This window comes from Arthrobacter sp. CAU 1506 (assembly GCF_005047635.1).
Classification (GTDB): domain Bacteria; phylum Actinomycetota; class Actinomycetes; order Actinomycetales; family Micrococcaceae; genus Crystallibacter.
Window position 1 is genome coordinate 112,846 of record NZ_SUKC01000009.1, and the last position, 55,403, is coordinate 168,248.

At 67.8% G+C, this 55,403-nt stretch carries 56 protein-coding genes and 1 riboswitch (2 of these 57 only partly in view); of the genes, 30 read left to right on the forward strand and 26 right to left on the reverse strand.

Going from position 1 to position 55,403, the window contains the following annotated elements; genetic code table 11:
• The 5 genes from E4J89_RS11760 to E4J89_RS11780 all read right to left on the reverse strand — a co-directional run.
• Window positions 1-176, reverse strand: the 5' portion of a protein-coding gene (locus E4J89_RS11760; protein ID WP_136786330.1) for a hypothetical protein. It extends 37 nt beyond the left edge of the window; only the first 176 of its 213 coding nucleotides appear in the window; the start codon lies at window positions 174-176; the stop codon falls past the left edge of the window.
• 331 nt (window positions 177-507) lie between these two features.
• Window positions 508-1,308: an amino acid ABC transporter ATP-binding protein gene (locus E4J89_RS11765; protein WP_136786331.1), complete on the reverse strand. Its 801-nt coding sequence runs from the start codon at window positions 1,306-1,308 to the stop codon at window positions 508-510.
• Window positions 1,295-1,954, reverse strand: a complete 660-nt coding sequence (locus E4J89_RS11770; protein ID WP_136786407.1) for an amino acid ABC transporter permease — start codon at window positions 1,952-1,954, stop codon at window positions 1,295-1,297. Before E4J89_RS11770 ends, E4J89_RS11765 begins: the two co-directional genes overlap by 14 nt.
• A 37-nt stretch (window positions 1,955-1,991) precedes the next feature.
• Window positions 1,992-2,810, reverse strand: a complete 819-nt coding sequence (locus E4J89_RS11775; RefSeq protein WP_136786332.1) for an amino acid ABC transporter substrate-binding protein — start codon at window positions 2,808-2,810, stop codon at window positions 1,992-1,994.
• Window positions 2,811-3,019: 209 nt separating this feature from the next.
• Window positions 3,020-3,946 (reverse strand): diacylglycerol kinase family protein, encoded by a 927-nt coding sequence (locus E4J89_RS11780; protein WP_136786333.1) that lies wholly within the window; start codon window positions 3,944-3,946, stop codon window positions 3,020-3,022.
• Between the two features lie 151 nt (window positions 3,947-4,097).
• Here E4J89_RS11780 and E4J89_RS11785 point away from each other — a divergent pair, with 151 nt between their 5' ends.
• Complete coding sequence (locus tag E4J89_RS11785; protein WP_169303993.1) at window positions 4,098-6,005, forward strand: penicillin-binding transpeptidase domain-containing protein; 1,908 nt, start codon at window positions 4,098-4,100, stop codon at window positions 6,003-6,005.
• Window positions 6,006-6,034: 29 nt separating this feature from the next.
• Here E4J89_RS11785 and E4J89_RS11790 read toward each other — a convergent pair whose 3' ends face one another.
• The 9 genes from E4J89_RS11790 to E4J89_RS11830 form a co-directional block, all read right to left on the reverse strand.
• Window positions 6,035-6,577, reverse strand: coding sequence for a hypothetical protein (locus tag E4J89_RS11790; protein ID WP_136786335.1), 543 nt, complete (start codon window positions 6,575-6,577; stop codon window positions 6,035-6,037).
• A gap of 458 nt (window positions 6,578-7,035) precedes the next feature.
• The gene (locus E4J89_RS11795; protein ID WP_136786336.1) at window positions 7,036-7,506 is read right to left on the reverse strand and encodes a YbaK/EbsC family protein; all 471 of its coding nucleotides are present in this window, start codon (window positions 7,504-7,506) and stop codon (window positions 7,036-7,038) included.
• Window positions 7,507-7,535: 29 nt separating this feature from the next.
• A complete protein-coding gene (locus tag E4J89_RS11800; RefSeq protein WP_136786337.1) occupies window positions 7,536-7,832 on the reverse strand; it encodes an acylphosphatase in 297 nt (98 codons plus the stop codon).
• Between the two features lie 100 nt (window positions 7,833-7,932).
• Entirely contained in the window at window positions 7,933-8,322 is a 390-nt protein-coding gene (locus E4J89_RS11805) for a VOC family protein (protein ID WP_136786338.1), read from the reverse strand.
• 180 nt (window positions 8,323-8,502) lie between these two features.
• Window positions 8,503-8,754, reverse strand: a complete 252-nt coding sequence (locus E4J89_RS11810) for a hypothetical protein (RefSeq protein ID WP_136786339.1) — start codon at window positions 8,752-8,754, stop codon at window positions 8,503-8,505.
• A gap of 404 nt (window positions 8,755-9,158) precedes the next feature.
• Complete coding sequence (locus E4J89_RS11815; protein WP_136786340.1) at window positions 9,159-9,536, reverse strand: glyoxalase superfamily protein; 378 nt, start codon at window positions 9,534-9,536, stop codon at window positions 9,159-9,161.
• A 57-nt stretch (window positions 9,537-9,593) separates the two neighbouring features.
• The gene (locus E4J89_RS11820) at window positions 9,594-9,803 is read right to left on the reverse strand and encodes a hypothetical protein (RefSeq protein ID WP_136786341.1); all 210 of its coding nucleotides are present in this window, start codon (window positions 9,801-9,803) and stop codon (window positions 9,594-9,596) included.
• Between the two features lie 134 nt (window positions 9,804-9,937).
• Entirely contained in the window at window positions 9,938-10,603 is a 666-nt protein-coding gene (locus E4J89_RS11825) for a septum formation family protein (protein WP_136786342.1), read from the reverse strand.
• Window positions 10,604-10,722: 119 nt separating this feature from the next.
• Window positions 10,723-11,970 (reverse strand): pyridoxal phosphate-dependent aminotransferase, encoded by a 1,248-nt coding sequence (locus E4J89_RS11830; protein WP_136786343.1) that lies wholly within the window; start codon window positions 11,968-11,970, stop codon window positions 10,723-10,725.
• Between the two features lie 300 nt (window positions 11,971-12,270).
• Here E4J89_RS11830 and E4J89_RS11835 point away from each other — a divergent pair, with 300 nt between their 5' ends.
• Both E4J89_RS11835 and E4J89_RS11840 read left to right on the forward strand, forming a co-directional pair.
• Window positions 12,271-12,666 (forward strand): RidA family protein, encoded by a 396-nt coding sequence (locus E4J89_RS11835; RefSeq protein ID WP_136786344.1) that lies wholly within the window; start codon window positions 12,271-12,273, stop codon window positions 12,664-12,666.
• 145 nt (window positions 12,667-12,811) lie between these two features.
• Window positions 12,812-13,915, forward strand: a complete 1,104-nt coding sequence (locus E4J89_RS11840) for an NADH:flavin oxidoreductase/NADH oxidase (RefSeq protein WP_136786345.1) — start codon at window positions 12,812-12,814, stop codon at window positions 13,913-13,915.
• Window positions 13,916-14,031: 116 nt separating this feature from the next.
• On the opposite strand, the gene E4J89_RS11845 is transcribed toward E4J89_RS11840, so the two are convergent.
• Window positions 14,032-14,505 (reverse strand): carboxymuconolactone decarboxylase family protein, encoded by a 474-nt coding sequence (locus tag E4J89_RS11845; protein WP_127512457.1) that lies wholly within the window; start codon window positions 14,503-14,505, stop codon window positions 14,032-14,034.
• A 79-nt stretch (window positions 14,506-14,584) separates the two neighbouring features.
• Between E4J89_RS11845 and E4J89_RS11850 the strand changes: the two genes are divergently transcribed.
• Window positions 14,585-15,325 carry a DUF427 domain-containing protein gene (locus E4J89_RS11850; RefSeq protein WP_136786346.1) on the forward strand — a complete coding sequence of 247 codons (741 nt, stop codon included), beginning with the start codon at window positions 14,585-14,587 and terminating at the stop codon, window positions 15,323-15,325.
• A gap of 293 nt (window positions 15,326-15,618) precedes the next feature.
• Window positions 15,619-16,395: a sigma-70 family RNA polymerase sigma factor gene (locus tag E4J89_RS11855; RefSeq protein ID WP_136786347.1), complete on the forward strand. Its 777-nt coding sequence runs from the start codon at window positions 15,619-15,621 to the stop codon at window positions 16,393-16,395.
• On the opposite strand, the gene E4J89_RS11860 is transcribed toward E4J89_RS11855, so the two are convergent.
• Window positions 16,328-17,344 carry a glycosyltransferase family 9 protein gene (locus tag E4J89_RS11860; protein ID WP_240691866.1) on the reverse strand — a complete coding sequence of 339 codons (1,017 nt, stop codon included), beginning with the start codon at window positions 17,342-17,344 and terminating at the stop codon, window positions 16,328-16,330. The genes E4J89_RS11855 and E4J89_RS11860 overlap by 68 nt on opposite strands.
• A gap of 154 nt (window positions 17,345-17,498) precedes the next feature.
• Between E4J89_RS11860 and E4J89_RS11865 the strand changes: the two genes are divergently transcribed.
• From E4J89_RS11865 to E4J89_RS11895, 7 genes are all read left to right on the forward strand, one after another.
• On the forward strand, window positions 17,499-18,038 hold the full coding sequence (locus tag E4J89_RS11865; RefSeq protein ID WP_136786348.1) for an HAD family hydrolase: 540 nt from the start codon (window positions 17,499-17,501) through the stop codon (window positions 18,036-18,038).
• On the forward strand, window positions 18,035-19,102 hold the full coding sequence (locus E4J89_RS11870; RefSeq protein WP_136786349.1) for a glycosyltransferase family 9 protein: 1,068 nt from the start codon (window positions 18,035-18,037) through the stop codon (window positions 19,100-19,102). The genes E4J89_RS11865 and E4J89_RS11870 overlap by 4 nt, the downstream gene beginning before the upstream one ends.
• Window positions 19,099-20,103: a glycosyltransferase family 4 protein gene (locus tag E4J89_RS11875; RefSeq protein ID WP_136786350.1), complete on the forward strand. Its 1,005-nt coding sequence runs from the start codon at window positions 19,099-19,101 to the stop codon at window positions 20,101-20,103. Before E4J89_RS11870 ends, E4J89_RS11875 begins: the two co-directional genes overlap by 4 nt.
• On the forward strand, window positions 20,100-21,362 hold the full coding sequence (locus E4J89_RS11880; protein ID WP_136786351.1) for a glycosyltransferase: 1,263 nt from the start codon (window positions 20,100-20,102) through the stop codon (window positions 21,360-21,362). The genes E4J89_RS11875 and E4J89_RS11880 overlap by 4 nt, the downstream gene beginning before the upstream one ends.
• A 161-nt stretch (window positions 21,363-21,523) precedes the next feature.
• Window positions 21,524-22,138, forward strand: a complete 615-nt coding sequence (locus E4J89_RS11885) for an SIS domain-containing protein (protein ID WP_240691869.1) — start codon at window positions 21,524-21,526, stop codon at window positions 22,136-22,138.
• The gene (locus E4J89_RS11890) at window positions 22,135-23,496 is read left to right on the forward strand and encodes a PfkB family carbohydrate kinase (protein WP_136786352.1); all 1,362 of its coding nucleotides are present in this window, start codon (window positions 22,135-22,137) and stop codon (window positions 23,494-23,496) included. Before E4J89_RS11885 ends, E4J89_RS11890 begins: the two co-directional genes overlap by 4 nt.
• 170 nt (window positions 23,497-23,666) lie before the next feature.
• On the forward strand, window positions 23,667-24,368 hold the full coding sequence (locus tag E4J89_RS11895) for an SDR family oxidoreductase (protein ID WP_136786353.1): 702 nt from the start codon (window positions 23,667-23,669) through the stop codon (window positions 24,366-24,368).
• Here the strand turns inward: E4J89_RS11895 and E4J89_RS11900 are convergent.
• Window positions 24,334-25,524 carry a glycosyltransferase family 9 protein gene (locus tag E4J89_RS11900; protein ID WP_136786354.1) on the reverse strand — a complete coding sequence of 397 codons (1,191 nt, stop codon included), beginning with the start codon at window positions 25,522-25,524 and terminating at the stop codon, window positions 24,334-24,336. The two genes, E4J89_RS11895 and E4J89_RS11900, sit on opposite strands and share 35 nt — an antisense overlap.
• A gap of 568 nt (window positions 25,525-26,092) precedes the next feature.
• Here E4J89_RS11900 and E4J89_RS11905 point away from each other — a divergent pair.
• From E4J89_RS11905 to E4J89_RS11915, 3 genes are read left to right on the forward strand one after another with little or no spacing between them, the layout of a single operon-like run.
• Window positions 26,093-27,487, forward strand: a complete 1,395-nt coding sequence (locus E4J89_RS11905) for an aldehyde dehydrogenase family protein (RefSeq protein WP_136786355.1) — start codon at window positions 26,093-26,095, stop codon at window positions 27,485-27,487.
• Entirely contained in the window at window positions 27,484-29,025 is a 1,542-nt protein-coding gene (rfaE2, locus tag E4J89_RS11910; protein WP_136786356.1) for a D-glycero-beta-D-manno-heptose 1-phosphate adenylyltransferase, read from the forward strand. Before E4J89_RS11905 ends, rfaE2 begins: the two co-directional genes overlap by 4 nt.
• Window positions 29,022-29,879 (forward strand): glycosyltransferase family 2 protein, encoded by an 858-nt coding sequence (locus E4J89_RS11915; protein ID WP_136786357.1) that lies wholly within the window; start codon window positions 29,022-29,024, stop codon window positions 29,877-29,879. Before rfaE2 ends, E4J89_RS11915 begins: the two co-directional genes overlap by 4 nt.
• A gap of 68 nt (window positions 29,880-29,947) precedes the next feature.
• Here E4J89_RS11915 and E4J89_RS11920 read toward each other — a convergent pair whose 3' ends face one another.
• Both E4J89_RS11920 and E4J89_RS11925 read right to left on the reverse strand, forming a co-directional pair.
• On the reverse strand, window positions 29,948-30,271 hold the full coding sequence (locus tag E4J89_RS11920) for a hypothetical protein (protein ID WP_136786358.1): 324 nt from the start codon (window positions 30,269-30,271) through the stop codon (window positions 29,948-29,950).
• A gap of 302 nt (window positions 30,272-30,573) precedes the next feature.
• Entirely contained in the window at window positions 30,574-31,311 is a 738-nt protein-coding gene (locus E4J89_RS11925) for a hypothetical protein (protein ID WP_136786359.1), read from the reverse strand.
• 211 nt (window positions 31,312-31,522) lie between these two features.
• Here E4J89_RS11925 and E4J89_RS11930 point away from each other — a divergent pair, with 211 nt between their 5' ends.
• The 3 genes from E4J89_RS11930 to E4J89_RS19400 all read left to right on the forward strand — a co-directional run bounded on the left by E4J89_RS11930 (window position 31,523) and on the right by E4J89_RS19400 (window position 34,301).
• On the forward strand, window positions 31,523-32,707 hold the full coding sequence (locus E4J89_RS11930; RefSeq protein WP_136786360.1) for a TerC family protein: 1,185 nt from the start codon (window positions 31,523-31,525) through the stop codon (window positions 32,705-32,707).
• 58 nt (window positions 32,708-32,765) lie between these two features.
• Window positions 32,766-32,993, forward strand: coding sequence for a hypothetical protein (locus E4J89_RS11935; RefSeq protein WP_136786361.1), 228 nt, complete (start codon window positions 32,766-32,768; stop codon window positions 32,991-32,993).
• A 150-nt stretch (window positions 32,994-33,143) separates the two neighbouring features.
• On the forward strand, window positions 33,144-34,301 hold the full coding sequence (locus tag E4J89_RS19400; RefSeq protein ID WP_169303994.1) for a Vms1/Ankzf1 family peptidyl-tRNA hydrolase: 1,158 nt from the start codon (window positions 33,144-33,146) through the stop codon (window positions 34,299-34,301).
• Between the two features lie 124 nt (window positions 34,302-34,425).
• Here the strand turns inward: E4J89_RS19400 and E4J89_RS11945 are convergent, their stop codons facing one another.
• Both E4J89_RS11945 and E4J89_RS11950 read right to left on the reverse strand, forming a co-directional pair.
• Window positions 34,426-34,794 (reverse strand): DsrE family protein, encoded by a 369-nt coding sequence (locus tag E4J89_RS11945; protein ID WP_136786362.1) that lies wholly within the window; start codon window positions 34,792-34,794, stop codon window positions 34,426-34,428.
• Window positions 34,795-34,796: 2 nt separating this feature from the next.
• Window positions 34,797-35,054: a metal-sensitive transcriptional regulator gene (locus tag E4J89_RS11950; protein ID WP_136786363.1), complete on the reverse strand. Its 258-nt coding sequence runs from the start codon at window positions 35,052-35,054 to the stop codon at window positions 34,797-34,799.
• Window positions 35,055-35,177: 123 nt separating this feature from the next.
• On the opposite strand from E4J89_RS11950, the gene E4J89_RS11955 reads away from it, so the two are divergent.
• The 3 genes from E4J89_RS11955 to E4J89_RS11965 all read left to right on the forward strand — a co-directional run bounded on the left by E4J89_RS11955 (window position 35,178) and on the right by E4J89_RS11965 (window position 38,097).
• Window positions 35,178-35,795: a rhodanese-like domain-containing protein gene (locus E4J89_RS11955; protein WP_136786364.1), complete on the forward strand. Its 618-nt coding sequence runs from the start codon at window positions 35,178-35,180 to the stop codon at window positions 35,793-35,795.
• Window positions 35,792-36,550 carry a sulfite exporter TauE/SafE family protein gene (locus E4J89_RS11960; RefSeq protein WP_136786365.1) on the forward strand — a complete coding sequence of 253 codons (759 nt, stop codon included), beginning with the start codon at window positions 35,792-35,794 and terminating at the stop codon, window positions 36,548-36,550. The genes E4J89_RS11955 and E4J89_RS11960 overlap by 4 nt, the downstream gene beginning before the upstream one ends.
• 146 nt (window positions 36,551-36,696) lie before the next feature.
• Entirely contained in the window at window positions 36,697-38,097 is a 1,401-nt protein-coding gene (locus E4J89_RS11965; RefSeq protein ID WP_136786366.1) for an MBL fold metallo-hydrolase, read from the forward strand.
• A 48-nt stretch (window positions 38,098-38,145) separates the two neighbouring features.
• Here the strand turns inward: E4J89_RS11965 and E4J89_RS11970 are convergent, their stop codons facing one another.
• Together E4J89_RS11970 and E4J89_RS11975 are read right to left on the reverse strand one after the other, a co-directional pair.
• On the reverse strand, window positions 38,146-40,035 hold the full coding sequence (locus E4J89_RS11970; RefSeq protein WP_136786367.1) for a glycogen debranching N-terminal domain-containing protein: 1,890 nt from the start codon (window positions 40,033-40,035) through the stop codon (window positions 38,146-38,148).
• 68 nt (window positions 40,036-40,103) lie between these two features.
• Window positions 40,104-40,370 (reverse strand): hypothetical protein, encoded by a 267-nt coding sequence (locus tag E4J89_RS11975; protein ID WP_136786368.1) that lies wholly within the window; start codon window positions 40,368-40,370, stop codon window positions 40,104-40,106.
• A 162-nt stretch (window positions 40,371-40,532) separates the two neighbouring features.
• Between E4J89_RS11975 and E4J89_RS11980 the strand changes: the two genes are divergently transcribed.
• The 6 genes from E4J89_RS11980 to E4J89_RS12005 all read left to right on the forward strand — a co-directional run bounded on the left by E4J89_RS11980 (window position 40,533) and on the right by E4J89_RS12005 (window position 49,315).
• A complete protein-coding gene (locus tag E4J89_RS11980; RefSeq protein ID WP_169303995.1) occupies window positions 40,533-41,165 on the forward strand; it encodes an FCD domain-containing protein in 633 nt (210 codons plus the stop codon).
• A 218-nt stretch (window positions 41,166-41,383) separates the two neighbouring features.
• Window positions 41,384-42,808, forward strand: coding sequence for an MFS transporter (locus E4J89_RS11985; RefSeq protein ID WP_136786411.1), 1,425 nt, complete (start codon window positions 41,384-41,386; stop codon window positions 42,806-42,808).
• 70 nt (window positions 42,809-42,878) lie between these two features.
• Entirely contained in the window at window positions 42,879-43,391 is a 513-nt protein-coding gene (locus tag E4J89_RS11990; RefSeq protein WP_136786370.1) for a DinB family protein, read from the forward strand.
• A gap of 98 nt (window positions 43,392-43,489) precedes the next feature.
• Window positions 43,490-43,591, forward strand: a riboswitch (glycine riboswitch).
• Between the two features lie 169 nt (window positions 43,592-43,760).
• Complete coding sequence (gcvP, locus tag E4J89_RS11995; protein ID WP_136786371.1) at window positions 43,761-46,634, forward strand: aminomethyl-transferring glycine dehydrogenase; 2,874 nt, start codon at window positions 43,761-43,763, stop codon at window positions 46,632-46,634.
• 33 nt (window positions 46,635-46,667) lie between these two features.
• The gene (gene gcvT, locus E4J89_RS12000; RefSeq protein WP_136786412.1) at window positions 46,668-47,801 is read left to right on the forward strand and encodes a glycine cleavage system aminomethyltransferase GcvT; all 1,134 of its coding nucleotides are present in this window, start codon (window positions 46,668-46,670) and stop codon (window positions 47,799-47,801) included.
• Window positions 47,802-47,887: 86 nt separating this feature from the next.
• Window positions 47,888-49,315 carry an L-serine ammonia-lyase gene (locus tag E4J89_RS12005; protein WP_136786372.1) on the forward strand — a complete coding sequence of 476 codons (1,428 nt, stop codon included), beginning with the start codon at window positions 47,888-47,890 and terminating at the stop codon, window positions 49,313-49,315.
• On the opposite strand, the gene E4J89_RS12010 is transcribed toward E4J89_RS12005, so the two are convergent.
• Entirely contained in the window at window positions 49,312-50,040 is a 729-nt protein-coding gene (locus tag E4J89_RS12010; RefSeq protein WP_136786373.1) for a hypothetical protein, read from the reverse strand. The two genes, E4J89_RS12005 and E4J89_RS12010, sit on opposite strands and share 4 nt — an antisense overlap.
• A 226-nt stretch (window positions 50,041-50,266) precedes the next feature.
• Here E4J89_RS12010 and E4J89_RS12015 point away from each other — a divergent pair, with 226 nt between their 5' ends.
• The 3 genes from E4J89_RS12015 to E4J89_RS12025 all read left to right on the forward strand — a co-directional run bounded on the left by E4J89_RS12015 (window position 50,267) and on the right by E4J89_RS12025 (window position 54,267).
• Window positions 50,267-51,613, forward strand: coding sequence for an FAD-dependent oxidoreductase (locus E4J89_RS12015; protein ID WP_136786374.1), 1,347 nt, complete (start codon window positions 50,267-50,269; stop codon window positions 51,611-51,613).
• A 317-nt stretch (window positions 51,614-51,930) separates the two neighbouring features.
• Complete coding sequence (locus E4J89_RS12020) at window positions 51,931-53,208, forward strand: MFS transporter (protein ID WP_136786375.1); 1,278 nt, start codon at window positions 51,931-51,933, stop codon at window positions 53,206-53,208.
• A 174-nt stretch (window positions 53,209-53,382) separates the two neighbouring features.
• A complete protein-coding gene (locus E4J89_RS12025) occupies window positions 53,383-54,267 on the forward strand; it encodes an aldo/keto reductase (protein WP_136786376.1) in 885 nt (294 codons plus the stop codon).
• 67 nt (window positions 54,268-54,334) lie between these two features.
• Here E4J89_RS12025 and E4J89_RS12030 read toward each other — a convergent pair whose 3' ends face one another.
• Window positions 54,335-55,324: an AlkA N-terminal domain-containing protein gene (locus tag E4J89_RS12030; RefSeq protein ID WP_136786377.1), complete on the reverse strand. Its 990-nt coding sequence runs from the start codon at window positions 55,322-55,324 to the stop codon at window positions 54,335-54,337.
• A 3-nt stretch (window positions 55,325-55,327) separates the two neighbouring features.
• Window positions 55,328-55,403 carry the 3' end of a universal stress protein gene (locus tag E4J89_RS12035; protein WP_136786378.1) on the reverse strand. Its footprint extends 317 nt past the window's final position, so only the last 76 of its 393 coding nucleotides appear in the window; the start codon falls outside the window, past its right edge; it ends in the stop codon at window positions 55,328-55,330.

Here is a 55,403-nt window from a genome sequence, read left to right on the forward strand (position 1 = left end):
ACATCGTCGCTCAGCTCCACGGTGAACTGCCCGGGGCCGGTGCGGGTCACCATGATGCCGCAATCAGCGTCAATGGCGGCGATTTTCTGCAGTTCTTCCACCGCAGCGTTGAGGAGGTCGTGGGCCTCGGAGGCCGTTTGAGCCGTCAAAGACTTGGTAGCCAAAGTCGTGGCCATGGTTCTGCCTTTCGTGACCGGATGCTGCCGCAGAGGAGAAAGCGCGGTTGGTAGCTTCCGACCGGAACGTGGTGCCCCATGCGGAACGGTGCATGGAATATTACATTGTGCCATTTCAATGGACATCAGATGAATTTTCAAGGGGTGTGGCGCGCAACATCTCCGGCACTTTCGCCGCGCTGGCGCGGAAATACGCGGAATTACCGGCCAGTAAGTGTGGTCAAAAATACGCGCAGCGGCCGACCGGAAGGGTAGGGCAGCCGATGCCGGGAAGCATGAGCTACCGCCACATGCCGGCGCGAACTCGGGGACACTGCGTGCGGCCCGAGGCCTAGAACGGGTTGAGCAACCGGTGGACGAACTGCCGGGTGCGCTCTTCCTGCGGGTCGCGCAGCACCTGGTCCGGGTGGCCGCGCTCCACCACCACGCCGCCGTCCATGAACACCACTTCGCTGGCCACTTCCCGGGCGAATGCCAGTTCGTGGGTCACCAGGGCCATGGTCCAGCCTTCATCGGCCAGTTCCTTGATCACGTGCAGCACGTCGCCCACCAGTTCCGGGTCCAGCGCCGAGGTGGGCTCGTCGAAGAGCAGCAGCGAGGGTTTCAGAGCCAGCGCCCTGACGATGCCGACCCGCTGCTGCTGTCCGCCGGAGAGCTGGTGCGGGTATTGGTCTTCTTTCCCGGCCAGCCCCACCCGGTCCAACAGCGACATCGCGTCGCTGACGGCCTCGGCCCGGGGCCGCTTCTGCACCTGGACGGGGCCCTCGATGACGTTCTGCAGCACGGTCATGTGGGGAAACAGGTTGTAGTGCTGGAACACCATGGCGCTGCGGTCCCGCAGCGCGGAAATCTGCTTGCGGTTCACCGGCGAGCCGAAGTCCACGGCGGGGCCGCCCGCGAAGGCGACCCGTCCGCCGTCGGGAATTTCCAGGCCGTTAAGGCAGCGGAGCACGGTGGTCTTGCCAGAGCCGGAGGGCCCGATCAGCGCCAACACCCCTCCGGTCTGCACCGACAGGTCGATGGACTTGAGCACCTGGTTGCTGCCGAATGACTTGCTCAGCCGGTCAACAGACAGCACGGGCGCCGTCTTGGCACCGGGCTGAGGGACGGAGGAATCGTCAGTGGGCGACATAGCGGTCCAGCCTCTTTTCCAGTCGGGTTTGCCCGGCGGACAGGACCAGGCAGAACACCCAGTAGACGGCCGCGGCCTCCATGTACAGCAGCAGGAATTCCTGGCTGAAGGCGGCGATTTCCTGAGCCACCCGGAATGCTTCGGTGACCAGGATCAGCGAGGCGAGGGACGTGTCCTTGACCAGTGAGATGAAGGTGTTGGACAGCGGCGGCACCGATACCCGTGCGGCCTGCGGCAGGATGATCCGCCGCATGGTGAGGGTGCCGGACATGCCGATGGTGTGGCCGGCTTCCCACTGTCCCTTGGGGACGGACAGGACCGCGGCGCGGATGATTTCAGCCGCATAGCCGCCCACGTTCATGGAGAAAGCGATGATCGCGCTGGGCCAGGGGTCGAGAACGATGCCGATCGACGGCAGGCCGTAGAAGATGACGAACAGCTGCACCAGCAGCGGGGTGCCGCGGATGACCGAGATGTAGGCCCGGGCGATGCCGGCCAAGATCCGGTTGCCGCTCACCCGCATCAACGCGAGGAGAAGCGCCAGGACCAGGCCAATGGCGAAACTGGCCAGCGACAGCGGGATAGTGCCGGTCAGTCCGCCCTGGACAATAGGCCAGAGCGAACTGGCCAGCAGTTCCCAATCGATGTCCATATGGCTACGTTAGCGTCTCCAGTCCTGCCGCCTACTGGCTGACGTCGGTGCCGAAGTACTTCTCGGAGATTTTGGCCAGCGTGCCGTCCGCCCGCAGCTCGTCCAGCGCCGTGTCGAAGGCCTTCACCAGGTCGTCGCTGCCCTTCTGAAAGGCGAAGGCGCTTTGCGACTCCTCATCCGTCTTCGCGGCCACCTTGATGTCCTTGTTGTCATGGCTGGCCTGGTAATCCAAGTAGGTGAGCTCGTCATTGATGGTGGCGTCCACGCGGCCCTGCTCCAGCAGCGACACGGCCTGCGCCCAGCCTTCGACCGACTGGACCTTGGCGCCGGCCTGCTCGGCGATCTTGTACCAGTTGCTGGTCAGCGACTGTGCGCTGGTCTTGCCCTCCAGGTCCGCCACCGACGAAATGTCGTTGTTGTCGCTCTTCACCACGACGACGCCGGTGCTCACCGTGTAGGGCTCGGAGAAGTCGTACTTGGCCTGGCGCTGTTCGTTGATCGAGACCTGGTTGGCGATCACGTCAAAACGGCCGGCGTCCAACCCGGCGAAGATGGCGTCCCACTGGGTTTCTTCAAACTTCACGTCCACGCCCAGCTTCTCGGCCACGGCGGTGACGATTTCGACGTCGTAACCGGTCAGCTTTCCGCCGCCGTCTTCGTGGAAGCTGAACGGGCGGTAGGTGCCCTCGGTACCCACCGTGATCACGCCGGCGTCCTGGATTTCCTGCAGGGTGCTGGCGGCTGCCGAGCTCGACGGCTGCGACTCCGACGGCGTGGAGGTGCTGCAGCCGGCCAGCACCAAGGCGGCAGCTGCGGCGGCACCGAGCACTGACAAACGACGACGAATCATGATGGGGATTCCTTGTGATCTAGGAGTATGAACCTGCCGGTGGGGTGGCCGGAGGATGCTGAACGCTAGCACGTACAACAACCGTCACCTCAAGATATGTTCCGAACTGTGTCGGTACTGTGAGCAGCGGCACGCTGCCGCGCCCCTGGCTGTCGGCGCGGCAGCAGCCGCGCTCAGCCACGGCGGCTCACACCGCCGTCGTCCGTCGGTCAGTCCGCGGCCACCCGGACCAGCAGCGCGCCCGGGTCAACCCGCATCAAGAGCCGGGAGCCCAAGCCGATGTGGTCACCGTCCAGTTGCATCTCCTGCGGCCGGGCGGCGGTGATCTCCACTTCCTTGCCCTGGTAGTAGTCCACCGACGGGTCAACGCTCCGGCCGCGCTTGGCCAGCCCGGCCAGCACGCCAAGCCAGCCCAGCCGGCCGCGCGGGGAAATGGTCATGATGTCCAGCAGCCCGTCATCGATCTGGGCGCCCGGGAACATCTCGAATCCGCCCTGAATCTTGCCGCAATTGCCCCCCATCACGCTGCGCATTCGCAGGGTGACGGGTTTGCCGCCGTCAATGGACAGCGTGGCGCGGACCGGCTTGCCCGGGAGGTTGCGCAGCCCGGCCTCCACGTAGGCGAGCCAGCCGATACGGTCCTTGAGCCCGTCGTCCGTGCCGCCAATGACCGCGGCGTCGAAGCCGAGTCCGGCCATGACCAGGAACACCGCGCCGTCGCCTGAGCCGTCCACGGTCGCACGCACGGCGTCGATGCTCCGGTCTCGGCCGGTCAACGCGATGCGTACCGCGGTCTCCGGGTCGTCCACCGGCAGGTCAAGGTTGCGCGCCAGCAGGTTGCCGGTACCCAGCGGGATCACCCCCAACGGCATGTCCGTGTCGGCCAGCCGTCCGGCCACGCGGCGCACTGTGCCGTCGCCGCCGGCCGCGATGACAAGATCGACGCCCGCATCCAGCGCCTGCTGCGTCTGGCCCGCACCGGGGTCCTCCAGCGTGGTCTCCATCCAGAGCGGCGGCTGCCAACCGTTTTCGGCGCACGCATCCTCGACCAGCGCCACCAAATCAAAGCTGAAATTCTTCGAAGGGTTCCAGACCACCGCTGCACGGCGGGAGGCTGAGGGAGCGAATTCGGTCATGATGTCCTTACCTGGGTCCTGTCCGGCCGGCGCCGTGGCGTTGCAACCCGACGAAACCCATTCAAGCAGCATTCGCCGTCAGCCGCCCGGCTCGACATCGCCCCGGGGCGCTTATAAATTCGAACAGGACACTCTCGGATCCAGGAGAAGAATGCTTCGGCGCGCACTTGCACTCATTATGGCCCTGCTGCTGACAGCGGCGGTGGCTGCTTGCGCTCCGGAGCGGGAATCGCCGGACCCAGCAGCCCAGGCCCTGGCCAAAGGACTTGCCGCCAACGACGTCTCCACGGTGGCTTTCGCCGATGCCACCGGCGCCCAGGTGCAGGAGCAGTTAGCGGCGCTGACCAAAGAGATGGACCCGTGGCAGCCTGACGTCACCGTGACCGATGTGGAAGAGGTTGAATCCAACCTGTTCCGGGCCACCCTTTCCTATGACTGGCAGGTGCCGGACTCGGAGCAGAGCTGGAGCTACACCACCACCGCGGACCTGCACTATGCGGACGACCGTTGGCAGGTGCGGTGGACACCGCAGGTCGTTGAACCCTCGCTGACCGAGGGCGAGCGGCTGGTGCTGGCCACGGCCGAACCGCAGCGCGGCCAAATTCTCGACGCCGACGGCGAAGCGATCGTCAAGAACCGCTCGGTCAAGATTGTCGGAATCGACAAGAACGGACTGGACGAATCAGCCGCCGAGGACTCGGCCCGGGAACTGGCAGCGTTGGTCGACGTTGACGCCGCGGACTATGCGAAGAAGGTTGCCGCCTACGGGCCGGAGGCCTTCGTCGACGCGATCACCCTTCGTGAGGGCGCCTTCAAGAAGCTGGACCAGGGCAAGCTGGAGGACATCGACGGCTTCCTGGCCGTGGACGACGAGATCCCGCTGGCGCCCAGCCGCACCTTCGCCGGCCCGGTGCTGGGCTCCGTTCGGGAAGCCACAGCGGAGGACATCGAGAAGTCCGAGGGCAAGGTGGTGGCGGGCGAGACGGTCGGCGCTTCCGGCCTGCAGTCGGCCTTCAACAAAGAGCTCTCCGGTACCCCGGGAGTCACGGTCTCCGCCGTCTCGGAGCCGGCCGAAGAAGGCGCCGAAGCGCCCACCCGCCAGCTGTTCCACCAGGACGCGGCCGACGGCAAGGACTTGAAAACCACGCTGGTGCCGGACTTGCAGTCCGCCGCCGAAGACATCCTGGCCGACACCAAGTCGCCGAGTTCGATCGTCGCGCTGCGGCCCTCGACGGGCGCCGTCCTGGCGGCTGCCAACGGGCCGGACAGCGAAGGCTACAACACTGCGTTCCTGGGCCAGTACGCGCCCGGTTCCACCTTCAAGATCGCCACGGCCTTGGGGCTGCTGCGCAACGGGATGACTCCGGATTCCGCCGTCACCTGCGACCCGGAGCTGGTGGTGGACGGCCGGACCTTCGAGAACGCGGACAGCTACCCGGCGGCCTTCACCGGCAAGATCACCTTGACCGAGGCCATCGCCCACTCCTGCAACACCGCCTTCATCTCTGAACACCAGAAGCTTTCGCAGGACCAGCTCGCGGATGCCGCCGGCGCCCTGGGCATTGGCATGACGGCCAACCCCGGCATTGAGGCTTTTATGGGCACCGTGCCGCGCGAAGACTCCGAGGGCACCGCCCACGCCGCCTCGATGATCGGCCAGTCCCGCGTACAAACGTCGCCGCTGTCGCTCGCCACCCTGATGGCCGCCGTGGTGAAAGGCGGATCCGTGGTGCCCACGTTGGTGGACGGACACGATCCCAAAGCCGAGCTCCCCGATGTGCCGAAGCTGACCGAAAAGGAAGCCGAGCAGCTGCGCACCATGATGCGCTCGGCCGTGGTGGACGGCTACTTGGCCAATCTGGCCGATCTGCCTGGCAAGCCGGCGATCGGCAAGACAGGAACCGCCGAGTACGGCTCCGAAAACCCGCCGCAGACCCACTCCTGGGTGATTGCCGGCCACGGGGACCTTGCCATTGCAGTGTTTGTCGAGGACGGCAAGCTCGGCGCCGAAACGGCCGGTCCGCTGGCCGAGGCCTTCCTGGAAGCGGCTGCCGGCTAAGCCCGCCCGCCTGCCACGTGCGCTACCGCCTACCAGCGGTGGGCCACGTCAACCACTAGCCGGGACATCTTGCCCGGCCCGTCGAGCGTGAAGACCCTAAACGGCAGTCGGGCCCGTACGCCCAGGCCGATGGTGGTGTAGCCCTCGAAACTTCCGCCCCATGCGAGCTGGCGGAAGGTGGTGTAGCCATGGACGTTGGCCAGTTCCTTCGGGTGGGCGGGACGGTAGGTGGCGCGGCCGCTGGAATTGTAGGCCGGTGCCTTGATGACCACGGCCAGGTCGGCGCCGCCGCGCAACGGAATCACGCGCCCGGAGCCCTGCGCGCGCACCGTTCCATACCGCACCGAGTAGCCGGCCACGTCACCGCGGAGGGTAACAACCATGCGGTCATAGCAGGTGTGGCGACCGGTGCGGACATTAGTGATCGGGGCGGTGGTGCTCCCGGGTGCGGATTTGGCCGCCGATCCCCAGGAAATCCCGCAATAGGAGGCGGCGGACGCGGGGCCCGGAGCCACCAATCCCAGACCGAGCACCAGCAGGATCACGGACAGCCATGTGGGAAGCTTCCTCATGGCGCACCGCCTTTCATCGCGTGGCAGATGCACTCAGGATAGAAGCGTTTTCCGGTGCCGGACCGGGTGGTTTCGCGATGATGGTGAAACCGTTACGTCGCACTGCGCCGGACGGTGTTTCCTTGATCTTTCGGTGACCCATCCGCGGGCCGCCCCACCGGGAATCCGACTATTACGCGGGTACGTAACATAAATCACAATCCTGTAATTAGCACGCGACCAGTGGCATACTGTCAGCGTTAGCCGGTTTTCGGACCCCCCAATTTTGACCGGGCCGGCGATCCCCCAAGAGCCAGCCCCGCGTGAACACACCGCGGGGCTGGCGGTTTAATCGTCACACCTTGCTGCGTGCCGGAAGGGCGCTTCCCGGAAGCCCGTCTGGCAGCCGCCGTGGTCCCGGAAGCCTCGTCAGCCCGGAAGCCTCGTCAGTCCGGAAGCCCTCAGCCTAGAGGCCGTGGTTAGCCTGCCCTGACGTCCATCACCTCGGCCGAGGTGATCCGACGCAAGTCCTCGAAGCCGATCGAGAACATCGCACGATGATCACCGGCGCCGGCCCAGAGTACGGGATGGTCGGCCAGCGAACGATCCAGCACCGTGCGGATCGGCCCGGGGTGCCCCACGGGCGCCACACCGCCGATGGCTTGTCCGGTATGCGTCAGGACGAAGTCCGGATCCGCCCGCCGGATGCGCGCCAGGCCCAGCGCGGACGCCACCAGTTTCGTGTCCACCCGCGCTGCACCGCTGGAGAGGATCAGCAGCGGGCTGCCGCCGGAATCAAACACCAGGCTGTTGGCGATGGCGGCAACATCGCAGTCCAGCACCCGGGCCGCATCCACGGCGGTGGGCACCTCGTCGTCGAACACCGTGACGGTGTCCGCAACACCGCATCCCAGCAGGGCGGTCCGGACTGCGGCTACTGGGTTAGTCATGACCCGATGGTATCCAAGGGACGGAAGCCTCAGCCCACATCGAAGCCGCTGAGCTGGCCGGTCGCGGCCTCGTACGTTGTTTCGATGCCCCTGACCCGGCCCGGCGCCGCGCCGGATTCTAGTGCCGCCACCAGTTCCTCCACGGCGTCCTGCGGGCCCTCGGCCACCACGCCGACTGTTCCATTGGGGTGGTTCACCGCAGATCCGACGAGACCCAACCGCTCGGCCTGGTCGCGGGTCCAATAGCGGAAGCCGACGCCCTGTACCCGGCCGCTCACCGTCGCGCTGACGCGGACATTCCGGCTGGTCCCGTGCTGTTCGTCCATGCATCCCTCCTAGCGGCTCTGCCTCCAGCGTACGACGGCGGCTGCCCGCCTCAACCGGTTCCGGAGCCGGCCGCTTCAATGGGTTCCGGAGCCGCTCGCCTCAGCCGGTTCCAGAACCGTAGGGGCGGGTGATCGCCTCCAGGAAATGGCCGTCCGGGTCGCTGAAGTAGACACCGCGACCGCCGTCGTTGTGGTTGATGGTCCCGGGACGGTTTCTGGCTGGGTCGGCCCAGTAGTCGATCCCTGCCGCCTGGATGCGTTCGAAGATGCCGTCGAAGTCGTCTTCGCCGACTAAGAAGGCATAGTGCTGGGGCTGGACGCCTCCGTTGGCGTCGGCGTAATCCAGCGCCACACCGCCCTCCAGCGTGACCGTCATAAAGTGCCCGAACATCGGCTGCGGCGGACCAAGTCCAAAGATCTCCGCAAAAAATTCAGCCGACGCCTTCTTATCCGCGGCATAAACAATGGTGTGGTTGAACGAGACGGCCATGGTGCCCTCCGATTCAGGCGGCCGGACCTCCCGTGTCCCGTCCGGCGTGGCTCCATTCAACTCCGCGCCGGACCGAGGGACAAGGCCCGGGTCAGGCAGAACCGGCGCCTTAACGCAGTAGCGGACGAACCGGCACGTCTGGTGCCGGCGTCGTCCGCCTGTGGGTGGTGGCGCTGCTGTCTACGCCTGCTGGTCAGGCAAACGCCAGACCGTGCAATCTTGGGTGCTGATCGCGCGGCGTGAACCGTCAGCGTCGTCGCGGATCCAGACCAGGCCGACACCCGGCGCGGTGCGGTCGACACGGCCCCGGTACTGGACGGCGTTGTCCATGCGGGCCTCGACGGAATCGCCGCGGCGCAGATGCCCGAGGTTGCGGATCCGGGTGGGGGTGGAATTGACCAGTGGGGACTGACCTGTTGTGGATAGCGTCATACATGACCTCCTGTGTTGCGGGCGGAAAAGGGGGTGTCGAAGCAGACCGGGCCTTTGGTGAGGCCGGCCTGCCGCGGCAACGTTCTAGGACTGCTGGTTAGGCGAAAACGCCGGCCGATGCCGGCTGCAGAAAGGGCGCTAACAAAGGGGGAGGGGGAGCAAGGCGGCAGGGCGCGGGAAAGAGCTTCTCCGCTGATCTCCTGCTTCAAACATGCTGATCCCTCGGTAGTCCGTTCGCAGTTTCATTGAATGGAACGGGCGTCGTGGGCGGGTTTATTCCGATGCGACGAAAAAAGTTTGGTTCCTCAAACGTTGTTCCGGGCACTTGCAGGCCACGGGCCAAGATGGCCTGCGGGGCAGCGCAGACCAGACAGATGCAGACCAGACAGATGTGGTGGCTGGGGTCAGGAAGCGTCCCGGGGCGGCAGCTGCTGCAGCGACCACGTGTTGCCGTCCGGGTCGCTGAAGTACACGAAGTGTCCCCAGGGCTGCTGGTCTACGTCGCTGGCTTCGACGCCGCGTCCGATGAGTTCCTGCCGGGCTGCTTCGGCGTCGGAAACCACCATTTGCAGGCCCTGCTGCGAGCCGGGCGCCATGTGGGTGATTCCGTCGCCGATGACAATGGAGCAGGCCGAACCGGGCGGGGTGAGCTGCACGAACCGCAGCTCTGGATTCACTTGGTAGTCGTGGTCCGCATTGAAGCCCACCTGTTCCACGTAGAACTTCTTCGCACGGTCCACGTCGCTGACCGGAACGGCTACGAGTTCAAGTTTCATGTCCATGTCGGACACGCTAGCGCCCGCTTGGAGGTGGGGATAGGGGGAATCCTCCGAACGCGGTCAGTTCCTGTCCTGCAGCAGGCAGAGTTGGTACCCCTCGGACTTCTCAAACAGACTGCGCGGGTGCGAGCCGTTGTTGGCGAGCCAGACGATGTCCGCATCGAGCGTCACGGCATCAATCCGCCCGGTGCGCAGCATGATTCCGTCCTTGTGGACTTCCACCATGGTGCCGGGCACCAAGTCCCAGTTGTCGAGCGGGCTGTCAGGCATGTTGGTACTCCTCAAGTCGGGTCGTCGGCCGTTGCGCCACTTCTCCACACTGCAGGCGGACGCGGACGTCCACAAGAGGACCCGCCCGCTGTTCACGACGAATTAACACACCACGCCGTGCTGTGGCCGGGGCGTTAATTCGTGAAGTGACTTCGCTCCGACAAAAGCCCGGGCGGGCTGTACAAACACACGGAGTTACGCTCGCCGGCTTTCCAGTCTGCTTCCGTCGGAGAGAATGGCCCGAAGCTATGGCCGGGGGCCAATTTCTCGAGGTGCTGTTCAAGAAAATCTGCACACCAGCGGATGGCCTCATCACCCAGCGCGCGCTCGCCCGGATAGGGCTGGTCCGCATGGGTCACGACGCCGAAGACCTCGCCTTCGTGTGTCTCAGTGCAGGGCACGGGGAAGAGGGCAGCCTGCGTGGGGCCGGAGGAATATTCCCAGTCGAAGAACACACAATCGCCGGGCAGTGCAGCGCTCAAAGGCGAAGGCTTGGTCCCGGCCTGCCACTGTTCGGCCAGGAAGCTGTCAATGTAGGCGGTATTGGCCTCGGCATCCTCTTGGCTGAGGGCCACCTCCGGCTCAACGGCGGAACCGGAGGGCAGGGGAGTGGCAAAGCTGGCGGTTTCCGGACCAGCGCCACTCGCAGAACCGGACGATTCGCTGCCGGCGGTCGGCTCCGCCGTCGTACTCTCCGTTCCAACAGGTGCGGCGCGTGCGTCGGATGCCCCGGGCCCCGAACATCCGGCGATCAGCACCCCGCCCATCACCACGCAAGCAACCGAAAGCTGGATCCGCATGGTCCCCCGTTGTCAGCGCCGAGGCTGCCTACCAAGGCAGCCGAAACATCAGCAGCCTAACAGTGCGTCCCCTTGGATCCGGGATGCCGAGCCGCGGCCCGCGGGATCAACCAGCGGGATCAGCCAGCGGTGACAGCAGCGGCGGCGGCCGTCTTCTTCCGGTAGATGGCCAGGAAGGAGGAAATCCGGCGCACCGCCTCTTCGATGTCCTCTACCGAAGGCAAGATCACGAAGCGGAAGTGGTCCGGGGTGGGCCAGTGGAAGGCGGTGCCGTGCGAGACCAATATCTTCTGTTCCTCAAGCAGGTCCAGCACGAATTTTTCGTCGTCTTCGAAGGGGTAGACAGCGGGATCAAGCTTGGGAAACAGGTACATGGCCCCGGCGGCCGGGACGCAGCTAACACCCGGAATCTGGTTGAGCAGCCGGCAGGCCAGATCGCGCTGTTCGCGCAGCCGTCCGCCGGGCTTCACCAGGTCGCCAATCGACTGGTATCCGCCCAGCGAGGTCTGGATCGCGTGCTGGGCCGGCACGTTCGAGCACAGCCGCAGCGAGGCCAGCAGTTCAAGGGATTCCCGGTACGCGGCGGTCTCGGCGCGGGGGCCGCTGATGGCCACCCAGCCGGCCCGATAGCCGGGCATCCGGTAGGCCTTGGACAACCCGCTGAAAGTGAGCACCGGCAGATCCGGAGCGACGGAGGCGGTATGGATGTGGACGGCGTCCTCGTAGGTGATCTTTTCGTAGATCTCGTCCGAGAAGAGCACCAGGTCGTGTTTGCGTGCCAGTGCCGCGAACTGCTCCAGCACGTGCCGGGGGTAGACGGCGCCGGTGGGATTGTTGGGGTTGATCAGCACAATGGCCCGGGTCCGGCCGGTGATTTTGGCCTCGACGTCCGCCATGTCCGGCCACCAGTGGTTGTCTTCGTTGCACAGGTAGTGGACGGCCTTGCCGCCGGAGAGGGTTACGGATGCGGTCCACAGCGGGTAGTCGGGTGCGGGGATCAGCACTTCGTCGCCGTTTTCCAAAAACGCCTGCAGCGTCATGGAGATCAATTCGGAGACGCCGTTGCCAATGAAGATGTCCTCCACGCCGATCTGCATCAGGCCCTTGGTCTGGTAATACTGCGAGATCGCCGTGCGTGCGGAAAAGATGCCCTTGGAATCGCTGTAGCCCTGGGCTCCGCGCAGGTGGTGGATCATGTCCACCACAATGGATTCCGGCGCTTCCAGTCCGAACGGCGCCGGGTCCCCGAGGTTCATCCGCAGGATGCGGTGGCCCTCGGCCTCCATCTTCTTGGCCGCATGCAAAATGGGGCCGCGGAGCTCGTAGCGGACGTTCTGGAGTTTGCTGGAGTGCTGCATCGGACGCATGCCCTATGTTTTCACATCCGGCATAGACCGTTCATGTGGTGTTCGCCACGGCCGGCGTTCGGGCTGCCGCCGTTCAACACCGCCTGTTCAACACGCACGCCGTTCGGGCTGCCGCCGTTCAACACCGCCTGTTCAACACGCACGCCGTTCGTGCGGACGGTGACCGTTCATGCGGCCCATTCCCGTACTGGGTATTCAACCCGGCTGCATGAGAAAGCTTAGACGTCCGCGGGTCTGGTGCCCGGGACCGTAACGGCCTAGCGTATGAACCTCAATGCGGAGCAGCTACGGAGGAACGCCATGAGCCTGAAGCACATCAACCCCGAAGGTATGTTCCGCAGCCCGGCGTTTTCCCAGGGCGTGCTTGTGGACGGGCCCGGGCGGCTGCTGGTGGTCGGTGGCCAGAACGGCGTCAATGCCGACGGACACATGGTCAGCGATGACCTCGCCGGCCAGACCAGGCAGGCGATGCGCAACGTGCTGGCCGTCCTCAAGGAGGCCGGTGCAACCCAGCAGGATGTGGCCAAGCTGAATATCTACCTGGCCGCCGGACAGGACGCGAACGAAGGGTACGCCGCGGCCGCCGAGGTGTGGGGGCAGGTTCCGACGGCGATCACCGTGCTGCAGGTGGGCTCTGCCCGGCCCGGCGTCCTGGTGGAGATCGATGCCCTCGCGCAGGTTCCGGAAAAGGCCTGACGGACAAGGCTGATGTCCCGGCTGCCACGCCGACCGGGCCAGTCGTGCCTGAAGCCTGGGGCATGAGACCTGGAGCCTGGGCCCGGGCCTTGGGGCGCAACCCGGCACGGGAATAGCCGCTGCGGTGGCGCGGTTGGGGCTTCTCGTGAGTAAGCTCTTTGAACCCGCTACCCTGACCACCCCCGACGGCACCGGCTTGCGGCTGCGCAACCGCACGGTGCTGGCACCGATGTGCCAGTACTCGGTGAGCGCCCGCGACGGAGTGCCCAACGACTGGCATCTGGTGCACCTCGGAGCCCGGGCTGCCGGCGGCTTCGGACTCGTGGTTGCCGAGGCCACCGCAGTGGTCCCTGAAGGCCGGATCTCCGACCGCGATGCCGGCCTGTGGAACGACGCGCAACGCGACGCGTGGAAGCCCGTGGTGGATTTCGCCCACAAGCAGGGGGCGGCGATCGGCATCCAGTTGGCCCACGCCGGCGCCAAAGCCTCTACCTACCCGTGGTTGCCCGAGCAGCCCGAGGGCTCCATCCCGGAGGCCGACGGCGGCTGGGAGACGGTGGCCCCCTCAACTACCGACATCTTCGGCTTGGAGCAGCCCCATGCCATGGACATCCCCGAGATCCAGGCATCCGTCCAGAGCTGGGCCGACGCTGCCCGCCGAGCGGACGAGGCCGGGTTTGACGTTGTGCAGATCCACGCAGCCCACGGCTACCTCATCCACCAATTCCTCTCCCCGCTGACAAACCACCGTGAAGACGCCTACGGGGGCAGCTACGAAAACCGCACCCGGTACGCGCGCGAGGTCATCGCGGCGGTGCGGGCCGTCTGGCCGGACCATAAGCCGCTGGCGATCCGCCTCTCCGGAGACGACTGGGTCGAGGGCGGCTGGCGGTTGGCCGACACTGTCCGCTTTGTTGGCGAGGCACGGGAGCTCGGGGTCACCGCGTTCGATCTCTCCAGCGCCGGCATCGGGGCCTACCACGGACCCTCCGGCCCGGGTTTCCAGGTGCCGCTCGCTGCCGCCGTGCGCGACGCGCTGGAGGGCACGGATTCGTTCGTCACCGCCGTCGGGCTGCTGACGGACCCGGCGCAGGCCGAACATGTGGTGGTCACCGGGCAGGCCGACGGCGTGAGCGTTGGCCGGGCTGCGCTGAAGGACGCGCACTGGCCGGCGAACGCGGCGAAGGTTCTGGGAGTGGCCCGCGACGGCAACCCGCGCGCGGACCAGTACTGGCGAGCCGCCTGGTAGACGGAGCTCGGTCCGACGCCGGCGGGGTGCCGCGCCGCAATAGGTGCGCCCCGCCGTCTTACGCTGCCACCACAGCGGGGAGGCGCACCCGATTGGTGCGTCCCCGTCGTCGTGCCTTATTTGTTGGGGCGGACGCGGTGCTTGCTGACGATCGAGACCCGATTGAACGCGTTCATCGCGACCGTGATCCAACTGACCGCGGAGAACTCCTCGTCGGTGAGCTGTTCGCGGGCGGCCGCATACTCCCGCTCCTGGCTGTGGTGGGCCGGAAGCTCGGTCAGCGCCTCGGCCAAGGCCAGCGCCGCGCGCTCCTTGTCTGTGAAGACTTCGGTGTCCCGCCAGGACGGAAGCACGGACAGCCGCTGCGCCGTTTCGCCTTCGCCCAGCGCAAGCCGGGTATGCATGTTCAGGCAGTAGGCGCATCCGTTGATCTGCGAGATGCGCAGATTGAGCAACTCCACCAGCTTCCGGTCCAGGCCCGCGGCTTCCGCAGCCTCGCCGACCTTGAGCGCTAGACCGTTGAGGGCGCGGTACGCCGCCGGGGTCTGCTTGTCGATGTAGATGTTGGCGCGACGTTCGTCGGTGCTCACTCAAGCCTCCTGATCACTGGGGTGAATTCCCATTCTGGCACTCTGCCCGGCAGGACCGGAGAAGAGTAGCGTGTGGCCCATGGAATTCGAGAAACCCTTTGCGGAGCCCACCGCGCGCCGGATCCGGGTCCGGCTGGGTGGAAGCCTAGTGGCGGACAGCACCCGGGCCAAGCTGCTGGTCAGCTATGGGCCGGGCGGACTGCCCACGTACTACGTGCCGCGGGAGGACGTGACCCCGGGCGCGCTCGCCAATCCGCACGCCGGATCCGCCGGCCAGCAGGTCTGGGACGTGACCCTGGGCAGCAAGCGGGCTGAAGCCGGCGCGTGGGAGCACCCCAATCCCACCGGCGCGTTGGCCGAATTGGCCGGACACGTGACATTCTCCTGGCGGCAACTGGAATGGTACGAGGAGGACGAACGGGCGCTGGTGCATGCCCGCGATCCCTACAAGCGGGTGGATACGCTGCGCAGTTCCCGCCGCGTCCAGATTTACCTTGAGGGCCAGAAGGTGGCCGACAGCATCCGCCCGCTGCTGCTCTTCGAAACCCACCTGCCCGTCCGCTACTACCTGCCGGCCGCGGACGTACGGACCGACCTGCTGGAAGCCAGCGACACCGTCACCAGCTGCCCCTACAAGGGCATGGCCCGGTACTGGTCCGTCCGGCTGGGCGAGAACATGATCCGCGATGTGCTGTGGAGTTACCCGGACCCGATCCCGGAAAACCCCAAGATCCGCGACCTGTTCTGCTTCTTCAACGAGCGCGTGGACCTGGTGGTCGACGGCGTCACGCAGGAACGGCCAGACACTCCCTGGTCCTGAAACAGCCTTGGGCGGATCTGAACCGGTGCTGAAACAGCCCCAGGCGCACCTGGACCGGTCCTGAAACAGCCCCGGCCCGGCCCTAACGCCGTCGTCGTGCCGGGAGCAACCCTGCACTGAGAACCCGGCGTCCCGCCGGACTGCTTCTGCCGCTTATACCTTCTTCTCCGCGGAGAAGAAAAGGCTTTTGATCATTTTTCCCACGCCAACCTGTTGCACAATCAGCATGCTTATGTTTTCTTGGGGAGAAGCGATTCTGGTCCCGCACTTCCCCGAGTGAGAGTGATCTGGCGATGCATTTCAACGAGGCTGATGTGCAGGTGTTGTTCCGCAGAGCGAGGCGCGCGAAGGGTTCCTTGCGGGCGGCGCTGGAAGAGGAACTGGTTCTGGGGCATCTGGGCATCGCGGAAGGAATTGCCCGCAACTATTCCGGCCCGGGGCGGGAGGTCGACGACCTGCTGCAAGTAGCCCGGCTGGGACTCCTCAAGGCGGTCCGTGGTTTTGATCCGGACCACGGTGCCGGCTTTGCCGCCTACGCCGTCCCCACCGTGCACGGCGAATTGAAGCGGTATCTGCGCGACAGTTCGTGGATGGTCCGGCCGCCGCGCCATCTTCAGGACTTGCGGACGGCGGCCATCAAGATGACACCGGAGCTGGCGCAGCGGCTGGGTCGGGAACCGCGCCTGCAGGAATTGGCCGATGCGCTCGCGGAATGCCCGGATGCCGTGGCCGAAGCGCTGAATTGCCACGGCAGCCTGCGGCCGGAGTCATTGGACGGAACCCCCGAAGGGCAGAGCCTGGCCGAGTCGCTGGCAACGACGGACGGCGGTACCGAACGGACCGAGGAACTGCTGATGCTGCGGGGGGCCATCCGTGAGCTCGAACCGCGGGAACGGCAACTGCTCTTTTACCGCTACTTCCAGGAAGAATCGCAGCGCCGGATCGGCGAACGGATCGGCATGACGCAGATGCAGGTGTCCCGAACGCTGGCCCGGATCCTGGTTAAGCTTCAGCGCCGGGTGTTGGGGGAGCAGCCAGCGCCGGCCCGGCAGCCGATGCGGACGGCGTAATCACCGGAAGTTGCGCAACCGCCGCCAGGACATCGTCGGCGCTGACGGCCAGCAGCGCCGGGTCGGGGTCGGCAGCGAATGTCTCGCCGAGCCGCAGTTTTGCGTCCGTCAGGACGGTGTGCGGTCCGGGCGGCGGCCCCCACACGCTGACCGGTGCAGGACCGAAGATGACCACTGACGGCCTGGCGTAGGCGGAGGCCAAATGGGCCGCTCCGGTATCGGCGGAAATCACGACGGCGGCCTCGGCGACCGCGGCAGCGAATTCCGCCAGCGACAAGGTGCCGGCGACGACGGATTCCGGCCCCAGTCCGGCCAGCTCGGCGACGGCCTGTGCCCGCGGCCGTTCCGCAGTGCTGCCGGTGAACAGGATCCGGTGCCCTTGGGATGCCAGTTCGCGGGCCACGGTGGCGAACCGTTCGGCGGGCCAGAGCCGGCTGCCGTATGCGGCGCCTACGTGAAGTACCGCCGCTCCCCGGCAGGGGCTGGGCACCCCCGGGGTGTTGAGCCGGTAGTCCAGCGGATCGGCGTCAATCCCGTGCCACTGCAGCAGGCGGGCCCAGCGCTCGCGTTCATGCACGTCTTCCGGCCACACCGGACCGTTCCAGCCCGGGGCGTCGTGTCCGATCCGGACCTGCGGCATCAGGGCTTCCAGCCTGCCGCGGCTCTCCGGGCCGTTGCCGTGCAGGTTTACCGCGATCTCCACGCGGCCTGGCGGCAGCGCCAGTGGAACATCCAGCCCGTGCGTGGGCAGCGGGTCGTCCACACACCCGGTCAGTTCGAGGATGGGCCGCAGCCAAGCCTGGGCGGCGTAGAGAATTCGGTGGTCCGGGTATGCCGCCCGCAGCGCCCGCAGCGCAGGAACCGCAACCAGCAGATCGCCCAGCTTCAGCGCCCGGAGCACCAGCAGCTCCGGCCGCCCGTCCCGTTCCAGTTCTTGAGGTTCGGCCACTACGCCCTTCCTTCCGCGCTAGCTGTGGCCCATCCTGCCAGATGCCTGCAGCATCCGCTTGCCGTGCCCGGTGCTGCCGCCGCCGGACGGGCGCATGCCAAAACAGGGGCAGCCGAAGTGTTTAGGTCACGGCTTTGCTGGGAACAGTGCTGGTATGAGCGCAGCCGCAGTCTCCCCGCCGCGGGCCATCCTGTTCGACCGGGACGGCACGCTGGTCACGGACGTGCCGTACAACCCGGATCCGGAAATGGTCCGACCGGTGGCGGGGGCCCGCACAGCGGTCGAGTCGGTCCGGGCTGCCGGGCTCTCCTGCGGTGTGCTGACCAACCAATCCGGCATCGGACGCGGCCTGTTGAACCGGGAACAGGTCAACGCGGTCAACGCGCGGGTCGAAGAGCTGCTGGGCCCCTTCGACGTCTGGGAGATCTGCCCCCACCATCCCGACGACCTCTGCCGCTGCCGGAAACCGGAGCCGGGGATGATCCTGTCGGCCTGCCGCCGGCTGGGACTGGACCCGTCCGAGGTGGCCTACATCGGGGACATCGGGGCCGACGCCGAGGCTGCCGCTGCGGCCGGCGCGACGGGGGTGCTGGTGCCGACACCGGTCACCCGGCACGAAGAGGTGGAGGCCGCCGACCTGGTGGCAGAGAACCTGGCCGAAGCCGTCTCGCTGTTGCTGGCAGGCCGCCCGTGAGCCGCGTGCTGGTGGCGCGGCTGGACAGCGCCGGAGACGTGCTGCTGGCCGGGCCTGCGGTGCGTGCGGTGGCGGCCGGGCAAGGGCGTGGTCCCAACGACGTCATGATGCTGTGCGGCCCGCAGGGCAAAGCTGCCGCGGAGTTGCTGCCCGGCGTGGCCGAGGTTTTCAGCTGGGCCAGCCCGTGGATCGTGGACCCTGCACCGCCGGCAAGCCAGCACCACGTCGCCGCGCTGGCTGACTGGGTACGCAAATCCCGCATCTCCGAGGCCGTCATCCTGACCTCTTTCCACCAGTCCCCGTTGCCGCTGGCGCTGCTGCTGCGGCTGGCCGGCGTCGGGCAGATCACCGGGGCCTCCGTGGACTACGCCGGTTCGCTGCTGGACCAGCGGCTCCGCCCGGGAGAAGACTTTCCGGAGGACCAGCCGGAGGCCGAGCGCGCGCTGGGGATTGCGGCGGCCGCAGGCTACCGGCTGCCCGCCGGCGACGACGGCCGGCTGCAGGTCCGCGACATTCCGGATACCTCCTCGCTGACCGGCGACGAGCCATATATTGCGGTGCATCCCGGCGCTGCGGTCCCGGCAAGGGCCTGGCCGCCGCTGCACCATACCGCTGCCGTCGAGTTGCTGATCGGCGCCGGATACCGGGTGGTGGTCACCGGCGGTCCGCAGGAGCGGGAGCTGACCGCCACCGTGGCCGTCCCCGGTGCGCTGGACCTGGGCGGGCAGACAGACCTGCGGAGCCTGGCCGGGGTGCTCGCCGGAGCCTCCGCCGTCGTCACAGGAAACACCGGACCTGCGCACCTGGCCGCTGCCGTCGGCACTCCGGTGGTGTCGCTGTTTGCGCCGGTGGTGCCGGCGATCCGCTGGGCGCCCTACAAGGTCCCGGTGGAGCTGCTCGGCGACCAGCATGCGCCGTGCCGGCTCAGCCGCGCCCGCATCTGCCCCGTTCCCGGGCACCCCTGCCTGTCCAATGTGACTCCTGAAGAAGTGCTGGAGGCCGTCCAGCGGCTGACCCGCGGCGTGACGTACCTGTCCGCCCGGAGAAAGACGAGGAACGCATGAAGATTTTGCTCTGGCATGTCCACGGTGGATGGACCGACGCCTTTGTCCGCGGCCGCCACGAGTACCTGCTCCCCGCCACGTCCGAGGGCGGCGCGTGGGGGTTGGGCCGCGCCGGCCGCGACTGGCCGCCGTCGGTGCGGGACGTGGAGCCGGGCCGGCTACGCGACGAAGAACCCGATGTGGTGGTGCTGCAGCGGCCCGAGGAGATTGCCGAATGTGAGCGGCTGCTGGGCCGCCGGCCGGGACGGGACATTCCCGCGGTGTTTTTGGAGCACAACACGCCCAAGGGCGATGTGCCCAACTCGCTGCATCCGCTGGCCGACCAGCAGGACATGACGGTGGTGCATGTCACCCACTTCAACGAGTTGTTCTGGGACTGTGGAACGGCGCGGACCACCGTGATCGAGCACGGCATCGTGGACCCCGGAAAGCTCTACACCGGGGAACTGGAACGGCAGGGCGTGGTGGTCAACGAACCGGTACGCCGCTGGCGCGTCACCGGGACAGACCTGCTGCCGGCCTTTGCGCAAACCGGGCCACTGGAAGTGTTCGGCATGGGAACCGACCAGCTGGCCGCAGCGACCGGGCTGGGTCCCGACCAGTTGCGTGTCCGCGGGGATTTGCCCAGCCACCTGCTGCACGCCGAGCTGGCCCGCTGCCGGCTCTATCTGCACCCGCTGCGCTGGACTTCGCTGGGCCTGGCGCTCCTGGAAGCCATGCATCTGGGCATGCCGGTAGTAGCGCTGGCCAGCACCGAGGCCGCCCGGGCGGTTCCACCGGAGGCCGGTGCCATCTCCACGGACGTGGAGCAGCTGCGCCGCCAAGCGGCACGGCTGCTCACCGATCCGGACGAGGCAGCGGCACGCGGCGCCGTCGCGCGAGAGGCCGCACTGCAGAACTACGGGCTGCAGGCCTTCCTGGACAACTGGGACAGCCTGCTGGCCGAGACCACAACACGCACCGGACGGGCCATGGCCGCCAACGAAAGGAGAGAGCCGTGAGGATATCGATGGTTTCCGAACATGCCAGCCCGCTGGCCGCGCTCGGCGGGGTGGACGCAGGCGGCCAGAACGTACACGTGGCCGCCCTTTCCGCAGCGTTGGCCCGGCGCGGCCACACCGTGAGCGTCTACACCCGCCGCGATGACCCAATGCTGCCGGTCCGCGTCGTCATGAGGCCCGGGGTGGAAGTGGTCCATATCAACGCCGGCCCGCCGGAACCGGTCCCGAAGGACGAACTGCTGCCGTTCATGGGCCAGCTGGCCGACGGCATCAGCGCTGACTGGGCGGCGAACCCGCCGGACGTGGTGCACGCGCATTTCTGGATGTCCGGCGTCGCTGCGCTCGACGCCGCCCGCCGCCCTGGCGGCTGCCCGGTGCCGGTGCTGCAGACCTTCCATGCACTGGGCACCGTGAAGCGACGCCACCAGGGCGCCCAGGACACCAGCCCGGCACAGCGGGCCTGGCTGGAACCTTCCGTGGGCCGCGAGGTGGACCGGATCATCGCCACCTGTTCGGACGAGGTGTTCGAGCTGGCGGCCATGGGCATCCCGCGCGGCCATGTGTCCATCGCGCCCTGCGGGGTGGACTTGGGGCTTTTCAGCGCCGACGGCGAGGCCGAACGTCGCGGCCGGACCCACCGGATTGTCACCCTGGGCAGGCTGGTTCCCCGCAAGGGCACCGATCTGGCCGTGCGCGCCCTGCGGCTGCTCAAGGACCAGGGCCTTGACGACGTCGAGCTGCTGGTAGTGGGCGGGTCTGCCGGGGCGGCCGGGCTGGCGTCCGACCCGGAGGCGCAGCGGCTGCGCAACGTGGCCCGCGACCTCGGCGTGGAAGACCAACTGGTGCTGCGCGGCCAGCTGTCCCAGACGGAAATCCCGCCGGTGCTGCGCAGCGCCGACGTGGTCATCTGCGCGCCGTGGTACGAACCGTTCGGGATTGTTCCGCTGGAAGCGATGGCCTGCGGTGTCCCGGTGGTCGCGGCCTCGGTCGGCGGCCTGATCGACACCGTGGTGGACCGGAAGACCGGGCTGCACGTGCCGCCGCGCGATCCGCAGGCGGTGGCGGACGCCGTGGCCGAGCTGCTGGCCGATCCGCAGTTGCGCCGGGAACTTGGCAAAGCCGGGCAACACCGCGTCCGCACCCGCTACAGCTGGGACCGGGTGGCGGCGGACACCGAAAAGGCCTATCACTTGGCGGTCAGCCACGCGTCCAGCGCAGTCACCGCCGGAGCGCGGCAACTGGAAGGAGAGGCACTGTGAAACGCGCAGTCACGGGCGGTAGCCCAACAACCGCCAGCACCGGTGCGCTGACCTCTGCCGGGCCGATTGCCTCGGCGCGGACCGCAGCCTATCTCTGGCCGCCCGGCCCTGCACTCGTCCCGGTGCCTGCGGTTCTCGAGCGGCAGACCGGAAACGAAGCGGTGGACGCAGTGCTGGCACACCTGGGCGCCGTCGAGCCCGCAGTGCAGTCGCTGCGTGCCCAGGCGGCCCAACTGGCCGGCTGGGGGAGCGAGCTGGCCCGGCGACTGCTGGCCGGCGGGCGCCTGCTGGCAGCCGGCAACGGCGGCTCCGCCGCAGAAGCACAGCACCTGACCGCTGAACTGGTGGGCCGTTTCGACGGCGAACGCCAGGCCTTCTCCGCCATCTCACTGCATGCGGACACGTCCGCCGTCACGGCGATTTCCAACGACTACGGCTACGACCATCTCTTTGCCCGGCAGGTGCTGGGCCACGGGCGGCCCGGCGATGTGCTGCTCCTGCTGACCACCAGCGGCAAGAGTGAGAACCTGCTGCGTGCCGCCGAGACAGCCCGCGGCATCGGCGTCACCAGCTGGGCGTTGACCGGCAGTGCGCCGAACCCGCTGACCAGGCTCTGCGACGACTATGTGGCCGTGGACGCGCAGCCCGCCAATGTGCAGGAAGGCCACCTGATGGCACTGCACGCCCTGTGCCGGGCGTTCGACGCCGAAGTGGCCCGGCACGGAAACGGCGCCGGAGCGCAGCACGGGCCGCAGGGCAGGGCGGCAGGATCATGAGGATTGTGGTGGTGGGCGACGTCCTGCTCGACGCCGATGTGGAAGGGGCAGCCACCAGGCTGAGTCCGGACGGGCCGGTGCCGGTGGTGGATGCCGCCGAAACGACCTACCGCGCCGGGGGAGCGGGGCTGGTGGCCCGGATGCTGGTCCGTGACGGCCGGGACGTCCTCTTGGTCACGGCATTGTCCGACGACGAGGCCTCCTCTCGGCTGCACGATGCCTTGGACGGCATCCCCGTCGTGGCCGGACCGACCGGAGCTCCAACGCCGGTGAAGACCCGCATCCGCGCCGGCGGCCAGTCGGTGGTCAGGGTGGACGAAGGCTGCGCCCCCGCCCCGTTGCCGGTCCCGACACTGGAGATGTTGGAGGCGCTCGGGACGGCCGACGCCATCATCGTGGCGGACTACGGCCGCGGACTGGCCGCAGCACCCGCGCTGCGCGATGCGCTGGCGCCGCTGGTGCACCGGATCCCGGTGGTCTGGGATCCGCACCCCGCCGGCCCGGATCCGATGGAGGGCGTGGCTGCCGCGACGCCGAACCTGCCGGAGGCCCTGCGGATGGCCGGGCTGGAAAAGGGCGGTACCGGTGCAGCAGCGCTCGCCGCCGCGGAACTGCGCTCGCGCTGGAACAGCAGCGCCGTCGTCGTCACCCTGGGCGAGGAGGGGGCGATGATCCAGCAGGACGGGGAATTGCCGCAGGCCATTCCCGCCCCCGCGACGGAGGCGGCCGACACCTGCGGGGCCGGCGACCGGTTCGCCGCTTCGCTGGCAACGGCCTTGGCGTCCGGGCAGCCGCTGAACACCGCGGTGGAGGAGGCGGTCAGGCAGGCGGCGGCCTTTCTGGCTTCCGGCGGCGTGGCCTCGTTGCGGCAGGACAGGGAACCGGTCCCATTGCGCGGGCCGGAAGTGGACGCCATGCGGGTCGCCGCGCAGGTCCGCGAAGCCGGCGGCACGGTGGTGGCCACCGGAGGCTGCTTCGACCTGCTGCACGCAGGCCACGCGCGGACGTTGGCTGCCGCACGGAAGCTGGGCGACTGCCTGGTTGTCTGCCTCAATTCGGACGATTCGGTCCGCCGCCTGAAAGGCGAGGGACGCCCGATCATGAACCAGCGGGATCGCGCCGAGCTGCTGCTGGCACTGGAGTGCGTGGACGCCGTGCTGGTTTTCGATGAAGCCACGCCCGAATCGGCGCTGGAACGGTTGCGGCCGGACATCTGGGTCAAGGGCGGCGACTACACCGCCGACCAGCTGCCCGAAGCCCGGCTGCTCCAGTCCTGGGGCGGGCAGACCATCACGGTGCCCTACTACCCGGCCCGTTCCACTACCGGCTTGGCCGCCGCGCTGGCGAAAGTCGGCTGACGCACCGGACCCTCAACAATCCAGTCGCACCGGACCCTTAACAATCCATTCGCATTGGACCCAACAATCCAGTGGAGAGAAGAGAAGAACTACGGGCCCTTGGGATGCCGTTTTCTTTCCACTCAATAACCCGGGTGAGATCCCTCATCCCTGAACCTTAGGAGGAAAACATGAGCAGTGCAGCAACCAACCCCGGCCGGGTCCTGGTCACCGGCGGAGGATCCGGGCTGGGCGCGGCGGTCGTGGACGCGGTCCTGGCAGCCGGCGGCACACCGGTGGTGCTGGACCGCGACGTGAGCCGGGTAAGCCAGGCCAAGAGCGTGGAGGTCGACGTCGCCGACCGCGCCGCCGTCGAAGCAGCCGTGCAGCAGGCCGCGGACACGCTCGGCGGGCTGGACGCCGTGGTGACGGCAGCGGGCATTGACCGCTGCGGCCGGCTGGAGGACGTCCCCGCAGAGGAATGGGAGAAGGTCATTGGCGTCAACCTGATGGGCACGGTCTCGGTGGTGCGGGCGGCACTGCCGCATCTGATGTCCTCGCACGGCCGGGTCATTACGGTGGCCTCGTCGCTGGGGATCAAGGCCGTCTCCGACGCCACCGCCTATTGCGCCTCCAAGTTCGGCGTGGTCGGTTTCAGCCGCGCGCTGGCGGCGGAGACCCGCGGGCAGATCGGCGTCACCACCATGATTCCGGCCGGCATGAAGACCAGATTCTTCGACGACCGCACCGAGCAGTACAAGCCGCAGGACGACTCCAGGCTCAACGACCCGGAACGCGTGGCCGAAGCCATCATCTTTGCGCTCTCACAGCCCAAAGGCTGCGAAGTGCGCGAGATGGTCATTTGCCACGAAGAAGAAGACTCGTGGCCCTAAGCTGACGGAGATCCGCGTAGACATCCTCGGCGCGGATCTCCGCGGTCAAGGAAAATTCATGCGGGCATCGTTCTGCCGTCCAGCCCACCTGGGTCAGATCTGCGCCGCAGAACGGACAGCGCGTCATCCAGGACATATGCACCCGGTGCAGGGTCCGGCCCAGCGCCCCGGCCATGATCATGTTTCCCACCCAGTAGATGCCCACCGTCGGGGTTCCGACGGCCTGGGCCAGATGCCGCGGCCCGCTGTCGTTGCCCAGCATCACGTCGCTGGCCCGCAGCACCGCGGACAGCTCATCCAATCCGAGCCGGCCGGCCACCGAACTGATGCTGCCGCCGCTGGCTGATCCGGCCGTCTCGCGGCCCCGTTCCACCACCTCGTCCGCCAGCGCGGCGTCGGACGGATCGCCCACCACCAGGACCTGACATCCGTCGTCGGCCGCCCAAGCCGCCACCTGGCCAAAGTGCGACGCCGGCCACCTCCTCCGCTGGTCGGTGGCACCTGGATGGATGGTCACCAGCGAGGGCCGGCCGTCGTCGAGCAGCCCGGCCAGCAACGTTTCCTCGTCGGCCAACGGCTTCAGTTCCGGCTGGAGCGCGGCAGGGGCGGCGCCGGCCAGGCCCACCACCTCCAGCGCACGCAACACCTCGTGCTGGTAGTAAAGGTAGGGGATGGACCGCTCCAGCTGAGCCGCATCTTCGGTCCGGGTACCCACCGTGTGGCGTGCGCCCAGTTCCAGCAGGAACGGGTTGGAAAACCTTCCGCCGCCGTGCAACTGCACCGCCAGGTCGAACTGCTCGCCGCGCATCCGCTGCTGGAACTCCGCCACTGCCCGCGGGTCCTCCGGTCCCGGCCGGACCCCCTCCGCGAACGGCAGCGGCTCTACCCGGTGTACCGGGCCGGACCGGCCGCGGAACAGGGCCGCGTGGGCCTCGGTGCCCAAGAGCGTCACGGTCGCCTCCGGATAGGCGGCGGCCAGCGATGCCAGGGCGGGAACCGAAAACAGCACGTCGCCCAAACCACCGCCGCGGAGAACCGCAATGTTCTGTACATCGTCGAAGGGCTGCAGCACCGGTCCGACTCCAAGGCCGTGCCTGGCTTCGGCACTCAACCTCTGGTCGCCGAAAGCGGCGCCTCCTGTGGAGGACTCGGTCATCTCCACCTCCTGGGTCCCAGCCCGCGGCCGTCGGTGTAGTCCGGCTGCGGGGATTCGTATCTGCAGCAGTCCCGGAGCATTCTGCGAGCCACAGCCCCAATACATCCCGCCCTCGCGGGCGCCCCTCGTGAACTTCACCCTAAAACGCATCAGGGCTGCTGGCCAGAGCCGGCAGCCCTCGTGAAGGTGCTCCCGGGCCCCCTTCGAAACCCTGCTGTGTCCCGAAGGAAACCCGGGACGGCCGGGAAGCCGGTAGGGCCCGGCCGCCAAGAAAACCCCGGCCGTTGTTGGACAGAAACCATGCCCACGTCGGGAAGAAAACCGGCTGCTGGCACCCACAAAACCAAGGCCGCGGTGGAGAAATCCGGCTACGGCGGAGACTGTCTGAAAGCGCCCGGCGAGGGGTAGGAAACCAGTACCACGCGATGCGGCAGGCGCTGCCGTCGGCGGCGGGTCCGGCGGAGGCGAACCCGCCCGCGGCGGACGGCGCACCGGTATGGCGTATATGTGGACCTGCACCAGCGACCAGCGGGCCGGCCTTGGCCCCGCCTTGGACGGAAGGAGCGATATGACCACCGATTCCGATACTGCCCGGGACATTGCCTCACTGGAGGTGTACGACCCCAGAGACGGCAGCCTGGTGGGAGCGCTGGAGGAAGCGACTTCGGACGATGTGCTCGCCGCCGCTGCTTCCGCCAAGGCGGCCCAACCCGGCTGGGCCGGGACCGACGCTGCCGCCCGCGGGGAACTGCTGGAAGCCGTCGCCGCAGCTCTGCAGGAGCACGCCGGTGAGCTTGCCGAGTTGAACGCGCGCGAAACCGGACGACCCGAGCAGGAAGCCTTGGAGGGCGTCATGGCCGGGGCCGGAACGCTGCGCCAGTACGCGCAGCTGGGTCCGGTGCACCGCGGCCGCAGCCTGCGCGGCGGCCAGTTGAACGTTGACTACTCGGTCAACGAACCTCGCGGCGTGGCGGCGGTGCTCACCCCTTGGAACGATCCGGTGGCGGTGGCGGCGGGGCTGTTGGGCGCGGCGCTGGCGGCCGGCAACACCGTGCTGCACAAACCCAGCGAACGCTGCCCGCACCTGGGCGCGCTATTGGGCCGGATTTTCGCCGACGTGCTGCCGGCGCACGTCATGACCACGTTGACCGGCGGTCCGGCCGTGGGTGCTGCGCTTGCCAGTGATCCGGACGTGGACGTCATCGCGCACATGGGCTCCAGCCTCGCCGGTGCCAGGATTGCCCGGGCTGCGGCGCTCACCGGGGCCCATGTCATCCGCGAGAACGGCGGCAATGATCCGCTGCTCGTGGACGAGGGCGTCGACCCGGCTTGGGCGGCCGAGCAGGCGGCCATCGGGGCGTTTGCCAACAGTGGGCAGATTTGCACCTCGGTCGAACGCATCTACGTGCACCGGGCCGTCGCCGAGCCGTTCTGCGAAGCGCTGGCTGCCGAGGCCCGCAAGCGCAACGCAGGAGGCCTGGCCCCGCTGGTGGACCGCAGGCTGAGGGACAGCGTGCACGCGCACGTCGCCGAGGCGCTCTCGCTGGGTGCGGTTGCCGCGGAAGGCGGTGCCGTGCCCGAAGGCCCCGGCTCGCACTACCCGGCGACCGTCCTGCTGGACTGCGCCGACCACATGGCCGTGATGCAGGAGGAGACCTTCGGTCCAGTGGCCCCGGTCCAGGTGGTGGACAGCTTCGACGACGGGCTCAAGCTGGCGGCGGCGGGCCGATACGGCTTGGCCGCCACCGTCCTGACGGCGGACATGGAGCATGCACACCGTGCCGCGGCGGTGCTCCAGGTCGGAACCGTCAAGGTCAACGCAGTCTTCGGCGGCGCGCCCGGCGGCTCCGCCCAGCCCCGCAGGGCCAGCGGCGACGGCTTTGGCTACGGGCCCGAACTGCTGGACGAATTCAGCACGGTCAAAGTGGTCCACATGGGCCTGCCCGGCGGAGCCCGGCCATGAGCACCCCGGCCATGAGCACCCCGCTGTCGGACGTTTCCGGGCTCGCCGGCTGGCTGCCGGCCCGGCTGGCCCAGGCCGCCCCGCACGTCACCGTGGTGGGCGACGTGATGCTGGACGGCTGGTTCAGCGGACGGATCGAACGGTTCTGCCGGGAGGCACCGGCACCGGTGGTGGACATGAGCAAGCGAGAGTATGCCCCGGGCGGCGCCGCCAACACCGCCATGAACCTGGCTGCCCTCGGCGCGCGGGTGCGGATGGTCGGCTTGATCGGTGCCGACGACGCCGGACGCCGGCTGCGCTCGCTACTGCAGGAAGCGGGGGTGGACACCTCGGGGCTGGTGGAACACGAAGGCGTCCTGACCACCACCAAGTACCGGATCATCGGCGGCGACCAGATCATGCTGCGCCTGGACGAGACGATGGACCAGGTGCCCGAAGCGGCCCAGGAACAGCTGGCTGCGGCAGTGCCCGCGGCCCTGGCCGGCAGCGACGCGGTCGTGGTCTGCGACTATGGCTCCGGAGGGTTGGGCGACCCGGTGCGCGAGGTACTGGTCCGGCACCGCGGCGGGCGGCTGCTGGTGGTCGATGCCCATGACCCCCGGCTGTGGTCGGGGATCGCCCCGGATCTCGTCACCCCTAACGCCGCAGAAGCCGCCGGCCTCTTGGGTGTGGTGTTGGACCCGGACACGGACCGGGCTGCCGCAGTGGCCACCCGCGCAACCCGGCTGCTGGAGGCAACCGGGGCGGGCGCCGCCGTCGTCACACTGGACAAGGACGGCTCACTCCTGTTGATGCACGACGGCGGAACTCACCGCACGTGGGCAAGCCCGGTCAGCGAGAAGCAGGCATCGGGGGCGGGTGACACGTATGTGGCGTGCCTGACCGTGGCTCGGGCCGTCGGCCTGCCGTTGACCACCAGCCTGGATCTGGCCCAGGCGGCGGCCGACGTGGTGGTGCACCGGCGTGGCACCTCTGTCTGCAGTACCTCGGATCTGGCCGCGCACCTGGGAACTTTCTCGGATGCGGCCCTGGATGCGGAAGAACTTGGGCAGGCTGTGGCTGCGGAGCGGGCGTCCGGCCGGCGGATTGTGCTGACGAACGGATGTTTCGACGTGCTGCACCGCGGACACACCCGCTACCTGACCCAGGCCAAGCAGCTGGGCGATGTGCTGGTGGTGGCGCTAAACAGCGACGCGTCCGCTCGGCGCCTGAAGGGACCAGACCGGCCGATCAACGCCGCCGCGGACCGGGCCGGCATCATCGCCGCGCTGAGTTGCGTGGACTACGTGACCGTGTTCGACACGGACACGCCCATCCCGCTGATCGAGGCAATCCGGCCGGACATCTATGCCAAGGGCGGGGACTACTCGCCGGAGATGCTCGAGGAGACCGCGGTGGTGGAGGCCTGCGGCGGCGAGGTCTGCATCCTGGATTATGTCGCCGATCATTCCACCACGGCCGTAGTCCGCCGCATCCGTGGCTCGACGCCTTCTCCGGAGTCGGGCTCGCCTCAGACGGCAGGAACCGATCCGGCATGAGTCGCAGGAGTGCGGGCAGCTGGGCCGCGCCGCCAGCTGAGCCGGGGCCCGAGCTGGATGTGCTGGTGCCCAGTTACGGCCGCGAAGCGGAGTTGGCCGTGACGCTTTCCGGCCTGGCCACCCAGGACGGCCCGCCGTTCTCCGTGGTGATCAGCGATCAGTCCGACGGAGCACCCGCGTGGGAGCATCCGGCCGTCGCAGCGATGACCAGGGTACTGCAGGCCCAGGGCCGGCCGGTACGGCTGGAACGGCATCTGCCCCGCCGCGGCCTGGCCGAGCAGCGCGACTTCTTGCTCGGCCTGGCCACCGCCGAATTGGTGCTATTCCTGGACAACGACGTGTGGTTGGAACCGGGCATGCTGGCCCGAATGACTGCGGCCATCCGGCAGGAGGATTGCGGGTTTATAGGCGCTGCTGTGCAAGGCATGTCTTTCCTGGACGATGTGCGCCCGGGGGAGCAGGAGCCCTTCGAACTGTGGGACGGCCCGGTGGTCCCGGAGCGGATCCGGCCTTCCGACGAACGGTTCGCCCGCTGGCAGCTGCACAACGCGGCCAACCTGACCCACATCGCCGCTGAGCTGGGGATTGCCGACGGCTGCTGGCGGCTGTACAAGATCGCGTGGGCCGGTGGCTGCGTGCTGTACCGACGGGATGCTTTGCTGGACTGCGGCGGCTTCGAGTTCTGGCGGGAACTGCCGCCCGGTCACGCCGGCGAGGATGTGGTGGCGCAGTTGAAAGTCATGGAACGCTACGGCGGAGCAGGCATCCTGCCCTCCGGTGCTGTGCACCTGGAATCGCCGACCACTGTCACCGACCGTTCCACCGAAGCCTCAGACGTGATCCTGCGCGAATAAGGCCTGACCCCCGCCACGATGCCCCTCTGCGTCCTGAGTTGCAGCGCAGGCGGGGCAGTGCCTGGGGACTACTCGTGGTCCTGCCAGCCGTCGGTCTCGGTGTAGCTGGCGACCAAGGTGCCCGCGCCGGGCTGCATTGAGTCGTCGGGGTCGTCGAAGAGGCGTGCTTGGTCCGCCTTGCTGTGCGACAGGATGGATTCTGCAGCTTCTTTGGCTTCTGCCAGGGATGCCCCGAAGACCTCGGACCGGACGGGCAGACTGTCAGTCCTGACGACGTCAGCATCGGTTTCGCTGAGTGGCACCGTATAGCCGCGTTGCTCTTCGCTGACCGGAAATTCGAAATTCCCCTCGTCCGGATCGGCCGGAACGACATACTCCAGGTAATAGGACATGTGGTGCTCCCTTCAGCGTTGGCCGGCTTCGAGATCGTCGTGCGGCTGACAGTTCGTCGAAAGCTATCACCCATGACCGGCCTGTGTCCTAGGTGGTGTCCTTGGAAGCGGCCACGGCGGGCAGATCCAGACCCGGAGTCCGTAGGTCCGGATGCCTGGATTCCGTGGCAGCCCCGGCCCGGTGTGCCATGATCAGCGCGCGGTGGTCACGTGGGTTTGTCGCGGTCAGCCGGTGGGTATGGATGGTGTGCCTTGGTCAGGCGCGCGACGTGCTTTGCATGGTGTGCCTGGCGAAGGGTGCGTTACGGATGCGGGGTAGCGGTGATTTCGACGTCGGTGCTGCCGCCTTCTGTGACGACGAATGCTGCGCTGGTTCCGGTGAAGGCGGGCCCAACCCCTCCGGGGTCGGTGCAGTAGGCGGTGAGGTTAATTTCGCCGGCTGGCAGTTCCAGCACTGTGGTGCCGCTTTCGTTGGCTTCAACGGCCAACGCCACGCCACTGCCGGACATGGAGCCCCCTGCCGAATACAGGCTGACGGTGGGTGTGCTGATGAGCTTACAGACGTAGGCGCCGTGTCCGGCCTGGCCGAAGGCGGCGCCGGTGCCAACAACGATCCGGGCCTTGGCCTCGCCGGTGGGACGGTCTTGTGTATAGCCCGTGGCAGGGGGGCCGTCGCTTAGATTGCCGGGTGGTGTTGGCTGCGGTGGGGCGTTCTTTTGGTCGGGGGCTGGATCGGGAGCCGCCAGTTGGGTAGATCGCGCGCCCGAACCGGCCGATGCACCGGGGGAGTTGCCAGCAGCCGCGTCCGGCGTCGCGGTTCCGGACAACTCCTGTTCGGGTGAGGGCACGGGCGCGGGCACAGCGGCGGGCGTGTTGGACGCGGGTAGGGGCGCGGGGTCTGGCGCCGGCGCCGACGGAGCGGGCTCCGACTCGGACGCGGTTGCGGGCGGCGGCGCCGTTGCGTTCTCCGCGACGGCGGAGCAGCCGGCCACGGCAGCGACCAGCACGGCAGCGGTCAGCAGAGGCAGGGCCCGTTCCATAAACAGATCCTGCCGAGCCCACCTTGGGTTTCCCTTGCAGCATTAGGCGGGCACCGCCGTCGTCGTTAGACTGACAAATGCGTAAGGGAGTATCCCCCATGCGCTGCAGCCGTCAACACGTAGGGCACCGACGCCCGGCCGGCTGCAGCGACCGGCAATGCCGGAGGAGAGACTTGCGGGTCAAACCGCTACCCGCTTACGAAAGGGAACCATGAGCGTTTCTCCCCTTATCTGGGGCATCACGATCGTCGTTATCCTCGCGCTGCTCGCCTTCGACTACTTCTTCCACATCCGCAAAGCGCATGTGCCGTCACTGAGGGAAGCCGCCATTTGGTCCGCCCTCTACGTGGGCATAGCCATCGTCTTCGGCATTCTGGTGCTGATCTTTGGCGGTCCGGCGATGGGCTCGGAGTACTTCGCCGGCTACATCACCGAGAAGGCGCTCTCGGTGGATAACCTGTTCGTTTTCCTAATCATCATCGCCAGCTTCAAGGTGCCCCGCGAAGACCAGCAGAAGGTGCTGCTGTTCGGCATCGTCTTCTCGCTGATTGCGCGCACCGGGTTCATCTTCCTGGGCGCCGCGCTGATCAACTCGTTCGCGTGGGTGTTCTACGCCTTCGGCCTGATCCTCATCATCACGGCCGGCAACCTGCTCAAGCCTTCCCACGGGGGCGACGAAGCAGACAACTTCATCATCCGGGTGGCCAAGCGCTTCTTCCACACCACCGATTATTACGACGGCGACAAGCTGTTCACCATCCAGAACGGAAAGCGTGCCCTGACTCCCATGCTGCTGGTCATGGTGGCCATCGGTGGCACGGACATCCTGTTTGCGCTGGACTCCATTCCCGCAATCTTCGGCTTGACGCAAAACGTGTACATCGTCTTTACCGCCACGGCGTTCTCGCTGATGGGTCTGCGCCAGCTGTACTTCCTGATCGACGGACTGCTGGACCGGTTGATCTACCTGTCCTACGGTCTGGCCGCCATCCTTGCATTTATTGGCGTGAAGCTGATCCTGCACGCACTGCATGAGAACAACTTGCCCTTCATCAACGACGGCAACCCGGTGCCGGTCATAGAGATCTCGACCGGAGTCTCACTCACCGTGATCATCGGCGTCCTGGTCATCACCGTGGTGGCATCGCTGGTGAGCAAGGCCGGCAAGGCGCAGAACGCCATCAACAATGCACGCCGCCACGCGGTCAGCTACATCGACCTCTCCTACACCGCAGATCCAGCCGAGCGCGAACGGATTTACGGACTGTTGGTGCAGGAAGAGCGCCAGATCGAGCAGATGGAGCCGAAGTACCGCAACAAGGCCAAGGACGTGGACAAGATCCGCGAGCAAGTGGCCGAAGCACACCGGCAGCACGCCGAGTATCAAAGGGGCTAAGCCGGGCGAGTCCGGAGGGGCCTAGTCTGGCCCCTCCGGATCGGCCTACGGTGGGAACATGGCTGATGAACGCAGGACCGGCGGGCAGCCCGGCAACCCGCTGATGATGGGCCTGATCTTCGGGATCCTGCTGGGCGTGGTGATTTCCTCAGTGACCGGCCAATGGTGGTGGATCGCCGTCGGCGTGGCTCTGGGAGCGGCGGTCAGCGGGGGCCGGGCAGCGGCGCTGAGGAGGGGCCGCGGACCGGGCCCGGAGAGCAAAAATCCGCATCCCGACCGCGGTTAAACGCAGGCCGAACCAGGCCCGGTGAACTGATTCGCCGGGCCGCTTCGGATAAGTTCTGCAGCCCCTTCAAGGGCCAAACTTCCGGTGCTACCGTGAGGGCTACTGATCAAGAAAACCCCGCATTTCCTATCGCCCGGGAAGGTGATCACGATGGCCGAGCAGGTCAATACGACCCACGCAGCAAACAAGAAGTACGCCGAGCTGTACAAGAAGCCGGGACCGTGGATTACGGTCTACGTTGATGCCAGCACCGGAACCGCGGATACGCTCCGCGCCGGAGACATCTTGCCGGACAGGCTGCGTGAATCGCTCGAGAAGCAAGGCGCCGCGAAAGCGGATATTCAGGCAGTGATCGAGGCTGTTTCGCCGGCCACCGGCATGCCGTCGCCGGTCCGCCGCTACGTGCTGGTCCGCGGCGGCGAGGCAGAAGTCAACGAGGTGCTTCCGGGCGCGATGTCCGGGCCCGAAGTCGTCGAAGCCGGACCGATTCCGGACCTGGTGCCGCTGCTCAAGGCACGCGGTGAGGACTTCCCGTACGTTGTGGCAGAGGTCGGCCGGGATGGCGGTGAAGTCCATCTGCAGTACGCGCGCCGAAACGGCGTGGCGGAAACGACGACGGTGGAAGGCGACCGGGAGAACCTCACCAAGATCCCCGGCGGCGGCTGGTCGCAGGGCCGCTACCAGCACCGCACCGAGGAAATTTGGCGCAAGAACGCCGATGAAATTGCGGCCGAGATTGATCGTGTGGTGCAGGCCAGCAAGGCGCGGCTATTGATCATCGCGGGCGATATCCGGGCCCGTGAACTGGTGGTCGAGCAACTCTCCGAAGCCAGCCGGGCGATCGAATCCACCTTCGAGTCGCACACCCGCACCGGAGGCGCCGACAAGGACGCGCTGCGGACCGAAATCGCCGCCCGGGTGGCCCACGTCTGGACGGAACAGCGCAAAGCCATCCTGGACCGGCTGGCCAACCAGACCGGGCAGGCCCACCCGGAGTGGACCGTGGGGCTGGGCGAGTGCATCCGGGCGCTGCAGCAGGCGCAGGTCGGCACGTTGATCATGAACGACAACGCCCTCGCCGACCACCACGTCAATGTGCTGAACGCGGAACCCTGGATCGCCACGGCCGGCGAGCAACCGGTCAACGGTGAGCTGCTGGCCAAGATCCCCGCGCCGGCGGCGCTGGTGCGGGCCGCTGCGCTGACCGATGCCCGGGTGGCCATGGTCCCCGAAGGTGCGCTGCCGGGAGGCAAAAGCATCGCGGCGCTGCTCCGCTGGCCCACCGGCCCGGACGTGCCGCGCGGCTAGCGGAGACGCAGAGAGCGCGACGGCGGCGCCCCGCTAGCGCCGCGGCGCTGGCAGAGACACGCCCCGCGACGGCGCAACGCAGGTGTGCGTGCGGGGCAGAGGCACCAAAGGAACACCAAAGGGATTAGAGCCTGACGTAGGCCCAGCCGCCCCATTGGCGCTGGGCCAGGTGGGCGATGGCAGCGGGCACCGTGTCAACGCCGGGGATAAGGTCTTGTGCTGCGAGGCCTGCCGAGCGCAGGCTGTTGCCGCAGGCGAGGATGCGCACGTCCAGCTGTGCGGTGCTGCTGATGGCTCCGACGCTCGGTGAGTCCGAGGCCAGGAGCGTGACGCCTGGCCCCTGGATGACTACTTCGATGCCAGCCCCCGGGCCAAGTTCGGCACGGGCATTGGCGGCGCTGCGCAGGATTCCGGCGAGGGCGTCCCGCTCCAGTTGGCCGGCGGAGTGAATGAGCAGACCTCGGGCGTCCCCATGCTGCTTAGTGGGCTCCATGGTCAGGCGAGGGAGAGGAATAGCTTTTCCAGGTCCTTGGTATTCATGCTGGCATCCTGCTGGGTGATGCACTGCTCCAGACCGGTGGCGATGATGGCAAACCCGGCCTTATCCAAGGCTTTGGAAACGGCAGCCAGCTGCGTGACGACGTCCTTGCAGTCCCTGCCCTCCTCCAGCATCCGGGTGACGGCGGCGAGTTGGCCCTGCGCGCGCTTGAGGCGGTTAATCACGGGGCCGAGTTCGGTCGGGTTCAGTTCCAAAGGGTCTCTCCATACCTAGGATCGTTGGCCTCAACTATATACCCCCACCGGTGTTTTGACCACCCCCGGGGGTATGCGTAATACTCGGTGGGGTATTCAACACCCCCTACCGAGAGGCCACTGATGACTTCCCCCTCCACAGCTGGCGCCGTTAATGCACTGGCTCCTGAAACCTTGCGCTCCTGGCTTGCTGAACAGCAGGACCTTGTGGTGATCGATGTGCGCTCCGCAGCAGAGTTTGAGTCCATGCACATCCGCGGCTCGTACAACGTCCCACTGCCGCTTCTGTCAGAGCACGCGGATGAACTGGCGGGCCGGTTGGGATCCCGTGTTGTCCTGGTCTGCCAGTCCGGCGTACGTGCCGAGCAGGCCCGCCAGCGCATGGCCGGCGCCGGACTTGATGCCGCCCACGTCCTCACCGGCGGAGTGCCCGGGTTCGCTGCCGCCGGCGGCGAGGTCATCAGGGGCAGGGGTCGCTGGGGCCTGGAGCGGCAAGTCCGCCTGGCTGCAGGTTCTTTGGTGATGCTGGGCCTGGCCGGGGGCAGGTTCCTCTCGCCCAAGGTCCGCATGCTTTCCGGCGCCATCGGTACGGGCTTGACCTTCTCCGCTGCGACCAACACCTGCGCCATGGGCAAGGCCCTCTCGGCCATGCCGTGGAACAAGGCGGCCAAGGAGCCCACCCGCGAGAGCGCCATCCTGCAGCTCCCCGCCAGGGTGCCAGAAGAGAACACCGCGGCATGATGACCGCGCTGGGCCTGGGGCTCGCCGTCGGGCTTGTCCTGGGCGCGGTGGGCGCCGGTGGATCGATCATTGCCGTCCCGGCCCTGGTCTATGGGGTGGGCATGAGCCCGGCCCAGGCCATTCCCACCTCCCTGCTGGTGGTGGGTGCGTCCTCGCTAACCGCCCTGCTGCCCCGGATCCGGGAGGGTCTGAACTGGCTCGTGATCGCCCTGGTCGGAGCCGCCGGCATCCCGGCCGCCTGGGTGGGCGCCGCCGTCGGCCGGCTGCTGGACCCCAACATCCTGATGCTGGCATTTGCCGTCGTCATGGTGCTCGCAGGAATCCGGATGCTCACCGCAACGCGTGAAAGCGAAGGATCCTGCAGCAGCGGGCCAGGGCGAAACATCCGGTCCTGCGCGCCCAAGGCGGTGGGAGTCGGGCTGATCGTCGGCTTCCTCACCGGCCTGCTCGGAGTGGGCGGTGGCTTCCTGATTGTCCCGGCGCTGACCATCCTTCTCGGGTTGCGCGTGAAACAGGCGGTCGGAACGTCCCTGGCAATCATCGTCATCAATTCCGCCGCCGGGTTCAGCGCCCATGCTGCCGGGTTCAACATCGACTGGCCCACCACCCTTGCGTTCGCGGTCCCGGCAATCCTGGGATCCGTCCTCGCCGCCCGGCTGGCGCACCGCCTGACGAACAAGCACATCCGCATCTCATTTGCCGTGCTGATCTTCGCCGTCGCGGCGTGGGTCACTGCCGGCACCGTCACCGCCTGACCCGATCCTTAATCTGTTCTGCTGACGGCCCCCGGTGGCGGGTGTTCCGAGCGGAAAACCCCTTGCCACATACCCATGGGGGTATCTAAAATTGTGGCCAGAGCCCAAGAAAACTTCCTCCCCGTTTCCCTGAAGGAGAACACCAGATGCTTATCGAGCGCATTTACGACGAAGACCTGGCCCAGGCCAGCTACCTGATCGGCTGTCAGGCCAAGCGCGAAGCCGTTGTGGTGGACGGCCGCCGCGACATCGCCGTATACCAGGACCTTGCCGCGAAGAACGGCATGAAGATCGTGGCCGTGACCGAGACCCACATCCACGCCGACTACCTCTCCGGCACCCGCGAACTGGCCGCGGCCACCGGGGCGAAGATCTACGTCTCCGGTGAGGGCGGCCCGGACTGGCAGTACGGGTTCGACGGCGAGCGGCTCTACGACGGCGACACGATCACGCTGGGCAACATCAGCATCAAGGCAGTTCACACCCCGGGCCACACTCCGGAACACCTGTCCTTCCTGGTTACCGATGGCGCGTTCAGCGACCAGCCCGGGTACCTGCTCTCCGGCGACTTCGTCTTCTCCGGCGACCTCGGTCGTCCCGACCTGCTGGATGAAGCTGCCGGTGGCATCGATACCCGCTTCGAAGGGGCCAAGCAGCTCTTCGCCAGTCTGCGGGACAAGTTCCTGACCCTGCCGGACTACGTGCAGGTCCATCCGGCCCACGGTGCCGGCAGCGCCTGCGGCAAGGCGTTGGGCGCCATTCCGTCCTCCACGGTGGGCTACGAACGCCTCTTTGCCTGGTGGGGCCGCTACCTGGCCGCCAACGACGAGCAGGGCTTCATCGACGAGCTGCTGGACGGCCAGCCCGACGCGCACGCCTACTTCGGCCGGATGAAGCGGGAGAACCGCCAGGGCCCGCACATCATGGGGGAGCGCAGCCCGCTGCCCGAACTGGCCACCGACGTCGTTGCCGCCGGTCTGGCGGAGGATTCTCTAACCTTCATCGACACCCGCTCCAACAGCGAGGTCCATCAGGGCACCGTGGTCCGGTCGCTGAATGTCCCGGCAGGCAAGTCGGTGGCCAGCTACGGCGCTTGGGTGGTGAACCCGGAGACGGACAAGAACCCGCTGGTCTTACTGGCGCAAGACCAGGAGCAGGCCCAGGGCATCTGGGACCATCTGGTCCGGGTCGGCATCGACAACGTCGCCGGCTACCTGACCAGCATCGATGGGCTCCCCACCTTCGCCCCGCAACTCATCCAGCCCGAAGAACTCGACGGTTTCGACGCCGCCTTGGTCCTGGACGTCCGCAACAAAACCGAGCACATCGCCGGGCACATCCCCGGCTCCTACCAGCTCAGCGGCGGCCGCCTGATGTGGCACCTGGACGAGCTTCCGGCCGAAGGGGCCATCGTGACCTACTGCCAGAGCGGGGTGCGGAACTCGGTGGCTGCCAGCGCACTGCGCCGGGCGGGGTACGACGTCGTTGAACTCGACGGCAGCTACGCCGCCTGGGCTGCCTGGCAGGATCGCGTCCCGGCGGCCTAAGCAGGACCGCGTCCCTGCGGCCTAACCAGGACCGTGTACCTCCGGGAGTTACAGCGCGCTGGCCCGGAAGCCGCCCAGCGCCAGCGCCACTGGCACCGCGGCCGCGGCCGCACCGGCGTGCGGCCGGCAGGCCGACGGGTAGGGCAGTGGCGGACGGACTTCCAGCGCGGCCTGGCCGCTGAAGAGTTCCGGCAGCCGGTAGTCGAAACCCTCGGCGGCATCGAGCAGTCCCGCCGCCAACCGCGCGGCTTCCTCCTGGAAACCGGTGCGCAGCAGTCCCATCACGGTCCAGGCCGTGTCCTGGGTCCAGACTGCTCCGGCTCGGCGGCGGGTGGGCCAGTACGCCGGATTCGCCGCGGACAGCGAGCGGATGCCGTATCCGGTGAACAATGCGCGGTCCATCAGCCGGGCGGCCACCGTGCGGGTTTCCTCGGCGTCCAGCAGTCCGGTACCCAGCAGATTCCCCATGCCGGAGCCCACGCCGTCCACCTGCCGGTCCCGGTCGTCGAGGGCCATGGCCGGGTAGGGGCCGGCCTCGTCCGAGCACCAGAACCGGTTGCGGAAGTTGCCCGCCAGCCGCGACGCGTAGGCCCGCCACTCGTCGCCGGCGTTGGCTTCGCCGAAGTAGTCCAGCAGCACCCCTGCCGCGCGGGCGGCCTCATAGGCATAGGCCTGCAGGTCGGCCGGGGCAACGGTTCCACCGGCCGTCCTGCCATCCAGATAGCGGTAGGCTCCCCGGGTATCCCCGGCACCCTGGTGTCCGGGCCCCTGGAGCGGCGGCACCGGCATCGTCACGAAGCCGTCGCCGCCGGGGCCGGAGTGCTGGCGCAGCCAATCCAGCGCTGCCTCAAACTGTGGCAGCAGGTTGCGGACGGCGTCCTCGGGCATGCCGGAATGCCAGGCGTCGTGCAGCAGCACAATCCAGAGCAGCGTGGCCTCCGGTGAACCGTAGAGGACCGGGGGCAGTTCCCGGACCACGGCGTCCATGGCCATCGACAGCCGGCGCTGCCGCACTTCCTGGACCATGAGGCCGGGCCGTTCGCCCGTATCGTCCCGCTCCGCTGTGCCCTGCCAGCGCGCCACCGCACGCAGTGTTCCTTCCGCGACGCTGGAATCGATGGGCAGCATCAGCCGGGCGGCCACCAGCGACTCCCTGCCGTATAGCGTCAGGAACCACGGGGCACCGGCTGCCAAGAAAACATCGGCCGGGGCATCCCGCCCGGCCATGCGCAGGCTATTGAGGTCGCTCATTGAACGGCTCATCAGCCGCTGCAGCCTGGCGTCTCCGGCGACCGAGGGCGTGCGCAGCACCGGGGCGGCCGCAGCCGACAGGGGAGCCCCGGCGTCGTCGTAATCAATACTCCATGAGAGGACGACGACGGTGCCCGGCTTGAGCAGCGCGGTCCATTCCAGCCGGACCAAGCTGCCATCGAAGCCGGTCTCGGCGCCCTCGGCCGTCAGCACGGCGCGGGTACCGTCGCGCCAGCTCCAGCGGGCCTCGCCGGGGGCCACCGAACCGGCGTCGCCGGCCGCCCCCGCGCGTACCTGCTCCAGCGGGATGGCGTCGGCTACCAGATCCACCCGGACGTGGAGCTCCAGCTCATCCTGAAGCGCGGAGGTGAACGTCAATGCTTCGCCCAGCCTGCCGCCTTCCACCGCCCGGGAACGGTTCAGGGTCACCAGCGGGTCTGTGCCCTCCGCTGCGGTCCGCAGGAAGGAAAGGAAGTCGGCCCGGCCGGCAGACCGCGATTGGGTGGAGATCCACTCCGGCTCCTGGCCGTTCACCGTTAACAGGCAGCGGGCCAGCACGCGGTCGTCGCCGAAGTACACCCCCTGCGCCCCGTGCCCTCGGATCTGTCCGTGGCGTTCGCTCCACGCTTGGAGCGGAGCCGCGAAGACTCCGGTCAGGTCATGCACATACGGCTGGCGGTAGACCATGGACTCATCTTGGCAGCATCGGCTGCCTCAGAACAGTGCCGGGCCCGCTGCGGGGCGGCCGCAACGCTTCAGCCGCCGGCGCCTCCGGCCATCATGTCCGGCCCGCCCGGCGACCAGGAGAGATGGATTTCCACGCCGCTTTCCGTCTCCTCGATGACCATGCGCAGAGGCTCGCCGAACAGCTCCTCATGCGCCGCGGTGTCGCTTTCGCTTTGCTCCACCAAGTCGCTCAGCGCGGCAGCCATGGCCCGGCCCCAGTCGTGCGGGTTCTTGCTGTTGGCGGCGGCCGAGGCCGAATAGGTGGCGTTCATCCGGGCGCCGTACATGGCGTTCATCCGGGAACCTCCTGACACGTTTAGAACCTGCCGCACGACGCTGTGCCGCAGGTCCCATCAGATTAGCCAGCGGTCTGACCCTGATCCACCTTTTCACGTACATTACTCATATGTGACGCCAGTCATAAACGCAGGCGGCGGGAGATCTTTATGGTGGGCAGCATGACCGATCAGGCGGAAGTGGACAAGGCAGTCCAGAGGGTGCGGGACGAGATTCTGGCCGGCGGGCTGGCTCCTGGCACCACCGTGACCGTGTCCGGCCTCGCCAAGCGATTCGGCGCCGACGACGCCCAGATGCACCACGCCGTCGTGGCCCTTACCGAAGAAGGCCTGATCGAGGCGGCCGGGCATGAACACCGCATCGCCAACCTGGGACGGCAGCAGGCTGTCCAGCTCCTGGATGTGATGGGCGTCGTGCTGGTGGCGCTGTTCGAACGGGCCGCCCCGCGGTTGTCGCCCGACGAGATCAACAGAATGGCAACGCTGGCGGACGATCTGCGCACTGCCCTGCAGCACGAAGACATGCTGGCGTCGCACCGCGCCATCGGCGACCTGGTGGGCATCATCCTTCAGGCCGGCGACCATCAGGAACTGCGGGACGTGAACACCCATGTGCTTGACCGTTCGCTGGCCCGGCTGCACCTGTTCCAACACGCCATCGCCTATCCCATCTGGACCGACGGCTGGGTCGAGACCGTGCAGTACTTGCAGCGCGGCCAGCCCGAAGCTGCCGTGGAGAGGCTGCGCCGGACCTTCTGGATCCTCGCCGAAGAACTGGCGCCGGAGAGTTCGTAACCGGTCTGCAAGTCTGTCGGGCGGCGACGCCGTGACGGGATAAGGTGAAACCCGGCCGGATCCACACGGCCGTCCCGCCCGGCCGTTCGACCCCTGGACCAAGCTTGACCTCGCCCGCACAACAGACTGCCGATACCCGACCGCGTTCCGAGGACCGCTCCCGCTCCAGCAATAGCCCGGCGCCCCGGAAGTCCCGCCCGTTTGCGGGCCGCTTGACCGTGCTCGCCGGCATTTTGTTGCTCGCGCTGAGCCTGCGGCTGGCCGTCTCCGGCGTCTCACCGGTGCTGGCGGACATGGCTGCGGAGCTGCCGTTCGGGACCATTTCCACTGGCGTGTTGGGCATGCTGCCTACCGCGGCCTTCGCCGCCGCCGGGTTCGCCGTGCCCGTGCTGCTACGACGGTTCGGGCTGGAACTTCTGCTGCTGGTGGCAATCCTGCTGGCCGCGGTGGGCCAACTGGGCCGCGCGCTGGCCCCGGATGTGCCGACATTCCTGGTCCTGTCCGGCGTGACCATGGCCGGTTACGGCATGGGCAACATCCTGTTGCCGCCGCTGGTGAAGCGCTATTTCCCCGACCGGATCGGACTCATCACCGCGCTCTACGTGACGTTGCTGGCGGTCAGCACCGCGTTCAGCCCGCTGCTGGCCGTGCCTCTCGAGCAGGCCGCCGGCTGGCGGTTTTCGATCGGGGTCTGGGCCGCGGTGAGCGTCGCGGCCCTGGTGCCCTGGCTGACGACGGCCTGGGCCGAACACTCCCGGCGCAAAATCTCCCGGCTGGTGCTGCAGCCCTACCTCCCCGGCGGCCAGGAACCCGTTCAGCCGAATCCGGCGAATAACACCCCGTCGCCAATCGGCCCCGTCGGCCCAGGCGGTCCTGTCAGCCCCGCCGGCCCCGCCGGTCCCGGCGGTTCCGGCGGTCCCGGCGGTTCCGCACCGGGCGCGGGAGCCACCGCCACGGCAACAGTCATCACCTCCACCCCAACAGCCACCAGCACGACGGCGGTGCCCGTCTGGCGCTCGCCGCTCGCCTGGGGCCTGGCCCTGGTCTTCGCCGGAACCTCGTCGAATACCTTTGCCATGTTCACTTGGCTGCCGCCGCTGCTGGTGGACAGTGGAATGCTGCCGCCGAAGGCCGGCACCATGCTGGCTTACTACGCCATCCTGGCCCTGCCGACCAGCCTGCTGGTGCCGCTGGTCGCAGCGCGGCTGCGCAATCCGCTGGGCCTGGGGCTGCTCTTCATCGGTTTCTACGCAGCCGGCTACGCCGGCCTGCTGCTCTCGCCGTCGTTCGGCACCTGGCTGTGGATCACGCTGGCTGGCCTGGGCCAAGGCACCTTCGCCCTGGCGCTGCTGCTGGTCAACCTCCGGACCCGCACCACGGCCGGCGCCGGAGCGCTCTCCGGGTTCGCGCAGGGGATCGGCTACACCGTTGCCTGCGCCGGCCCGCTGGCCTTCGGCCTGCTGCACGACGTGAGCGGCGGCTGGGGAGCTTCCTTCGGTCTGCTGGGCGCTGCGCTGCTGCTTCTGGCGGTGGGCCTGATCATCGTGGGCCGGCCCCGGTATCTGGAGGATTTGCCCCAGCTGGAGAATTCGCCCCGACTGGAGGATTCACCGGCGTACCTGGAGGATTTGCCCCGCGGCTGAAGCTGCTGCCCGTTCCCCGGCCAGCCGGGCGCCGGTAGGCTGGCGCGAAAGTCAGCCACGAGGAGGCGCCATGAAGTTCAATGACCTGCTGGCCGATGCCTACGGGCGGATCCAGGAACGGGTCCACCATGTGCTGGAAGGCCTGGACGCGGACCAGTTGGCTGCCCGGCCGGGCGGCGACAGCAACTCAATCGCCTGGCTGGTTTGGCACCTGACCCGGATCCAGGACGACCACATTGCCGATGTCGCCGGTACGCGGCAGTACTGGCTGGCCGGCTGGTCGGAGCGCTTCGACCTGCCGCTGGCCGCGAAGGACCACGGCTTCGGCCACACGCCCGAACAGGTGGCGGCCGTCCGGGTGGAATCCGCAGACCTGCTGCGCGACTACTTCGACGACGTGCATGCCGGCACGCTGACCTACCTGGCCGGGCTCACCGAGGACGATCTGGACCGGATTGTCGACACGCGGTGGGACCCGCACGTCAAGCTCGGCGTCCGGTTGGTGAGCGTCATGGACGACTGTATGGAACACATCGGCCAGGCCGCCTACGTCAAGGGCATGCTCGCCCGCGGGGACGTCTAGCACTCGTGCTGGCGCTGCCGCCGGAACCGTCATCACCTTGTTGCCCGGCAGTGGCTCGACTACCATTCAAGGAGTTAGAAACAACTGCATACAGCCTTCGACATGCGGCGGGAGAGTCCTGCTGAGCACTTACGTCAGCAGGCGCCGTAGGAGCAATACCTCCCCAGGAATCTCTCAGGCCCCTGTACCGCCGCGGAGAGGCAACTCTGGAAAGCAGTCGGACCCGCAGCGGTCCGGCTCACCGACGGTGCAAGCAGGAACAGGCCCCCGAGCCGCCTGCGGAATCTCTCAGGTTCAGCCACAGAGCGGGGAGGAACCCTTCACTACCGGCATGGCCACCCCATGCCGGAGATCAACTGGAGTTCCTCAATGACGGCTAAAGCCAACCTCGCCACCCGGCCCGGCAGCACTTCCTTCGCAGACCGGCACATTGGTCCGCGCCGGAACGACGCGGAAGCCATGCTCAAGCAGTTGGGCTACGGAAGCATCGATGAACTGGTGGACGCAGCGGTACCCGCAGACATCCGCCAGCAGGAACCGCTCGCCCTGCCCGCGGCCCGCAGCGAGGCCCAGGTGCTCGGCGACCTGCGTGCCCTGGCCGCCAAGAACGTGACGGCCGTGCAGATGATCGGCCAAGGCTACTACGACACCATCACCCCGGCCGTGATCCGCCGCAACGTGGTGGAGGACCCGGCTTGGTACACCGCCTACACCCCGTACCAGCCGGAAATCTCCCAGGGCCGGCTTGAGGCGCTGCTGAACTTCCAGACCATGGTGCAGGACCTCACTGCGCTGCCGATCGCCAACGCCTCGCTGCTCGACGAAGCCACCGCCGTGGCCGAAGCCGTGCTGCTGATGCGCCGCTCCAACAAGTCGAAAGCCGCCGGCAAGACCGTGCTGGACGCCGACCTGCTGCCGCAGACCATCGCCGTCGTCAAGGGCCGGGCCAAGGCGCTGGACTTCGAGGTTGAGGTGGCCGACCTCTCCACCGGGCTGCCCGACGGCGACATTTCCGGCATCGTGCTGCAGCAGCCGGGAGCCTCCGGACGAGTCTTCGACCACGCCCCGGTGATCGCGCAGGCCAAGGAACGCGGTGCCATGGTCACCGTCGCCGCCGACCTGCTGGCGCTGACCCTGATCACGCCTCCGGGCGAGCAGGGCGCGGACATCGCCGTCGGCAATACCCAGCGTTTCGGCGTTCCGCTGTTCTTCGGCGGCCCGCACGCCGCCTACATGGCCGTGCGCAAGGGGCTGGAGCGCTCGTTGCCCGGCCGCCTGGTGGGCGTGTCCAAGGACGACGCCGGCCGCCCCGCCTACCGCCTGGCGCTGCAGACCCGTGAGCAGCACATCCGCCGCGAGAAGGCCACCTCCAACATCTGCACCGCGCAGGCGCTGCTTGCCGTTGTAGCCAGCATGTACGCGGTCTACCACGGCCCCGAGGGGCTGAAGGCGATTGCGCAGCACGCCAACGACGCCGCCCGCACGCTGGCCGGTGTGCTCACCGGCGCCGGCTTCGGCCTGGTCGCCGACCAGTTCTTCGACACGCTGACCGTGAAGGCTCCGGGCAAGGCAGCGGAAATCGCTGCCGCCGCCGAGGCCAAGGGCGTGAACCTGCGCCGCATCGACGCCGACCATGTGGGCATTTCCACCGATGAAACGACGACGGCGGAGCACCTCGCCCTAGTCGCTGAGGCCTTCGGCGTGGAGGACGCGGCCCGCAAGGCCGCGGAGACGGCTGCCGGCTTCGAGCTGCCGCAGGACCTGCTGCGCAGCTCGTCCTATCTGGACCACCCGGTGTTCCACAGCTACCGCTCGGAAACCCGGATGCTGCGCTACCTCCGCCGGCTGTCCGATCGCGACCTGGCGCTGGACCGGACCATGATCCCGCTGGGCTCCTGCACCATGAAGCTGAACGCCACGGCGGAGATGGAAGCGATGACCTGGCCGGAATTCGCCTCCATCCACCCGTTCGCTCCCGCCAGCCAGACTGCCGGCTGGCGCGAACTGATCGCCGACCTGGAGGAACGCCTGTCCGCGATCACCGGCTACGCGGGCGTCTCCATCCAGCCCAACGCCGGCTCGCAGGGCGAATACGCCGGCCTGCTCGCCATCCGCCGCTACCATCTGGCCAACGGCGACGAGCAGCGCGATGTCTGCCTGATCCCCGCCTCTGCCCACGGCACCAACGCGGCCTCGGCCGTGCTGGCCGGGATGAAGGTCGTGGTGGTCGCCACCGCACCGGACGGCACCATCGACCACGCCGACCTGCGTGCCAAGATCGACCAGCACGCCGAGGCGCTCTCCGCCATCATGATCACCTACCCGTCCACGCATGGGGTGTACGACGCCGATGTGCGCGACGTCTGCGACGCGGTGCATGCGGCCGGCGGCCAGGTCTACATTGACGGCGCCAACCTCAACGCACTGGTCGGACTGGCCCAGCCGGGCAAGTTCGGCGGCGACGTCTCGCACCTGAACCTGCACAAGACGTTCTGCATCCCGCACGGCGGTGGCGGCCCCGGCGTCGGGCCGGTAGCCGTGGCCGAGCACCTGGTGCCGTTCCTGCCCGGCAACGCCGCTTTGGCCGAGCAGGAGGGCAAGGGCGTGCCGGTCTCCGCGACCGAGTACGGTTCGGCCGGCGTGCTGCCGATCTCCTGGGCCTACGTGGCCATGATGGGCGCCGAAGGGCTGACCGAAGCGACCAAGAGCGCGCTGCTGGCCGCCAACTACGTGGCCAAGCGGCTGAACGAGCACTTCCCGGTGCTCTACACCGGCAACGACGGCCTGGTGGCGCACGAATGCATCCTGGACCTGCGCGAATTGACCGCCCGGTCCGGCGTGACCGCCGAGGATGTGGCCAAGCGCCTGATCGACTACGGCTTCCATGCCCCCACGCTGTCCTTCCCGGTGGCCGGCACCCTGATGGTGGAACCCACCGAGTCCGAGGACCTGGAAGAGATCGAGCGGTTCATCGACGCGATGATCTCCATCCGCGGCGAGATCGACCAGGTACTCAACGGCGACTTCCCGCTCGAGAACAGCCCGCTGCGGCTAGCACCGCACACCACCGCCGCCGTGGTCAGCTCCGACTGGGACCGTCCCTACACCCGCGAACAGGCCGCCTTCCCGGTGCCCGGGCTGCAGGTGGACAAGTACTTCGCTCCGGTGGGACGGATCGACGGCGCCGCAGGCGACCGCCATCTGATCTGCAGCTGCCCGCCGCCCGAAGCTTTCGAGAACTAGGAAAGGTCTGCCCCCTTGACGACCGAGACCACCATCACGCCCAAGCACACCGCACTCTACGCGGAACACGAGCGGCTGGGTGCTTCCTTCACCGACTTCGGCGGCTGGATGATGCCGCTGAAGTACAGCAGCGAACTGGCCGAGCACCGCGCCGTGCGCAACAGCGCCGGGCTCTTCGACCTCTCGCACATGGGCGAAGTCTGGATCACCGGCCCGGAGGCCGGAAAGTTCCTGGACTACGCCCTGGTCGGCAAGCTCTCCGCCGTCGCCGAGGGCCGGGCCAAGTATTCGCTGATCTGCAACGCCGAGGGCGGGATCATCGATGACCTGATCATCTACCGGCGTCCGGCGACCCAGGACGGGGACCGCTACCTGGTGGTGCCCAACGCCGGCAACGCCCCGACCGTCGCCGCGGAACTGGCGGCGCGGGCGAAGGGCTTCGACGTCACGGTGGAGGACGCCACGGCGGACACCTCGCTGGTGGCCGTCCAAGGTCCCAAGTCGGTGGAGATCCTGCTCCAGCTGGTGCCCGCGGCCCAGCACGCCACGGTGCGGGAGATGAAGTACTACTCCGCCGACGAGGTGGACTTCACGGTGGCCGGCGCGCCGCTCAAGCTGCTGCTGGCCCGCACCGGCTACACCGGCGAGGACGGCTTCGAGATCTACGTCCCGAACACCAACGCCGCTTCGCTCTGGACTGCCCTGCTGGAAGCCGGACAGAGCGTTGACCTGCTGCCGGCCGGACTGGCCTGCCGCGACTCGCTCCGGCTCGAAGCCGGGATGCCGCTGTATGGCAATGAACTAAGCCTGCAGGCCAGCCCCTTCGACGCCGGGCTGGGCGGCGTGGTCTCACTGAAGAAGGACAGCGACTTCGTGGGCCGCGCGGCCCTCGAGGCGCAGAAGGAAAAGGGATCGGCCCGCAAACTGGTTGGCCTCAAGGGCGCCGGCCGGCGCGCCGGCCGCTCCCACTACCCGGTGCTCAAGGACGGCCAGACCATCGGCGAAGTCACCTCCGGCCAGCCCAGCCCCACGCTTGGCTACCCGATCGCGCTGGCCTATGTGGACGCCGAGTACGCCGAGCCCGGGACCCGGGTGGACGTGGATCTGCGCGGCAAGCCGGAACCGTTCGACGTCGTCGAACTGCCCTTCTACCGGCGGGAACAGTAACCGCTCCCGCCACCAGGCATCTGCCGTCCCCGCGGACGCGGGGACGGCACCGCCGTACCTCCCACCCCCGAAAGGACAGGGATGACATGGCTGTAGGCGTTTTCGACCTTTTCTCCGTGGGCATCGGCCCCTCCAGTTCGCACACTGTGGGGCCAATGCGCGCTGCCGCGGTGTTCGTGCGCGAGGTGGCCGAGGCCGGACTGCTGGAGAAGGTAGGCGGTCTCCGCGTGGATCTGTACGGTTCGCTGGCCGCCACCGGCCGCGGCCACGGCACCTTCACCGCCGTGCTGCTGGGACTGGAGGGCTTCGAACCGGAGGCGATCCTGCCACAGCAAGTGGAGGAGCGGCTGGCGGACATCGCTGCGACCGGCAAGCTGCAGCTGGGCAGCGAACTGCCCGGCGCCGCCGCGCAGGTGCTGGACTACCGGGTCGAGGACATGGTGCTGCACCCGCTGACCGTGCTGCCCCGGCACACCAACGGCATGCGCTTCCAGGTGCTGTCAGCACCGGACGACGGCGATGCCCAGGTGTTGCACGAAGCCACCTTTTTCTCCGTGGGCGGCGGATTTATTGTCCGCGACGGCGAAGAACAAGCCGGCCAGGAGGAGCTGGAGTCCTCCAAACAACAGCTGCCTTATCCGTTCCGCACTGCGGCCGAGCTCCTGGAACACTGCCGCAGCACCGGGCTCGGCATCAGCGACATCATGATGCTCAACGAGGAAGTCGACCGGCCGCGCGATGAGATCGAGGCCGGGCTGGTGCATATTTTCGACGTGATGGAGGAGTGCAAGGATTCGGCGATCCGCCGGGAAGGCGACCTGCCCGGGGGACTGAACGTCCGCCGTCGGGCGCCGGGATGGCATGAGCGGCTGCGCAAGGAGGACCCCCACCGGGACCACAAGTACTGGCAGGAATGGGTGAACCTGGTGGCCCTGGCCGTGAACGAGGAAAACGCCTCCGGCGGCAGGGTGGTCACCGCGCCCACCAACGGCGCTGCCGGGATCATCCCCGCCGTGCTGTTCTACGCCACCCATTACGGCCCGGGCATGGAGCACGCCACCCGGGAGGACAAGGAGCAGGTGGTGGTGAAGTTCCTGCTGACCGCTGGCGCCGTCGGCGTGCTCTACAAGGAGCAGGCGTCCATCTCCGGCGCCGAAGTCGGCTGCCAGGGTGAAGTCGGGTCGGCGTCGTCGATGGCGGCCGCCGGCCTGGCCGAAGTGCTCGGCGGAACCCCGATGCAGGTGGAGAACGCGGCCGAGATCGCGATGGAGCACAACCTCGGACTGACCTGCGACCCGATCGGCGGGCTGGTGCAGATTCCGTGCATCGAGCGGAACGCGATCGGCGCCGCCAAAGCCGTGAACGCGGCCAAGATGGCGCTGATGGGCGACGGCACGCACCGGGTGTCGCTCGACCAGGTGATCGTGACCATGCGCGAGACCGGACGGGATATGAGCGACAAGTACAAGGAGACCGCCACCGGCGGTCTCGCCGTCAACGTGGTGGAGTGCTAGGAAGCCAACTCATCCACGTCGAAGACGTCCCGGCCGTCCCGGCTGGACCGGTGGACAGGCGGCGGGGCGGACGGACGCCGTGGCGGCATCGGCGGCCTGCGCGGAGCGGGCGGCTGGCGGAGGGCAGAAGGCTCGCGGGGGCTGAGTTGCTGCTGGACTGGTCCCTGCCGTGAGGGCAAACGTTTGACCGGTCGGTGCCCTGCGGCGTCCGGCTGCCGTCCGGCAGGCAAGGTGTCTCCGGCCCTGCGCAGCTGCCCTGAACCCGAGCGGAGTCGGCCCACACCGGCCTTCGTGGCGGTGCCGAGGCTGCTGACTGCCGGACCCAGCATGCCGCCCAGTTCCTTGGCTCGGCCGACAGCAGCCGCCCAGGGCACGGCGGCGACGGCCGAGCGGACGGAGCCAGCCGCGGATGAAAGCCGGTCCGCAGCCGGGCGCCGGTCTTGTGCCGCAGGCCGGTTCAACAGCATGAAGATGGCCGCGAGCACGCCTATCGGGATGGAGACCAACACGGCCACGGCGCCGGCGTACATCGCCAGGAAGAGTTTGGTGGGGGAGTCGAACATGCCGGCGACGAACGCGGCGGCCCCCAGCAGCAGCCAGAGCCAGAAAATGGCCACGCAGATCAGGGTGGTGCGTGCCCTGCGGTAGGTACGGAGCGACCGCCCGCGCACTGTGTGCTTTGCCGCCTCCACCGCTTCCTGCTCCCCCGCAACAGCCCCACTCACGGAGGCACCTGAGCACATTGTAAGTCGGCCGCGGCGCAGGGTCGGGCAGGGCGCGCCGGGGCATGTGCCCGCGGGAATGCGTTCCACCAGCGGCTGCGCCCGGACCGAGGGTTCAGCTGAGACGGGGCCGGTGCTAGGGTGGCGGCAGGCCGGCCCGGAAGGCAGCCGGCGAAGGATGCACCAGGACCACTGAATCACTGTCTACAACAGGGAGGGAGCCTGGACTATGTCCACTTCTGCGACGCCTCACATACTCATTTTGGGCGGCGGCTACGTCGGCCTGTACACGGCCTGGGGGATCCGCAAACGGCTGGGGCCGGATGCGGCACGGATCACCGTAGTAGAACCGAACTCCTACATGACGTACCAGCCGCTGCTGCCCGAAGTAGGCGGCGGAGAAATCGAACCGCGGATCGTCACGGTCAACCTGCGCAGCGCGCTCAAAGACGTTGACATTGTGCGCGGCAAACTTGTCTCCCTGGACGTCCAGGCCAAAACCGCCAAGCTGCGCGAAATTGGCGGGGGCGACCTCTCGCTGGACTATGACCAGGTGGTGTTCGCCGTCGGCGCCGTGACCCGGACGTTCCCCACCCCGGGGCTGGAGGAACACGGCATCGGCTTCAAGACCGTGGAAGAGGCCATTTACTGCCGGGACAAGGTGCTGGACAACGTGGCGCTGGCCGCCGGAACCAGCGACCCGGAAGAACGGGCCAAGGCCCTCACCTTCGTGGTGGTCGGCGGCGGCTACACCGGCGTGGAGGCCCTGACCGAACTGAGCGATCTGTCCAAGCTCGCCGTCGACGCCCACCCGGAACTGGACCGCTCCCAACTGCGCTGGGTGCTGATCGAAGCACTGGACCGGGTGGCTCCCGAAGTGGGACCGAATCTGTCCAAGTGGACACTGGGGCATCTGCGCGAGCGCGGCATCGACGTGCGGCTGAAGACCACCATGCCGTCCTGCGAGGACTCCGTCGCGGAACTGAGCACCGGCGAACGCATCCCTGCCGGACTGATTATCTGGACCGCGGGCATGAAACCCAACCCGGTGCTCGACGACACCAATGTTCCGCGCGGCCCGAAGGGGCATGTGAACGCGAACGCCCGGTTGCAGGTCATCGACGACTCCGGCCAGGTGGTGCACGGAGCCTGGGCCGCCGGCGACTGCGCGCAGGTTCCCGACCTGGCCGCGGAGCAGCAGCCCGCATACTGCCCGCCGAACGCCCAGCACGCCGTGCGCCAAGCCAAGGTGCTGGCCCAGAATGTGGTCAACGCGGTGCAGGGCCAGGGGCCGGCGGAGTACCGGCACAAGACGCTGGGAACGGTGGCGACCTACGGCGTCGGCCGCGGCGCGGCCAAAATCCTGGGCTACGAGCTCAAGGGCAAGCCGGCCTGGTACGCGGCGATGGGCTACCACGGCCTGGCCCTGCCCACCTGGATCCACAAATGGCGCCTGCTGGCCGGCTGGAGTTCGCTGGTCGTCGGCGACCGCGATATCACCTCGATGGGGGCCACCCGGCATCCGCGGCGCGCTTTCGTGGATGCCCACGCGGATACCCAGAAGGGCAAGAAATAGCGCCGCTGCCCGAGCCCTCGCGCTGCCAACTCTGTCGCCTCACGGGGGCCTGAGGTGGGGCCCTGCGTGCATGAGGCGTGACTCCGTCGAGCCTGAGGCTGCCTGCGGCGGGAGAATCCTGCGCGGCTGACGCGGCTTCAGGCGAGCCCGAAGTCTGCCTGACGCGAGTCTGACAACAACGACGGCGCGCCGGGAAAGGTGAGCTAACTCTCCATTGTTACGGAGCGATCCGGACCGCTGCGCAACCTGCCGCCGGGAAGGCGGTCACTGAGAGTAGCCTGCTGGACGGAGCCCGATCGGGCAGCGAGGAGTGCAGCATGTCCAAACAGCCCAGTGGCGCGCTGCTTTTTGTCCTGACATGCGCCATGGGCGTGGGCCCGTTGCTCAACTATGGCCTGAGCACCGTCAGCCCGCTGGTCATCGAGGACCTGGGCATCAGCGAGGGCCAGTTCGGCCTGCTGGCCACGGCCATTTTCGCCAGCGCCGCGGTGAGCAGCATGGGGCTGGGGAAACTCAGCGACCGGATCTCCAACCGGGCCCAGCTAGTGCTGATCTTTGCCGGCACGGCGGTGGCCCTGGTAGTCGCAGCGCTGGCCCACAGCTATCTGGTGCTGGTGATCGCCGCGCTGCTGGCCGGCCCCGCGCAGGCCATCTCCAATCCGACCACCAACCGCATCATCATCTCGCAGGTCCCCGCACCCAAGCGGCCCGGCTGGATCGGCGTGAAGCAGTCCGGCGTCCAGGGCAGCCAGCTCTTCGCCGGCCTGTTCTTCCCGATCGTCGCCCTCTGGGCCGGCTGGCAGGGCGCCACCGCGCTGGCCGCCGTCGTCGCCGTCGGGTTGCTGCTCTACGGACTGCGCAAACTTCCGGAAAACCCCATCACGACGGCGGTGCCCCCAACCTCTGCCAGCTCACCGAAGCGCGGCATGCCTCGCGAGGAGTCCGCCGGATCGCAGGCCGCCGCATCCCAAGCCGCCGCACCGCCGGGGAGCGCCGGTGCCCAGGCCCGGTTCCCGCTCTCGGTCTGGCTGTTCGCCGGCTACTCGCTGCTCGCCGGCCTGGGCATGCAGGCCACTAACGTCTACCTGCCGCTGTTCACCGTGCGGGAACTCGGTTTCAGCTTGGTCATGGGCGGTGTGGCAGCCGGCGTGTCGGGCGTCGTGGGCGTGACCTCCCGTGTGCTGTGGGGGCGGCGGATGGCCAAGGGTGTGCGGGCCTCCACCTTGCTCATCCTGCTCGGGTTCGGCGCGCTCGCCGGCTCCGCTGCCTTCCTGGCAGCCGGGACGCTCGATATGCCGGTCTTGCTCTGGCTGGGCGTGATCCTGCATGGCGCCACCGTGCTGGGCGCCAATGTGGTGGTGATGGCGGGCGTGATGCGCGTGGTTCCGGCCCAGCGGGTCGGCGCGGCGTCCGGCATTGTGTCGATGGGGATGTATGCCGGTTTCGCCGCCGGACCGCTGCTGATGGGCCTGCTGTTGGAGGCCACCGGCAACTTCCATACCGGCTGGCTGCTGGTCGGTGCCGGCTACCTGCTCTGCTCGGCGCTCGGTTTCGCGCTGCGGGCCTACGGGAACCGCACCGGCGTCGTCCGCTGAACCCCGCTCCCGGTCGAGCCCTCCTGCACCCGTCGAACCTCCAACGCGTCGAACCCCCACAGATCGACCACCCCACTCCGCCGTGCCCGGTAGGCTGAGGTGAATGGTTGAATTCGGCGGCCAGCGGCCGCAGAAAGGGTCACGGTGAAACGACGCTCGCTTGGACGGTCCGGCTTGCAGGTCTCAGAACTCAGTTTTGGTGCCGGCGGATACTGGGGCATGAAGTCCTTCCCGGAACGGCAAGCAGCGCAGCTGGTCGACCAGGCCCTCGAAGGCGGCATCACCGTTTTCGATACAGGTCCGAACTACAGCCGCGGGAATGCCGAAGCGCGGCTGGGCCGCATCCTCAAGGGCCGGACGGAAAACCTGGTCATCTCCACAAAAGCGGGATCCCACTGGATCAACAACCGCAATGTGAAGGATTACTCGCCCCGGGCCATTGAGAACAGCGTGCATGCCAGTCTGCGCCGGCTGCAGATCGACCATCTGCCGCTGCTGCATTTCCACGGCTTCCCACACCCGGCCGAACCAGCTATCGACGTCGCGTTGAAGCTCAAGGAAAAGGGGACGGTCGGCGCGCTCGGCGTTTCTACCGGCCGCGGCGGAGCCAAGAAAGCGCTGAAGCTGGGCATCTTCGACGCGCTGATGGTGGAATACAACATAGTGGACCGCTCGCTGGAGGCAGTGATCTCCGAGGCGAAGGAAGCGGGGGTGGGCGTCAAGCTCAAGTCGCCGCTCGCGCAGACGTTGTACTCGCGGGACATCTTCAAGATCGGTGCCCCCAGCGACGTCTGGTACCTGCTGCGGGCGCTCAAGAACCACCGGCACAAGTTCATCCAGGGACGCAAATACCGGTTTATCAACGACGTCGACGGCTTCGCCGCCAGCGAGATTGCGCTGGCCTTCGCACTGAACCACCCCGGTGTCTCCAGTGCGGTGATCGGCACGGTGAAGCCGGGACATCTCCGCTCCAACCTGCGGGTTCCCCATCTCGAGTTGCCGGCGGAATTGCTGGAACGGATTGAACGGGCAGGTGCGGCCGGCCGCGGACAGGGCTGAGGGCGCGGGGCCCCGAACTGCTCGGGGGAGCTAGCCCGACGCGATCGCCGCGCGGGTGCCTGACTGCTTACGGCAGGTAGGCCGATGCGGTCCAGAGGTGGAAGACCGCGTAGGCGCGGACCGGAGCCCACGCTTGACCGAGTTCGCGGGCTTGTTTGGCGGTCTTCACCTCGAGGGCCCGCTGCAGCACCAGGTCGCCCTCTGGGTAGGCGTCGCGGTCGTGCAGGGCCCGCATGGCCAGATACTCGACCGTCCACGGGCCAATCCCGGGAAGTGCCAGCAGGCGGCGGCGGACCTCGGCGTGATCGGTGTCAGGGGCGATGCGCAATCCGGCAGCACAAGCTTCGGCCAAGGCATGAACGGTGCGTGCCCGGGCATTGGTCAGGCCGACGGCCTGGCGGATGGCTTCGGGGCCGGCAGCTGCGAGTGTCTCCGGCGTGGGAAACACAACCAGGTCTGCGACGGCCTCGTTCGGCGGGCGGGACCGGCCCACCGCGGTACGGGCCTTCGGCTCCGGATGGGCGGTTCGCTCCCGTTCGGCCGCCTGCTCCCGTTCGTGAGGGAGAAAATGAGACGAAGGGGAGCGGCCGGGCGAGCAAGCGGGGGAGCCGAAGGCGGATACCAGACGGCCGGTGAACGTGCGGGCTGCGGCCAGCGAGACCTGCTGGCCGACCACGGTGCAGACGGCGCCTTCAAAACCGTCCGGGTACCCGAGGATCCGGAGTCCGGGGCGGGCGGCAATCAGCGGGCCGACCACGGCGTCGTTGCCCAACATCGCCGCCACCCGCTCCGGTTCCAATTCCAGATCGAGCCAGCCGCGCACCGCCGTCGTTATGTCCGCAACGGCGGCGGGGGACTCGGCGCCGATGTCCAGGCTGACGGAGTCGGGCAGCAGGGTGGCGGTGACCGGCACCGGTCCGGTGCCGGTCAGGAAGAGGCGGGTGCAGGTGCCGGCCGCTGGGTCGACCCGCTCGAGGCCGGGGACCGCGTGGGCAGCCAGTGCTGCCAGCGCGGCGGGAGCGTCGAACGGCGGAGCCAGCGGCAGGTCGACCTGCATGGATCAGCGGGCCTTGACCGCCAGGACCGGACAATCGACGGTCAGCAGGATCTCTTGGGCGGTGCTGCCCAAAATCAGC

Coding starts and splice junctions, on each gene's coding strand:
- gcvP (WP_136786371.1), top strand. CDS start 43,761: ATGACGGCTAAAGCCAACCTCGCCACCCGGCCCGGCAGCACTTCCTTC.
- E4J89_RS11925 (WP_136786359.1), bottom strand. CDS start 31,311: ATGGAACGGGCCCTGCCTCTGCTGACCGCTGCCGTGCTGGTCGCTGCC.
- E4J89_RS11955 (WP_136786364.1), top strand. CDS start 35,178: ATGACTTCCCCCTCCACAGCTGGCGCCGTTAATGCACTGGCTCCTGAA.
- E4J89_RS11830 (WP_136786343.1), bottom strand. CDS start 11,970: ATGCGTCCGATGCAGCACTCCAGCAAACTCCAGAACGTCCGCTACGAG.
- E4J89_RS11855 (WP_136786347.1), top strand. CDS start 15,619: ATGCATTTCAACGAGGCTGATGTGCAGGTGTTGTTCCGCAGAGCGAGG.
- E4J89_RS11765 (WP_136786331.1), bottom strand. CDS start 1,308: ATGTCGCCCACTGACGATTCCTCCGTCCCTCAGCCCGGTGCCAAGACG.
- E4J89_RS11970 (WP_136786367.1), bottom strand. CDS start 40,035: ATGGTCTACCGCCAGCCGTATGTGCATGACCTGACCGGAGTCTTCGCG.
- E4J89_RS11890 (WP_136786352.1), top strand. CDS start 22,135: ATGAGGATTGTGGTGGTGGGCGACGTCCTGCTCGACGCCGATGTGGAA.
- E4J89_RS11815 (WP_136786340.1), bottom strand. CDS start 9,536: ATGGACATGAAACTTGAACTCGTAGCCGTTCCGGTCAGCGACGTGGAC.
- E4J89_RS11945 (WP_136786362.1), bottom strand. CDS start 34,794: ATGGAGCCCACTAAGCAGCATGGGGACGCCCGAGGTCTGCTCATTCAC.
- E4J89_RS11900 (WP_136786354.1), bottom strand. CDS start 25,524: ATGACCGAGTCCTCCACAGGAGGCGCCGCTTTCGGCGACCAGAGGTTG.
- E4J89_RS11785 (WP_169303993.1), top strand. CDS start 4,098: ATGCTTCGGCGCGCACTTGCACTCATTATGGCCCTGCTGCTGACAGCG.
- E4J89_RS11790 (WP_136786335.1), bottom strand. CDS start 6,577: ATGAGGAAGCTTCCCACATGGCTGTCCGTGATCCTGCTGGTGCTCGGT.
- E4J89_RS11895 (WP_136786353.1), top strand. CDS start 23,667: ATGAGCAGTGCAGCAACCAACCCCGGCCGGGTCCTGGTCACCGGCGGA.
- E4J89_RS11820 (WP_136786341.1), bottom strand. CDS start 9,803: ATGCCTGACAGCCCGCTCGACAACTGGGACTTGGTGCCCGGCACCATG.
- E4J89_RS11960 (WP_136786365.1), top strand. CDS start 35,792: ATGATGACCGCGCTGGGCCTGGGGCTCGCCGTCGGGCTTGTCCTGGGC.
- E4J89_RS12005 (WP_136786372.1), top strand. CDS start 47,888: ATGGCTGTAGGCGTTTTCGACCTTTTCTCCGTGGGCATCGGCCCCTCC.
- E4J89_RS12020 (WP_136786375.1), top strand. CDS start 51,931: ATGTCCAAACAGCCCAGTGGCGCGCTGCTTTTTGTCCTGACATGCGCC.
- E4J89_RS12030 (WP_136786377.1), bottom strand. CDS start 55,324: ATGCAGGTCGACCTGCCGCTGGCTCCGCCGTTCGACGCTCCCGCCGCG.
- E4J89_RS11980 (WP_169303995.1), top strand. CDS start 40,533: ATGACCGATCAGGCGGAAGTGGACAAGGCAGTCCAGAGGGTGCGGGAC.
- E4J89_RS11965 (WP_136786366.1), top strand. CDS start 36,697: ATGCTTATCGAGCGCATTTACGACGAAGACCTGGCCCAGGCCAGCTAC.
- E4J89_RS11875 (WP_136786350.1), top strand. CDS start 19,099: ATGAAGATTTTGCTCTGGCATGTCCACGGTGGATGGACCGACGCCTTT.
- E4J89_RS11935 (WP_136786361.1), top strand. CDS start 32,766: ATGGCTGATGAACGCAGGACCGGCGGGCAGCCCGGCAACCCGCTGATG.
- E4J89_RS11795 (WP_136786336.1), bottom strand. CDS start 7,506: ATGACTAACCCAGTAGCCGCAGTCCGGACCGCCCTGCTGGGATGCGGT.
- E4J89_RS12015 (WP_136786374.1), top strand. CDS start 50,267: ATGTCCACTTCTGCGACGCCTCACATACTCATTTTGGGCGGCGGCTAC.
- E4J89_RS11905 (WP_136786355.1), top strand. CDS start 26,093: ATGACCACCGATTCCGATACTGCCCGGGACATTGCCTCACTGGAGGTG.
- E4J89_RS19400 (WP_169303994.1), top strand. CDS start 33,144: ATGGCCGAGCAGGTCAATACGACCCACGCAGCAAACAAGAAGTACGCC.
- E4J89_RS11835 (WP_136786344.1), top strand. CDS start 12,271: ATGAGCCTGAAGCACATCAACCCCGAAGGTATGTTCCGCAGCCCGGCG.
- E4J89_RS11825 (WP_136786342.1), bottom strand. CDS start 10,603: ATGCGGATCCAGCTTTCGGTTGCTTGCGTGGTGATGGGCGGGGTGCTG.
- E4J89_RS11930 (WP_136786360.1), top strand. CDS start 31,523: ATGAGCGTTTCTCCCCTTATCTGGGGCATCACGATCGTCGTTATCCTC.
- E4J89_RS11850 (WP_136786346.1), top strand. CDS start 14,585: ATGGAATTCGAGAAACCCTTTGCGGAGCCCACCGCGCGCCGGATCCGG.
- rfaE2 (WP_136786356.1), top strand. CDS start 27,484: ATGAGCACCCCGGCCATGAGCACCCCGCTGTCGGACGTTTCCGGGCTC.
- E4J89_RS11920 (WP_136786358.1), bottom strand. CDS start 30,271: ATGTCCTATTACCTGGAGTATGTCGTTCCGGCCGATCCGGACGAGGGG.
- E4J89_RS11805 (WP_136786338.1), bottom strand. CDS start 8,322: ATGGCCGTCTCGTTCAACCACACCATTGTTTATGCCGCGGATAAGAAG.
- E4J89_RS11975 (WP_136786368.1), bottom strand. CDS start 40,370: ATGAACGCCATGTACGGCGCCCGGATGAACGCCACCTATTCGGCCTCG.
- E4J89_RS11915 (WP_136786357.1), top strand. CDS start 29,022: ATGAGTCGCAGGAGTGCGGGCAGCTGGGCCGCGCCGCCAGCTGAGCCG.
- E4J89_RS11865 (WP_136786348.1), top strand. CDS start 17,499: ATGAGCGCAGCCGCAGTCTCCCCGCCGCGGGCCATCCTGTTCGACCGG.
- E4J89_RS11800 (WP_136786337.1), bottom strand. CDS start 7,832: ATGGACGAACAGCACGGGACCAGCCGGAATGTCCGCGTCAGCGCGACG.
- E4J89_RS11775 (WP_136786332.1), bottom strand. CDS start 2,810: ATGATTCGTCGTCGTTTGTCAGTGCTCGGTGCCGCCGCAGCTGCCGCC.
- E4J89_RS11780 (WP_136786333.1), bottom strand. CDS start 3,946: ATGACCGAATTCGCTCCCTCAGCCTCCCGCCGTGCAGCGGTGGTCTGG.
- E4J89_RS11990 (WP_136786370.1), top strand. CDS start 42,879: ATGAAGTTCAATGACCTGCTGGCCGATGCCTACGGGCGGATCCAGGAA.
- E4J89_RS11810 (WP_136786339.1), bottom strand. CDS start 8,754: ATGACGCTATCCACAACAGGTCAGTCCCCACTGGTCAATTCCACCCCC.